At 62.7% G+C, this 56,860-nt stretch carries 51 protein-coding genes (2 of these 51 cut by a window edge); 36 read left to right on the top strand and 15 right to left on the bottom strand.

The window, feature by feature from the left end; translation table 11 throughout:
• The 4 genes from pheS to WBQ96_RS12510 form a co-directional block, all read left to right on the top strand.
• A protein-coding gene (gene pheS / locus WBQ96_RS12525) for a phenylalanine--tRNA ligase subunit alpha (RefSeq protein WP_337035895.1) crosses the window boundary here: on the top strand, window positions 1-1,093 show its 3' portion. 5 nt of this gene lie to the left of the window's left edge; only the last 1,093 of its 1,098 coding nucleotides appear in the window; its start codon lies off the left edge, out of view; it ends in the stop codon at window positions 1,091-1,093.
• 22 nt (window positions 1,094-1,115) lie between these two features.
• Complete coding sequence (gene pheT / locus WBQ96_RS12520) at window positions 1,116-3,521, top strand: phenylalanine--tRNA ligase subunit beta (protein WP_336550493.1); 2,406 nt, start codon at window positions 1,116-1,118, stop codon at window positions 3,519-3,521.
• A 380-nt stretch (window positions 3,522-3,901) separates the two neighbouring features.
• Complete coding sequence (locus tag WBQ96_RS12515) at window positions 3,902-4,504, top strand: nucleotidyltransferase family protein (protein ID WP_336550494.1); 603 nt, start codon at window positions 3,902-3,904, stop codon at window positions 4,502-4,504.
• Between the two features lie 65 nt (window positions 4,505-4,569).
• Window positions 4,570-5,556, top strand: coding sequence for a Gfo/Idh/MocA family protein (locus WBQ96_RS12510; RefSeq protein WP_336550495.1), 987 nt, complete (start codon window positions 4,570-4,572; stop codon window positions 5,554-5,556).
• Here the strand turns inward: WBQ96_RS12510 and WBQ96_RS12505 are convergent, their stop codons facing one another.
• Window positions 5,557-6,678 carry a zinc metalloprotease HtpX gene (locus WBQ96_RS12505; protein WP_336550496.1) on the bottom strand — a complete coding sequence of 374 codons (1,122 nt, stop codon included), beginning with the start codon at window positions 6,676-6,678 and terminating at the stop codon, window positions 5,557-5,559.
• Between the two features lie 216 nt (window positions 6,679-6,894).
• Between WBQ96_RS12505 and dnaK the strand changes: the two genes are divergently transcribed.
• The 9 genes from dnaK to WBQ96_RS12460 all read left to right on the top strand — a co-directional run bounded on the left by dnaK (window position 6,895) and on the right by WBQ96_RS12460 (window position 16,112).
• The gene (dnaK, locus tag WBQ96_RS12500) at window positions 6,895-8,811 is read left to right on the top strand and encodes a molecular chaperone DnaK (RefSeq protein ID WP_336550497.1); all 1,917 of its coding nucleotides are present in this window, start codon (window positions 6,895-6,897) and stop codon (window positions 8,809-8,811) included.
• 143 nt (window positions 8,812-8,954) lie between these two features.
• The gene (locus tag WBQ96_RS12495; RefSeq protein WP_336550498.1) at window positions 8,955-10,046 is read left to right on the top strand and encodes an acyltransferase family protein; all 1,092 of its coding nucleotides are present in this window, start codon (window positions 8,955-8,957) and stop codon (window positions 10,044-10,046) included.
• A gap of 175 nt (window positions 10,047-10,221) precedes the next feature.
• Window positions 10,222-11,352: a molecular chaperone DnaJ gene (gene dnaJ / locus WBQ96_RS12490; protein WP_336550499.1), complete on the top strand. Its 1,131-nt coding sequence runs from the start codon at window positions 10,222-10,224 to the stop codon at window positions 11,350-11,352.
• Between the two features lie 114 nt (window positions 11,353-11,466).
• A complete protein-coding gene (gene pmtA / locus WBQ96_RS12485) occupies window positions 11,467-12,075 on the top strand; it encodes a phospholipid N-methyltransferase PmtA (protein ID WP_336550501.1) in 609 nt (202 codons plus the stop codon).
• A gap of 68 nt (window positions 12,076-12,143) precedes the next feature.
• Entirely contained in the window at window positions 12,144-12,734 is a 591-nt protein-coding gene (locus WBQ96_RS12480; RefSeq protein WP_442920822.1) for an NADPH-dependent FMN reductase, read from the top strand.
• On the top strand, window positions 12,731-13,429 hold the full coding sequence (pyrF, locus tag WBQ96_RS12475) for an orotidine-5'-phosphate decarboxylase (RefSeq protein WP_336550506.1): 699 nt from the start codon (window positions 12,731-12,733) through the stop codon (window positions 13,427-13,429). The genes WBQ96_RS12480 and pyrF overlap by 4 nt, the downstream gene beginning before the upstream one ends.
• Window positions 13,430-13,453: 24 nt before the next feature.
• Entirely contained in the window at window positions 13,454-13,744 is a 291-nt protein-coding gene (locus WBQ96_RS12470) for a DUF1330 domain-containing protein (RefSeq protein ID WP_091915604.1), read from the top strand.
• Between the two features lie 203 nt (window positions 13,745-13,947).
• Window positions 13,948-15,225, top strand: coding sequence for a polyhydroxyalkanoate depolymerase (locus tag WBQ96_RS12465; protein WP_336550508.1), 1,278 nt, complete (start codon window positions 13,948-13,950; stop codon window positions 15,223-15,225).
• A gap of 263 nt (window positions 15,226-15,488) precedes the next feature.
• Window positions 15,489-16,112 carry a transglutaminase-like cysteine peptidase gene (locus WBQ96_RS12460; protein WP_442920823.1) on the top strand — a complete coding sequence of 208 codons (624 nt, stop codon included), beginning with the start codon at window positions 15,489-15,491 and terminating at the stop codon, window positions 16,110-16,112.
• A gap of 110 nt (window positions 16,113-16,222) precedes the next feature.
• Here WBQ96_RS12460 and WBQ96_RS12455 read toward each other — a convergent pair whose 3' ends face one another.
• Together WBQ96_RS12455 and gshB are read right to left on the bottom strand one after the other, a co-directional pair.
• Window positions 16,223-17,758, bottom strand: a complete 1,536-nt coding sequence (locus WBQ96_RS12455) for a YifB family Mg chelatase-like AAA ATPase (RefSeq protein ID WP_336550510.1) — start codon at window positions 17,756-17,758, stop codon at window positions 16,223-16,225.
• Between the two features lie 183 nt (window positions 17,759-17,941).
• Complete coding sequence (gene gshB / locus WBQ96_RS12450) at window positions 17,942-18,880, bottom strand: glutathione synthase (protein ID WP_336550512.1); 939 nt, start codon at window positions 18,878-18,880, stop codon at window positions 17,942-17,944.
• Window positions 18,881-19,090: 210 nt separating this feature from the next.
• On the opposite strand from gshB, the gene WBQ96_RS12445 reads away from it, so the two are divergent.
• The 10 genes from WBQ96_RS12445 (at window position 19,091) to WBQ96_RS12400 (ending at window position 30,654) form a co-directional block, all read left to right on the top strand.
• Entirely contained in the window at window positions 19,091-20,335 is a 1,245-nt protein-coding gene (locus WBQ96_RS12445; RefSeq protein WP_336550514.1) for a glycosyltransferase family 2 protein, read from the top strand.
• An 8-nt stretch (window positions 20,336-20,343) separates the two neighbouring features.
• Entirely contained in the window at window positions 20,344-20,745 is a 402-nt protein-coding gene (locus WBQ96_RS12440) for a GtrA family protein (protein WP_336550516.1), read from the top strand.
• A 63-nt stretch (window positions 20,746-20,808) separates the two neighbouring features.
• Window positions 20,809-22,632 (top strand): GtrA family protein, encoded by a 1,824-nt coding sequence (locus WBQ96_RS12435; RefSeq protein WP_336550518.1) that lies wholly within the window; start codon window positions 20,809-20,811, stop codon window positions 22,630-22,632.
• Window positions 22,633-22,778: 146 nt separating this feature from the next.
• Window positions 22,779-24,122 (top strand): putative bifunctional diguanylate cyclase/phosphodiesterase, encoded by a 1,344-nt coding sequence (locus WBQ96_RS12430; protein ID WP_336550641.1) that lies wholly within the window; start codon window positions 22,779-22,781, stop codon window positions 24,120-24,122.
• Between the two features lie 120 nt (window positions 24,123-24,242).
• On the top strand, window positions 24,243-25,010 hold the full coding sequence (locus WBQ96_RS12425) for an SDR family NAD(P)-dependent oxidoreductase (protein ID WP_336550520.1): 768 nt from the start codon (window positions 24,243-24,245) through the stop codon (window positions 25,008-25,010).
• Entirely contained in the window at window positions 25,010-25,951 is a 942-nt protein-coding gene (locus WBQ96_RS12420; protein ID WP_336550522.1) for a 2-dehydro-3-deoxygalactonokinase, read from the top strand. The genes WBQ96_RS12425 and WBQ96_RS12420 overlap by 1 nt, the downstream gene beginning before the upstream one ends.
• Window positions 25,948-26,586, top strand: coding sequence for a 2-dehydro-3-deoxy-6-phosphogalactonate aldolase (locus tag WBQ96_RS12415; protein ID WP_336550523.1), 639 nt, complete (start codon window positions 25,948-25,950; stop codon window positions 26,584-26,586). Before WBQ96_RS12420 ends, WBQ96_RS12415 begins: the two co-directional genes overlap by 4 nt.
• On the top strand, window positions 26,579-27,457 hold the full coding sequence (locus WBQ96_RS12410) for an SMP-30/gluconolactonase/LRE family protein (RefSeq protein WP_336550525.1): 879 nt from the start codon (window positions 26,579-26,581) through the stop codon (window positions 27,455-27,457). Before WBQ96_RS12415 ends, WBQ96_RS12410 begins: the two co-directional genes overlap by 8 nt.
• A 15-nt stretch (window positions 27,458-27,472) precedes the next feature.
• A complete protein-coding gene (locus WBQ96_RS12405) occupies window positions 27,473-29,443 on the top strand; it encodes a beta-galactosidase (RefSeq protein WP_336550527.1) in 1,971 nt (656 codons plus the stop codon).
• Between the two features lie 131 nt (window positions 29,444-29,574).
• Window positions 29,575-30,654, top strand: a complete 1,080-nt coding sequence (locus WBQ96_RS12400; protein ID WP_336550529.1) for a D-alanine:D-lactate ligase-like protein — start codon at window positions 29,575-29,577, stop codon at window positions 30,652-30,654.
• Here the strand turns inward: WBQ96_RS12400 and WBQ96_RS12395 are convergent.
• Both WBQ96_RS12395 and WBQ96_RS12390 read right to left on the bottom strand, forming a co-directional pair.
• Window positions 30,624-30,980: a septal ring lytic transglycosylase RlpA family protein gene (locus tag WBQ96_RS12395; protein WP_091911700.1), complete on the bottom strand. Its 357-nt coding sequence runs from the start codon at window positions 30,978-30,980 to the stop codon at window positions 30,624-30,626. The two genes, WBQ96_RS12400 and WBQ96_RS12395, sit on opposite strands and share 31 nt — an antisense overlap.
• Before the next feature lie 211 nt (window positions 30,981-31,191).
• Window positions 31,192-32,436: a TCR/Tet family MFS transporter gene (locus WBQ96_RS12390; protein WP_336550531.1), complete on the bottom strand. Its 1,245-nt coding sequence runs from the start codon at window positions 32,434-32,436 to the stop codon at window positions 31,192-31,194.
• A 304-nt stretch (window positions 32,437-32,740) separates the two neighbouring features.
• On the opposite strand from WBQ96_RS12390, the gene WBQ96_RS12385 reads away from it, so the two are divergent.
• Window positions 32,741-34,189: an aldehyde dehydrogenase family protein gene (locus WBQ96_RS12385; RefSeq protein WP_336550532.1), complete on the top strand. Its 1,449-nt coding sequence runs from the start codon at window positions 32,741-32,743 to the stop codon at window positions 34,187-34,189.
• Window positions 34,190-34,452: 263 nt separating this feature from the next.
• On the opposite strand, the gene WBQ96_RS12380 is transcribed toward WBQ96_RS12385, so the two are convergent.
• Together WBQ96_RS12380 and WBQ96_RS12375 are read right to left on the bottom strand one after the other, a co-directional pair.
• Window positions 34,453-35,187: an MBL fold metallo-hydrolase gene (locus WBQ96_RS12380; RefSeq protein WP_336550533.1), complete on the bottom strand. Its 735-nt coding sequence runs from the start codon at window positions 35,185-35,187 to the stop codon at window positions 34,453-34,455.
• A 23-nt stretch (window positions 35,188-35,210) separates the two neighbouring features.
• The gene (locus WBQ96_RS12375; RefSeq protein WP_336550534.1) at window positions 35,211-36,458 is read right to left on the bottom strand and encodes an NAD(P)/FAD-dependent oxidoreductase; all 1,248 of its coding nucleotides are present in this window, start codon (window positions 36,456-36,458) and stop codon (window positions 35,211-35,213) included.
• Window positions 36,459-36,865: 407 nt separating this feature from the next.
• Between WBQ96_RS12375 and WBQ96_RS12370 the strand changes: the two genes are divergently transcribed.
• From WBQ96_RS12370 to WBQ96_RS12340, 7 genes are all read left to right on the top strand, one after another.
• Window positions 36,866-37,375 (top strand): hypothetical protein, encoded by a 510-nt coding sequence (locus WBQ96_RS12370; RefSeq protein WP_336550535.1) that lies wholly within the window; start codon window positions 36,866-36,868, stop codon window positions 37,373-37,375.
• Between the two features lie 10 nt (window positions 37,376-37,385).
• Window positions 37,386-38,690: an imelysin family protein gene (locus WBQ96_RS12365; RefSeq protein WP_442920824.1), complete on the top strand. Its 1,305-nt coding sequence runs from the start codon at window positions 37,386-37,388 to the stop codon at window positions 38,688-38,690.
• Window positions 38,691-38,815: 125 nt separating this feature from the next.
• Complete coding sequence (locus WBQ96_RS12360) at window positions 38,816-39,127, top strand: (2Fe-2S)-binding protein (RefSeq protein ID WP_165120139.1); 312 nt, start codon at window positions 38,816-38,818, stop codon at window positions 39,125-39,127.
• Window positions 39,093-39,578 carry a bacterioferritin gene (bfr, locus tag WBQ96_RS12355; RefSeq protein ID WP_165120138.1) on the top strand — a complete coding sequence of 162 codons (486 nt, stop codon included), beginning with the start codon at window positions 39,093-39,095 and terminating at the stop codon, window positions 39,576-39,578. The genes WBQ96_RS12360 and bfr overlap by 35 nt, the downstream gene beginning before the upstream one ends.
• A gap of 73 nt (window positions 39,579-39,651) precedes the next feature.
• Window positions 39,652-41,181, top strand: coding sequence for a di-heme oxidoreductase family protein (locus WBQ96_RS12350; protein WP_246245876.1), 1,530 nt, complete (start codon window positions 39,652-39,654; stop codon window positions 41,179-41,181).
• Complete coding sequence (locus tag WBQ96_RS12345; RefSeq protein WP_165120136.1) at window positions 41,181-42,257, top strand: imelysin family protein; 1,077 nt, start codon at window positions 41,181-41,183, stop codon at window positions 42,255-42,257. The genes WBQ96_RS12350 and WBQ96_RS12345 overlap by 1 nt, the downstream gene beginning before the upstream one ends.
• Before the next feature lie 2 nt (window positions 42,258-42,259).
• A complete protein-coding gene (locus WBQ96_RS12340; RefSeq protein WP_336550536.1) occupies window positions 42,260-43,357 on the top strand; it encodes a DUF1513 domain-containing protein in 1,098 nt (365 codons plus the stop codon).
• Window positions 43,358-43,508: 151 nt separating this feature from the next.
• Here WBQ96_RS12340 and cml read toward each other — a convergent pair whose 3' ends face one another.
• From cml to WBQ96_RS12325, 3 genes are all read right to left on the bottom strand, one after another.
• Window positions 43,509-44,720 (bottom strand): CmlA/FloR family chloramphenicol efflux MFS transporter, encoded by a 1,212-nt coding sequence (gene cml, locus WBQ96_RS12335; RefSeq protein ID WP_336550537.1) that lies wholly within the window; start codon window positions 44,718-44,720, stop codon window positions 43,509-43,511.
• A 178-nt stretch (window positions 44,721-44,898) separates the two neighbouring features.
• The gene (locus WBQ96_RS12330; protein WP_336550538.1) at window positions 44,899-46,512 is read right to left on the bottom strand and encodes an EAL domain-containing protein; all 1,614 of its coding nucleotides are present in this window, start codon (window positions 46,510-46,512) and stop codon (window positions 44,899-44,901) included.
• Window positions 46,513-46,605: 93 nt separating this feature from the next.
• Window positions 46,606-47,088 carry an SRPBCC family protein gene (locus WBQ96_RS12325; RefSeq protein WP_336550539.1) on the bottom strand — a complete coding sequence of 161 codons (483 nt, stop codon included), beginning with the start codon at window positions 47,086-47,088 and terminating at the stop codon, window positions 46,606-46,608.
• A gap of 46 nt (window positions 47,089-47,134) precedes the next feature.
• On the opposite strand from WBQ96_RS12325, the gene WBQ96_RS12320 reads away from it, so the two are divergent.
• Window positions 47,135-47,455 (top strand): ArsR/SmtB family transcription factor, encoded by a 321-nt coding sequence (locus WBQ96_RS12320; protein ID WP_336550540.1) that lies wholly within the window; start codon window positions 47,135-47,137, stop codon window positions 47,453-47,455.
• Window positions 47,456-47,598: 143 nt separating this feature from the next.
• A complete protein-coding gene (locus WBQ96_RS12315; protein WP_336550541.1) occupies window positions 47,599-48,675 on the top strand; it encodes an NAD(P)/FAD-dependent oxidoreductase in 1,077 nt (358 codons plus the stop codon).
• A gap of 33 nt (window positions 48,676-48,708) precedes the next feature.
• On the opposite strand, the gene WBQ96_RS12310 is transcribed toward WBQ96_RS12315, so the two are convergent.
• The 5 genes from WBQ96_RS12310 to WBQ96_RS12290 all read right to left on the bottom strand — a co-directional run bounded on the left by WBQ96_RS12310 (window position 48,709) and on the right by WBQ96_RS12290 (window position 53,215).
• A complete protein-coding gene (locus WBQ96_RS12310) occupies window positions 48,709-49,941 on the bottom strand; it encodes an HlyD family secretion protein (RefSeq protein WP_336550542.1) in 1,233 nt (410 codons plus the stop codon).
• Window positions 49,938-50,480, bottom strand: coding sequence for a hypothetical protein (locus tag WBQ96_RS12305; RefSeq protein WP_336550543.1), 543 nt, complete (start codon window positions 50,478-50,480; stop codon window positions 49,938-49,940). The genes WBQ96_RS12310 and WBQ96_RS12305 overlap by 4 nt, the downstream gene beginning before the upstream one ends.
• 263 nt (window positions 50,481-50,743) lie before the next feature.
• Window positions 50,744-51,370, bottom strand: coding sequence for a phosphonate metabolism protein/1,5-bisphosphokinase (PRPP-forming) PhnN (phnN, locus tag WBQ96_RS12300; RefSeq protein WP_336550544.1), 627 nt, complete (start codon window positions 51,368-51,370; stop codon window positions 50,744-50,746).
• The gene (locus WBQ96_RS12295; RefSeq protein ID WP_336550545.1) at window positions 51,367-52,506 is read right to left on the bottom strand and encodes an alpha-D-ribose 1-methylphosphonate 5-triphosphate diphosphatase; all 1,140 of its coding nucleotides are present in this window, start codon (window positions 52,504-52,506) and stop codon (window positions 51,367-51,369) included. Before WBQ96_RS12295 ends, phnN begins: the two co-directional genes overlap by 4 nt.
• A gap of 1 nt (window position 52,507) precedes the next feature.
• A complete protein-coding gene (locus tag WBQ96_RS12290) occupies window positions 52,508-53,215 on the bottom strand; it encodes a DUF1045 domain-containing protein (RefSeq protein WP_336550546.1) in 708 nt (235 codons plus the stop codon).
• 246 nt (window positions 53,216-53,461) lie between these two features.
• Between WBQ96_RS12290 and WBQ96_RS12285 the strand changes: the two genes are divergently transcribed.
• The 3 genes from WBQ96_RS12285 to WBQ96_RS12275 all read left to right on the top strand — a co-directional run.
• A complete protein-coding gene (locus WBQ96_RS12285) occupies window positions 53,462-54,682 on the top strand; it encodes an ABC transporter substrate-binding protein (protein WP_336550547.1) in 1,221 nt (406 codons plus the stop codon).
• Window positions 54,683-54,995: 313 nt separating this feature from the next.
• The gene (locus WBQ96_RS12280; protein WP_336550548.1) at window positions 54,996-56,675 is read left to right on the top strand and encodes an ABC transporter permease; all 1,680 of its coding nucleotides are present in this window, start codon (window positions 54,996-54,998) and stop codon (window positions 56,673-56,675) included.
• 16 nt (window positions 56,676-56,691) lie between these two features.
• Window positions 56,692-56,860 carry the start of an ATP-binding cassette domain-containing protein gene (locus WBQ96_RS12275; protein ID WP_336550643.1) on the top strand. Its footprint extends 479 nt past the window's final position, so 169 of the gene's 648 nt are visible here — the first part of the coding sequence; the start codon lies at window positions 56,692-56,694; its stop codon lies off the right edge, out of view.

Here is a 56,860-nt window from a genome sequence, read left to right as displayed (position 1 = left end):
CGAAGCAAACACCGATCTGGATACGCTCGAAACTACCCTTCTTGCCGACATTGCAGCGACCGCTGACGAGCAGGCGCTTGAGGCCGTTCGTATCAGCGCACTAGGCAAGAAGGGCATCATCTCTGAGCAGTTGAAGACGCTCGGGAGCATGAGTGACGAGCAACGGCAAACTTTTGGTTCGCAGCTAAACAGCCTAAAAAACAAAATACTCGACGCAATCCGTGAGCGCCGCGCCGATTTGCGAGATGTTGCCATCACCGCGCGTCTCATCGCTGAAAAGCTGGACGTGACGCTGCCGGTGCGCCAGTCGCCGGCCGAGCGCGGCCGCATCCACCCGATTAGCCAGGTCATCGACGAGATCGCGGCGATCTTCGGCGATCTTGGCTTCGCCATCGCCGAAGGCCCGGATGTCGAGACCGACTACTACAATTTCACCGCGCTGAATTTCCCCGAAGGCCATCCGGCGCGCGAAATGCACGACACCTTCTTCTTCAATCCGGACGCCAACGGCGAACGCAAGGTTCTGCGCACGCACACCTCGCCGGTGCAGATCCGCACCATGGAAACGCAGAAGCCGCCGATCCGCATCGTCATTCCCGGCAAGACCTACCGGCAGGACTCCGACGCCACCCACTCGCCGATGTTCCATCAGGTCGAGGGGCTGGTCATCGACAAGACGGCCAACGTCGCCAACATGAAGTGGGTGCTTGAAGAGTTCTGCAAGGCCTTCTTCGAAGTGCCGTCGCTGAACATGCGCTTCCGCCCGAGCTTCTTCCCGTTCACCGAGCCGAGCCTGGAAGTCGACATCCAGTGCGACCGCTCGCGGCCGGGTGAAGTGCGCTTCGGCGAGGGCTCGGACTGGATGGAAATCCTCGGCTGCGGCATGGTTCATCCCAATGTGCTGCGCGCCGGCGGGGTCGATCCCGACGAGTATCAGGGTTTTGCCTGGGGCATGGGCATCGACCGCATCGCCATGCTGAAATACGGCATGCCGGACCTGCGCGCCTTCTTCGACGCCGATGTCCGCTGGCTCCAGCACTACGGTTTCCGCCCGCTCGACATGCCGACTTTGTTCGGTGGGTTGAGCAACTGATCGCGCGGCAAGGGACAGAAAAATGAAATTCACCCTCTCCTGGCTCAAGGACCATCTCGAGACCGACGCCTCGCTCGGCGAAATCGTCGAACGCTTGACCTCGATCGGCCTCGAAGTCGAATCCGTCGATGACAAGGCAGCACTGAAACCCTTCGTCATTGCCAAGGTGCTGACGGCAGCGAAGCATCCCGACGCCGACAAGCTGCGTGTGCTGAGCGTCGATATCGGCGACGGCAAGCCTGTGCAGGTCGTCTGCGGCGCGCCGAATGCGCGCGCCGGGCTGATCGGCGCTTTCGCAGCCCCCGGAACCTATGTGCCCGGCATCGATGTCACGCTTTCCGTCGGCAAGATTCGCGGCGTCGAGAGCCATGGCATGATGTGCTCGGAGCGTGAGCTGGAGCTTTCCGACGAGCATAACGGCATTATCGACCTGCCGGCCGATGCGCCGGTCGGAACCCCTTTCGCCACCTATGCCAAGCTGGACGATCCGGTCATCGAGATCAACCTGACGCCGAACCACCCGGAAGCGACCGGCGTTTACGGCATAGCCCGCGATCTTGCTGCCAGTGGCCTCGGCACGTTGAAGACTGGCGCGGTCGAGCCGGTCGTGGGCAAGGGCGCATGCCCGGTCAAAGTTACGATCGAGGCACCGGAGCTCTGCCCCGGCTTTGCCTTGCGCCTCGTGCGCGGCGTGAAGAACGGCCACTCGCCGAAATGGCTGCAGCAGCGGCTGATCGCCATTGGCCTGCGCCCCATCAATGCGCTCGTCGACATCACCAACTATCTCACCTTCGATCGTGGCCGACCGCTGCATGTTTTTGACTTGAAGAAGGTGGCCGGCAATCTGGTCGTGCGCCGGGCTCTGGAAGGCGAGAAGGTGCTGGCGCTGAACGAGCGCGAATACACGCTGACGCCTGAGATGTGCGTCATCGCCGATGACAGCGGTGCCGATTCCATCGCTGGCGTCATGGGCGGCGAGCACACCGGCAGCGACGAAAACACCACCGACGTGCTGATCGAATCGGCCCTGTGGGACCCGATCACCACCGCCCGCACCGGCCGCACGCTCGGCATCATCACCGATGCGCGCTACCGCTTCGAGCGTGGCGTCGATCCGGAATTCATGGTTCCAGGCCTGGAGCTTGCAACCCGCATGGTGCTCGATTTCTGCGGTGGTGAGCCGACCGAGATCGACGTGACCGGCTATGCTGGCCACACGCCCAAGATCGTTTCCTTCCCCGTGTCGGAAGTGAAGCGGCTGACCGGCATCGAGGTTCCGAAGGCAGAAGCGCTCGATATCCTTGCCCGCCTCGGCTTCAAGCCGCTGGGCAATGGCGAGGTGATCGATGTCGAGGTGCCTTCATGGCGGCCCGATGTCGACGGCAAGGCCGATCTGGTCGAAGAGGTCATGCGCATTCACGGCGTCGACAACATCCTGCCGCAGCCGCTCGGTGCGCATGATGCCGTCAACGGCAAGATACTGACGACGCTCCAGATCCGCACCCGCGCCGCGCGTCGTGCGCTGGCCGTGCGCGGCATGATGGAGGCCGTTACCTGGTCGTTCATCCCGGCAAAGCATGCCGAGCTGTTCGGCGGCGGCCAGAACGAGCTGAAGCTCGCCAATCCGATTGCCGCCGACATGTCCGACATGCGGCCCTCGCTGCTGCCGGGCCTGCTCGCTGCTGCACAGCGCAATGCCGACCGTGGCTTTGGTGATGTCGCTCTGTTCGAAGTGTCGGGCACCTATGAGGGCGACACGCCGGAAAAACAGCGCCGGGTGGCTGCCGGCATTCGCCGCGGCACCGCGAAGCTCGAAGGTTCCGGCCGCAGCTGGAGCGGCAATGCCGGCCCGGTCGGAGTGTTCGACGCCAAGGCCGATGCGATTGCAGCCCTGGAAGCCTGCGGCGCGCCGGTCGACAAGCTGCAGATCGAGACGGGTGCGCCGTCCTGGTATCATCCGGGTCGTTCCGGCGTGATAAAGCTCGGCCCCAAGACCGTGCTCGGGACATTCGGCGAATTCCACCCGAAAACGCTCGAAGTGCTCGACGTGTCAGGCCCGCTCTGCGGCTTCGAAGTGTTCGTCGATGCGATCCCCGAGCCGAAGGCCAAGCCGACCCGAACCAAGCCGAAGCTGGAGCTTTCCGCCTTCCAGGCGGTGAAGCGCGATTTTGCTTTCGTCGTCGACAAGGCGGTGGAAGCCGGAACGCTGACGCGTGCCGCACTTTCGGCGGACAAGAAGCTGATCACCGGCGTCTCCGTCTTCGACATCTTCGAAGGCGCTTCGTTGGGCGAAGGCAAGAAGTCGATAGCCATCGAAGTTTCGATCCAGCCGGTCGAAAAGACGCTGACCGACGAGGACTTCGAGGCACTCGCCGGCCGCATCGTCGACAATGTGAAAAAGCAGACCGGCGGTGCGCTGCGGGGGTGAAATGCTCCTCACGCCGTTGGAGACGTTTTTCGTTGAGGAGTTTTGTCGCTTCATAGGCTGCTCAGCTTCTGAGGCCGGAAAACTTCGAGTCGACAAGCGGGAGCGTGGTCCAGTTGGTTTTATGACTTCGGTTCTGGCTGCGACAGTTCCTCAAGCGCTCTGCTGGGGGCACAGGGTATTCGATTCGCCCCGCATAGCTTTGGTGGGGCCAGATAGCGTGAAATGCGGGATGGTGTTGTTTTTTGACAGCATTACCGGAAAGCTTGATTCTATCGAAGGGCAGGTGTTCGCGAAGCAATGGCCATCTGTTGAATACCCCGCTTTTTGGTCAGAATCCGACCGAATCGCTGACCACAAAACAAAGGGTTAGAACGCAGCCCATGTCGCATCTGCGTTTCTCTGGCCTCTCCGATGTCGCCCAGAAGCAGGCGTTTCTGGATATCATCTGGCGGGACGTGCTGGTGCGCGAGGCCCTGAAACGGGCTCGCGATCTGGCGCTGCCGCAGTGGCGCATCGTTTCCGGCGCGCTCTACAACACCGTCTGGAACGACCTCACCGGCAAGCCGTCGGGCTATGGCATCAAGGATGTCGATCTTTTCTACTTTGACCCTTCCGACCTTTCCTACGAGGCCGAAGACAGGGCGATCCGGCGTGGGCAGGAAGTTTTCACGGGGCTGGCGCGCCCTGTCGAAATTCGCAATCAGGCGCGCGTGCATCTCTGGTTCGAAAAACATTTCGGCCAGCCATATCCACCGCTTTCCTCCAGCGAAGAGGGGATTGATCGCTTTGCCTCGAAAACCCATGCGGTCGGTGTCAGGCTGATGCATGACGACACGATCGACCTCTACGCGCCATTCGGGCTCGACGACATTTTCTCGTTCCGCATCACGCCCAACCGCATCATCGACAACAGCAACACGCATATGGCGAAGGGGGCGCGGGCGATTGCGACCTGGCCCGAAGTCAGCGTCGTTCCCTGGTAGCGCCGCACTTCCCTTGTGACGACACGGCGGCTAGGGTTCGCAGCAAATCCAGGAAGGAGCCAAAAATGTTTCGATGGGGCGTTTTGTCGACCGCCAAGATCGCGCGCGAGCAGCTTTTGCCGGCAATTGCCGACGCGCAAAACGGTGTGATTTCCGCCATCGCGAGCCGCGACGCGCAGAAGGCGCGAGCACTCGCTGATCGCTTCGGTGCGCCGCAAGCCTTCGGCTCCTATGACGAGTTGCTGGCCTCCGATACGGTCGACGGCGTCTATATCCCGCTGCCGACCTCGCAGCATGTCGAATGGGCGGCGAAGGCCGCCGAGGCTGGAAAGCACGTGCTGGTCGAGAAGCCGCTGGCGCTCGATGCCAAGGATATCGTCCCGCTGATCGCAATTCGTGACCGCAAGAAGGTGCTGATCTGCGAAGCCTTCATGGTCGTCTACCACCCGCAGTGGATCAAGGTGCGCGACCTCATCGCCGAGGGCGCCATCGGGCGGCTGCGGCATGTCCAGGGCGCGTTTTCCTATTACAATGTCGATCCGGACAACATGCGCAACAATCTCGATCTCGGCGGCGGCGCGCTGCCCGATATCGGCGTCTATCCCACCGTTGCGACCCGTTTTTCGACGGGCAAGGAGCCCGCTCGCGTCCAGGCGACCATCGAGCGCGACAAGAGTTTCGGCACGGATATCTATTCGTCGATCCGCGCCGATTTCGGCGATTTCGAGCTGTCCTTTTACCTCTCGACGCAGATGGCGCAGCGGCAGTTCATGGTTTTCCACGGCGACAAGGGCTTTATCGAAGTGCTTTCGCCGTTCAATGCGGGCAACTACGATCATCATCGCATTGAATTGCACAACCAGAGTCATACCGAGGCGCAGGTCTTCCGCTTTCCCGGAACGCAGCAATATCGGCTGGAGGTCGAAGCCTTCGCCCGCGCGGCTCAGGGCGGCAAGGACGAAGTGTTCACGCTGGAAAATTCCATTCTCAATCAGAAGGTCATCGATGCCATTTTCCGCGCCGGCGAGCATGACGGCTGGGAAAAGGTTTGATCACCAATAGACGCCGCCGCGCCTGAACCTGACGCGCGGCGCGCTTTGCGGCGGATTGAGCGAGCCGATGCAGGCCGGCAGCTCGATATCCATATCATCGGCAATCGGTGCTTCGGGCATTGCCAGCAATGCGTGGATATTGCCTGTCGGCTCAAAGGGCGAGCCTGCCGAAGGCCTGATCTTCGGAACGATCGAGGGCCGCGCCTGTATCGGCGCGCCTGTCGGCAGAACGATCCCGTCTTCCGCCGCCTGAGCCGCCTTCAACACCATCAGCCGCGCGACGCGATCCTCGGTTCTTGGATGGGTGCGCAGGATCGAAGGGTCGGGAATGCGCCCGCCCGGAAGCAAAATATTCTCCCAGCGCCGGCCTTGCGCTTTCTCGAGCTTGTCGAGTGCCGAGGCCAGCCCGTCCGGATCGCCGGTCAGCATGGCGGCGCCCAGATCGGCGTCGAACTCGCGGGTGCGCGACAGCGCCATCTGCAAAAGGCCGCCGATTGTCGGCGCGGCAAGCAGCACCAGCACGCCGAGCCAGGGTATCTGCTGGCCCATGCCGCCGAAAAACCCGCCGATGTTGAGGAAAAGCGAAAACAGCCCGACGGTCGACATCACCGAGGTGAAGCGCGAAACCATGTCGGCAAAGGCCATCACCTTCACGTCCTCATGCGCGATATGGCTCATTTCGTGGGCCAGAACGCCGGCCAGTTCGCGCGTCGAAAGATTTCGCGCCAGCGCGTCGGTGATGGCGATGGCCGAATCTTCGCGTCGCCCAACCGCAAAGGCGTTCATCATCTTCGAGGGAATGACGTGAAGTTTCGGCGTCGAAGGCAGGCCGGCCCGGCGCGACAATTCCGAAACGATGCGAAAGCCCGTGGGAAACATCTCGGGCGATACCGGCTTGGCCTTGTACATGCCCAGCACCATCTGCGGGCTGACGCGGCGTATAGCCGCCATCGAAACCGCGCCGAAAATGACGGCGAAGATCACGCCCGTCACGCCGCCGAATGCCCAGGCGGTGATGGCGAGCAGAAAAAGGCTGGCCGCACCCAGCAGCCACGTATGCAGCGTATTGACGACGCGATTGCGGCGCTGGGCAAAGTGGTTGATCGTTCGGTTCGGGCTCATCCCATGAAATATGGTATGGATGCATCGATTTGCCTATTCCCGGCATGAGCATAGTTGTCAGGACGCTTGCGCGCCGTGACGCCTGTTCTTATATACGCCCAACAATTGCTGGAACTGCCGCAGACACGGCCAAGCCAGCGAAATTTCTTGTGAACAGGGGCTGCCGTCGGAACGCCTCATGGGTCCTGGCAGCCTGCTTAGCGGAGAGTAGAAAAAATGGCTAAAGTAATCGGTATCGATTTGGGAACGACCAATTCCTGCGTCGCCGTCATGGACGGCAAGGACGCGAAGGTCATCGAGAATGCGGAAGGCGCGCGCACGACCCCTTCCATCGTCGCTTTCAGCGATGGTGACGAGCGCCTCGTCGGCCAGCCGGCCAAGCGCCAGGCGGTCACGAATCCTGAAAATACGATTTTTGCGGTGAAGCGCCTGATCGGCCGCCGTTATGACGACCCGGTCACCGAAAAGGACAAGAAGCTTGTCCCCTATCACATCGTCAAGGGCGACAATGGCGACGCCTGGGTCGAAGCTGTCGGCCGCAAGCAGTCGCCGAGCCAGATTTCGGCGATGATCCTGCAGAAGATGAAGGAAACCGCGGAAGCCTATCTCGGCGAGAAGGTCGAGAAGGCCGTCATCACCGTTCCCGCCTATTTCAACGACGCCCAGCGCCAGGCCACCAAGGATGCCGGCAAGATCGCCGGCCTTGAAGTCCTGCGCATCATCAACGAGCCGACTGCGGCAGCCCTCGCCTATGGCCTCGACAAGAAGGAAGGCAAGACGATTGCCGTCTACGATCTTGGCGGTGGCACCTTCGACATTTCCGTGCTGGAAATCGGCGATGGCGTCTTCGAAGTGAAGTCGACCAATGGCGACACCTTCCTCGGCGGTGAAGACTTCGACATGCGTCTGGTCGAATATCTGGCGGCCGAGTTCAAGAAGGAACAGGGCATCGACCTGAAGAACGACAAGCTCGCCCTTCAGCGCCTCAAGGAAGCTGCGGAAAAGGCCAAGATCGAGCTGTCCTCGTCGGCCCAGACCGAAATCAACCTGCCCTTCATCACCGCCGATGCTTCCGGTCCGAAGCACCTGACGATGAAGCTCACCCGCGCCAAGTTCGAGCAGCTGGTCGACGATCTCGTCCAGCGCACGGTCGAGCCCTGCAAGGCGGCGCTCAAGGATGCCGGCCTCAAGGCTGGTGAAATCGACGAGGTTGTTCTGGTCGGTGGCATGACCCGCATGCCCAAGATCCAGGAGATCGTGAAGCAGTTCTTCGGCAAGGAGCCGCACAAGGGTGTCAATCCTGACGAAGTCGTTGCCATGGGCGCCGCCATTCAGGCCGGCGTGCTGCAGGGCGACGTCAAAGACGTGCTGCTGCTCGACGTGACCCCGCTGTCGCTCGGCATCGAGACGCTTGGCGGCGTGTTCACGCGCCTTATCGAGCGCAACACCACGATCCCGACCAAGAAGAGCCAGGTCTTCTCGACCGCCGAGGATTCGCAGTCGGCCGTGACGATCCGCGTCTTCCAGGGCGAGCGTGAAATGGCTGCCGACAACAAGATGCTCGGCCAGTTCGATCTCGTCGGCATTCCGCCGGCACCGCGCGGCGTGCCGCAGATCGAAGTGACCTTCGACATCGACGCCAACGGCATCGTCAACGTCTCGGCCAAGGACAAGGGCACCGGCAAGGAACACCAGATTCGCATCCAGGCGTCTGGCGGTCTTTCGGACGCCGACATCGAGAAGATGGTCAAGGACGCCGAAGCCAATGCCGAGACCGACAAGAAGCGCCGCGGCCTCGTCGAGGCCCGCAACCAGGCCGAGGCTCTGGTGCATTCGTCCGAGAAATCGCTCAAGGACTATGGCGACAAGGTTACGGAAGCCGATCGCACTGCGATTTCCGAAGCCATCGCTGCCTTGAAGACGGCTGCCGAAGGTGACGATGTCGACGATATCGGCGCCAAGACGCAGACGCTTGCCGAAGTCTCGATGAAGCTCGGCCAGGCCATGTACGAGAATTCGCAGAAGGAAGCGGCCGAGGCTGATGCAGCTGCCGATGCCGCCAAGGACTCCGACGTGGTCGACGCTGATTTCGAAGAAATCAACGAAGACGACGACAAGAAGAAATCTGCCTGATCCGATTTGCAGGCGGACACGAAAGCCCGGCCATCGCGCCGGGCTTTTTGTTTGTGCGGGTGCACAACTTCAGCGCGTATTAAGCTTACCTAAAGGAAAGCCGGCGAACCTAGCTGCATGGTGATGGGGCTGGGATAAGGCAGGTGCATTTCAGGACACTCGAAGTCTGGCGGCTTTCTGCAGCGCTTGCTGTGATGATGTGGCATTTCCTGCGCTATGCGCCGCCCGGGCACGAGGCAGCGAGTGCTGCACTCTACCGCCTGCTGCCGCTGATGGAGATGTTCTTCATGATCTCCGGCTTCCTGATCACGCTGCGCTACGCCGACACGCTGATGACCGAGCCGGGCTCGTTCCGGCGCTTTATCGTGCGGCGCTTAGCGCGGCTTTATCCGCTTTATCTGGCAACGCTGCTGTTCTTCTGCCTTGTGGCGCTCGCGCTGCATATGGGTCTGGTCCAGTCCGATCAGCCCGAGCGCTACGCATGGTCGGCCTTGCCGGCCAATATCGCTCTGGTTCAGGCCTGGGGCCTGACCGACGTTCTGACCTTCAACTATGTCGGCTGGACGCTTTCGGCCGAATGGTTCTGCTACCTCACGCTACCGGTTCTCGTTATCGCCTACCGCTGGTACGGAATTTTGGGGCTGGCTGCCGTCGCGGGCTCGTCAATCGTCGTACTGGAAATCGCGGTAGCGCTCGGCTGGATTCCGTTCCCGAGCTGGTTGCAGGCCAATACCTGGGGCGCGTATCGGGCCTTCGCCGATTTCGCCCTCGGCGCGCTGGTCGCCATTGCTGTGCGTGACAGCCGGTTGAAGCTGAAAAGCCTTTTGCCGGGCTGGCTGTTCTTTATCGCCGCGATCACGGCCATGGCAACGCTTCAGAACGCCTATGTAATCGTGCTGCTGCTGGCAGCGGCGACCTTTCTTGCAGCGCTTGCCGAACGCAACGAAGCCGAGGCCGCCTACTACCTGAAGCCGCTTCACCCCATCGGCCGGGTTTCCTTCGGCATCTACATGATCCATCCCGTCATCGAGAGCATCCTGCTCGCGGTGTTGTGGCGCAAAATCGTCGAGCCGATGAATGTCGTAGGATTTTACACCTATTGGTACTTGCCGGCATTGACCGTCATCGTGGTGGCCCTGCTTTCCGACCGCTATTTCGAAGGTCCGGTGAGCCGTTATCTCAACGCTCGTTTCGGCGAAGCGCCGAAGCCAGCGGCCGGGAGAAGTGCTGCCTAAGGGCCACAAACCCGTTTTACTTGCCGCAAGCACTGATTTTCTAGCGAAAACTGCGCGTTTGACTGCCCTGCCCTATGGCATATGGGCTCGCGGTTTACTAAATCGGTGCCAGTTGCCGCAAGCAGACGGACGAAACGATGCGCAAAGACATTGCCCTTCCGGTTTATGGGATAAGATGAAAGCTGATTTCTACGAAACCTTGGGCGTCCAGAAGGGCGCTGACGAGAAGGAACTGAAGAGTGCCTTTCGCAAGCTCGCGATGCAGTTCCACCCGGACCGCAATCCCGGCGACAATGCCTGCGAACACAAGTTCAAGGAAATCAACGAAGCCTATGAGACGCTGAAGGACCCGCAGAAGCGCGCGGCCTATGATCGTTTCGGCCACGCCGCCTTCGAGAACGGCGGCATGAATGGCGGCGGGCAGGGTTTCGGCGGTGGCGGGGGTTTCTCCGACATATTCGAGGATATTTTCGGCGAGATGATGGGTGGCCGCCAGCGCCGCTCCTCCGGTGGCCGCGAACGTGGCGCCGACCTTCGCTACAATATGGAAATCACACTGGAGGAGGCATTTGCCGGCAAGACCGCGCAGATCCATGTGCCGGCCTCCATTTCCTGCACCGACTGCTCCGGCTCCGGCGCCAAGCCCGGCACGCAGCCGGTCACCTGCACCATGTGCTCCGGCTCCGGCCGCGTTCGCGCCAGCCAGGGCTTCTTCTCCATCGAGCGCACCTGCCCGCAATGTCAGGGCCGCGGCCAGATGATCAAGGACCCGTGCGCGAAATGCGCCGGCCAGGGCCGTGTCACGGAGGAGCGCTCGCTGTCGGTCAATATTCCGGCCGGCATCGAGGACGGTACGCGCATCAGGCTCGCCAGTGAAGGCGAGGCCGGCCTGCGCGGTGGGCCTTCGGGCGACCTCTACATCTTCCTTTCGGTCAAACCGCACGAGTTCTTCCAGCGCGACGGCGCAGACCTCTACTGCAAGGTGCCGATCTCGATGACCACCGCAGCGCTCGGTGGCTCGTTCGAGGTGGCAACGCTCGACGGCACGCAGACCCGCGTGAAAGTGCCGGAAGGCACGCAGAACGGCCGTCAGTTCCGCCTCAAGGGCAAGGGCATGCCAATTCTGCGCCAGCCCAATATCGGCGACCTCTATATCCAGACGGCGGTCGAGACGCCGCAGAACCTGACCAAGCGTCAGCGCGAGCTTCTGGAAGAATTCGAGCAGCTTTCATCCAAGGACAACAGCCCGCAGTCGAGCGGGTTCTTCTCGCGCATGAAGGACTTTTTCGAGTCTTTCGGAGAGTAGAACGGCAACCGCAAGCTGTTGGTTTTGCGACGATTGGCTCCGTTTTGTCTTGCGTCACAGATTACGTGACGTAAAGATCACACCGGGGCGCACGGAATGCAGGAGAATATGCCGATGGCTCGTGGGTCTGGTCTGCGCAAGTCGCTCGCGACAAAATTCGACGACGAACTGCGCTTCTTCAAGGGTTGGATCGATAAGCCCAAGGCTGTCGGGTCCATCATCCCGACAAGCTCCATCACCGCCCGCCGCATGGCTTCCATCATCAATCCCGCCTCCGGCCTTCCTGTTCTGGAGCTCGGGCCTGGCACCGGCGTCATCACCAAGGCGATCCTGGCCCGGGGCATCAAGCCGCAGAACCTCTACGCAATCGAATATTCGGAAGAATTCGTCGATCACGTGAGAAGGGGATATCCCGGCGTCAACGTCATCCAGGGCGACGCCTTTAACCTTGACGAGACGCTTGGCCCCAAGGACCGGATTCAGTTCGACTGCGCGATCTCCGGCGTTCCTTTGCTGAATTTCCCGGTTTCCAAGCGGATCGCCTATATCAATGACATTCTCGATCGGCTGCCTTCTGGTCGACCGGTCATCCAGATCACCTATGGGCCGCTGTCGCCGGTTCCGGCCGGACGAGGCGAGTATACGGTGGAGCATTTCGACTTCGTCATACGCAACATTCCCCCGGCTCAGCTCTGGATCTATCGCCGCGGCGCAAACGGTTGACGCTGCAATCTTGACGGTTGATTAGAACACCAGTTCGCCTATACCCCGGGTGAACAGGAGCCATGCTGATGACTGCCCGAATTCTCGTCTTTGCCGGGTCGATCCGCACCGGTGCGTTTAGCGGCAGGACCGCTGACGTGGCGGTCAAGGAACTGGTCCTTCAGGGCGCCGAAGTCACCCGCATTTCGCTTGGCGACTATCCTCTGCCGATCATGGACGAGGATCTCGAGGCGGAAAAAGGCGTCCCGGAAAACGCCGTCAAGCTTGGCCGCCAGATCGCCGCGCATGACGGGTTCCTCATCGCCAGCCCCGAATACAACTCATCGATCCCGCCGCTGTTGAAGAATGCGATCGACTGGGTCAGCCGCGTCCGCAAGGATGGCGGCCGCCCCTTCAAGCCATACGCCGGCAAGGTCGCGGCGCTATGCTCGTCGTCGGACGGTAATTTCGCCGGCCTTCGCGGCCTTTATCACCTGCGTTCGGTGCTGATGAATTGTCAGGTCGAGATCATCACGCCGCAATGTTCCGTTGCCCATGCGAGCGAAGCCTTTGACGAGAACGGCGGCTTCAGGGAAGAACGCCTTCGCCACACCATGGAAAATGTCGCGCGCACGCTGATCGAGCGCGCACGCATGCTTTCGACAAGGATTGACGCATGACGGTTGAAACGATGCGCGACCGCCTGATCGTCGGCCTGGATGTGCCGACGCTGAAGGAAGCGGAAGCTGCGGTTCGCGAGCTCGAAGGCGTCGTCTCCTTCTACAAGATCGGCTACCAGCTTGCCTTTGCCGGCGGGCTCGATTTCGCCCGCGAACTGGCAAGCGGCGGAACCAAAGTCTTCCTCGACATGAAGCTGCTGGACATTGACAACACGGTGGCCAAGGGCGTGGAAAACATCGTCAGGATGGGCGTGTCCATGCTGACGCTGCACGCCTATCCCAAGGCGATGCGAGCCGCGGTCGAGGCTGCCAGGGGAAGCGATCTCTGCCTGCTTGCCGTGACTGTGTTGACCTCCATGGACCAGCAGGACGTCATCGACGCGGGCTACGAATATGATCCGCACACGCTGGTGCTGCGGCGTTCCGAACAGGCATTGCAGGCGGGCATGGGCGGCATTGTCTGCTCGGCCGACGAAGCATCCGCCGTGCGCAAGATCGTCGGACCCGACATGGCTGTTGTGACGCCGGGTATCCGCCCGGCGGGCAGCGACCACGGCGACCAGAAGCGTGTGATGACGCCGGCCCAGGCCATCCGCAACGGTTCCAGCCACCTCGTCGTCGCACGGCCGATCGTTGCGGCGGTTGACAGGCGAGCGGCGGCGCAGGCTATCCTCGCCGAAATGGCGCAGGCCTGAACAAAGAAGATTCTGGAGGACAAGATGGCCAAGGGATACTGGATCGCTCGCGTCGATGTTCGCGACCCCGAGGGTTACAAGGATTATGTTTCTACCGCGAAGCCCGCTTTCGAGCGCTTTGGCGCCAATTTTCTCGTTCGCGGCGGTGCGCATGAGGTCGTCGAAGGCCCCGGCCGCGCGCGCAATGTAGTGATTGAGTTTCCGTCACTGGCGGCAGCGCGCGATTGCTACAACTCACCCGAATACCAGGCCGCCAAGGCTATCCGGCAGAAATTCGCCGATGGCGAGATCGTATTGGTGGAAGGGCCAGCCTGACGCAGCGTCCGCCTGCCTGTTGCGGTGCAAAATGAAGGTTTGTGAGCCGGCAAGCACCGGCTGCAACGGTTTTTCAACACCTTGGACCAAAGTATGAGCATAATTCACGCAGCGTGACGTATTGCGCTGCAACAATTTCGCGCTACCTTGTAATAGGGCGCAAAAAGCTTCCGGACGGCTGTCTGGCCGGAGAAGGTTCTCGAATGTTCTATCAGTTTTATGAAATGAACCACGCGGCGCTTCAGCCGGCGAGAGCCTATGCCGACGCGGTGAAGATGTTCTATTCGAATCCGCTCAACCCGTTCTCACACACCCAATGGGGCAGGTCGATCGCAGCGACCGCCGAACTCTTCGAACGCACGACGCGCCGATACGGCAAGCCCCGTTTCGACCTTCCGCAGACGGTGGTGGACTGGAAAACCGTGCCGGTGACGGAAAAGATCGTCTGGTCGCGCCCTTTCTGCAATCTCCTGCATTTTGATCGTGCCTTGCCCGCTTCGCGCCGGCCGGACCAGAAGCTGCTTATCGTAGCGCCGATGTCGGGCCACTACGCGACTTTGCTGCGTGGCACGGTCGAAGCGATGATGCAGCATGCGGACGTCTACATCACCGACTGGACCGACGCGCGCATGGTGCCGGTGTCGGAAGGCAAGTTCGATCTCGATGACTACATCGATTACATCATCGATATGCTGCATGCGCTGGGTCCCGACACCCACGTCATGGCCGTTTGCCAGCCGTCGGTGCCGGTTCTGGCTGCCGCGGCGATCATGGAAGCGCGCGGCGATCGCTTCGCGCCGGCGACGATGACGCTCATGGGCGGGCCGATCGATACGCGCCGCAACCCCACCGCGGTCAATCTCCTGGCCGAGGAAAAGGGCATCGACTGGTTCCGCGACAACGTCATCATGCAGGTGCCGTGGCCGGTGCCCGGCTTCACCCGCGATGTCTATCCCGGCTTCCTTCAGCTTTCGGGCTTCATGAGCATGAATCTCGACCGGCATATCACCGCCCACAAGGACTTCTTCATGCACCTTGTGAAGAACGACGGCGACGGCGCCGAAAAGCACCGCGACTTCTATGACGAATATCTGGCGGTGATGGACCTGACCGCCGAATTCTACCTGCAGACCGTCGATACGGTGTTTGTCCGCCACGCCTTGCCCAAGGGCGAGATGACCCATCGCGGCGTTCCGGTCGACCCTGCTGCCATCCGCAATGTGGCGCTGCTGACGATCGAAGGCGAGAACGACGATATTTCGGGCCTGGGGCAGACCCAGGCGGCCCATGATCTTTGCGTCAACATCCCCGATGACATGCGCGCGCACTATATGCAGCCGGCTGTCGGTCACTATGGCGTGTTCAACGGTTCGCGCTTCCGCTCAGAGATCGTGCCGCGCATTGCCGATTTCATCAACAGCTATGGCCGGCAAAGCCGCGTGCCGCAGAAGCCGCGACTGGTACGCTCCGGCAAGTCCTGACCGCCATTGAGCGTAGGACGCAAGACAAGACCCTGTCCTTTTGATCAGGACAGGGATGCTTGTCGGTTCTGATATCCCGCGCTCGACCTATACGTGCAGGCCGATCTACCAATTTGCCTGAGGGCCGGGCCTTCTGTTGCAAAATCGTCGCTGTCCGGCCTCGTCGGTAACCATGAAGTCAATCATCCCTTCGCTGTAATTGACATTGACCCATCACGGACCTTAACGTTTTGTTAACAAACAGGGCGAACGGGACCGGGGCAATGAACTCCTCACCGAAAGCGTGGCGCGCATCCAGGCGTGTGGCATTGATGATCGGCTTGACGGCGACTGCATGGTCGATCTCGCCGGCTTTCGCGTCGTCGCCGATGGTCACCGGTGGTCTGACTTCGCAGCCGATCGGTCACTACGAATTCTGCAAGATCAATCCCTCCGAATGTTCCATACGCTCGCGCAACTCGGTTCCCGAACGCGTCACCGGGTCTCTCTGGAAGATGCTTGTTGCGGTCAATCTTGAGGTCAACCGGGCCGTTACGCCGATGAACGATTTTGACATCTACGGCAAGGACGAGGTCTGGGCCTATCCCGACAACGGCGTCGGCGATTGCGAGGACTACGTGCTCGAAAAGCGCCGGCAGCTAATCCACAAGGGTCTGTCGGTATCCAATCTGCTGATAACCGTCGTGCGCAAGCCGGACGGTGAAGGCCATGCGGTTCTGACCGTGCGAACCGACAAGGGTGACTTCGTCCTCGACAATCTGACGGATACCGTGCGCCAGTGGGACGAGACAGGCTATCGCTTCCTCAAGCGTCAGGCCAGCGATCATACCGGCCATTGGGTCACGATCCGTGAAGGCCAGGCACCGCTCGTCGGCGCGGTGCAATAACGACCGTCGCTCAAAACTGTGCACCGGTTTTGGGACAACGACATGTGTAAAAAATAAAAACTAAGGCGCGTCACGTTCTGTCAGGCCTTCACGGCAGGCACTTCTCCCTTCTACGCAGCCGCCTGTGCCAACCGGTCACCGGTCATCCGGTATGAAATAGCCTCCGCGAGATGAATACGGCCGACGGTTTCGCTGCCGTCGAGGTCGGCCAAAGTGCGCGCTACTTTCAACACGCGATGATAGGCGCGCGCCGAAAAGCCGAGCTTTTCACTTGCAACGTGCAACAGCGACAGGCCGGCTGCATCAGGTTTGGCTATCTCTTCGATGAGCGCGGTTGCGCAATGCGCATTGGTGAGCGACGCCGAAACCCCGGCACGCTCGAACCGGTCTCGCTGAATGGTGCGGGCGGTCGCCACGCGTGCCGCCACCGCGGCACTCTTTTCCGCCGCACCGGGCCGGATCAGGTCGCTCGCCGAAACCGCCGGCACTTCGATGCGCAGGTCGATCCGGTCGAGAAGCGGACCTGAAATCCGCGCCTGATAATCCGATTGGCAGCGCGGGCCGCGCGCGCAACGATAACCGGGCTCGCCGGCCATGCCGCAGCGGCACGGGTTCATCGCCGCGATCAGCTGGATGCGCGCCGGATAGGTGACACGATGATTGGCGCGCGCGATCATGCACTCGCCGGTCTCCAGCGGCTGGCGCAGCGCGTCGAGCGTCTGAGGCGAGAACTCCGGGAATTCGTCGAGGAACAGGACGCCGTTATGAGCGAGCGAAACCTCTCCGGGCCGCACCCGCAACCCGCCGCCGACCATCGCCGCCATCGATGCGGAATGGTGCGGCGCGCGAAAGGGCCGCCGGTCGGTCAGCCTGCCGCCCGCGAGCTCGCCGGCAACCGAGGCGATCATCGAGACTTCGAGCAGTTCCTTCGGCGCCAGCGGCGGCAGGATTGATGGCAGGCGCTGCGCGAGCATGGATTTTCCCGATCCGGGCGGCCCGACCATCATCAGATTGTGACCGCCTGCTGCTGCGACTTCCAGCGCACGTTTGGCGCTTTCCTGGCCCTTGATATCGGCAAGGTCCGGCAGGTCCGAAGCCGGCGCGTGGATACTCGCCTCCGGCCGCGACAGAACCTGCGTGCCACGGAAATGGTTGGCAATGGCGATCAGGCTTCGCGGTGCCAAGATGTCGATCTCCGAGCCTGCCCATGCCGCCTCCGGCCCTGAGGCGGCCGGACAGATCAGGCCCTTGCCTTCGGCATTGGCGGCCATCGCTGCCGGCAGCGCGCCGGACACCGCGGCGATCGTGCCGTCGAGCGACAATTCGCCAAGCACGACATAGCCGGAGAGCGCGTCGCCCGGGACGGCGCCAAGTGCCGCCATCAGGCCGAGCGCGATCGGCAGGTCGTAGTGGCTGCCTTCCTTCGGCAAATCTGCCGGTGCGAGATTGACGGTGACCTTCTTCGACGGCATCGACAGGCCGGATGCATGAAGGGCCGCCTGCACCCGCTCACGGCTTTCGGCCACCGCCTTGTCGCCCAGGCCGACGATATGCATGCCGACCTTCCCCGGTGCGACCATCACCTGCACGTCGACGGGAACCGCCTCGATGCCCTGGAATGCAACCGTGCGTATACGCGATACCATGCCGTCCCCCGACGCATGCGCGGGCATCGAATGCCCAGCCCAGTGATAACCCTGCGTCAGACAAGCATAGATTGTAGAGCAAATCAAGAACAAGACGGGAACAAAATTGCCGCGCAGATTGCAACCGGGTTGAGGCCGGTTGCAGCGCTGGAACATTCCGTGGCGTTTGCTGGGCGCGCAGCCTCAGCGCTTGGCTTCGACTGCGTCCCAGAAGAGTGCTGCGATATCCGCGCCGCCGAATTTCTTGACCTCGCGCACGCCGGTCGGTGAGGTGACGTTGATCTCGGTCATGTAGTCGCCGATCACGTCGATGCCGACGAGGATAAAGCCGCGTTCCTTGAGCGAAGGCCCGATGCGCGCGCAGATTTCACGCTCGCGTTCCGTCAGCTCGGTCTTTTCGGCGCGGCCGCCGACATGCATGTTCGAGCGGGAATCGTGCTCGGCCGGCACGCGGTTGATGGCGCCGACGGGCTCGCCGTCGATCAGGATGATGCGCTTGTCGCCCTTGCGCACATCCTTGAGATAGCGCTGGACGATGAAGGGTTCGCGGAACATCTGGCCAAACATTTCCAGCAGCGAGGCGAGGTTGCGGTCTGCCTCGAGCAGATGGAAGATGCCGGCGCCGCCATTGCCGTAAAGCGGCTTGACGATGATGTCGCCGAATTCCTTGCGGAAGGCCGCGACCTCAAGGGGGTCCTTGGTGATCAGCGTTTCCGGCATCAGGTCGGGAAACTCGGTGACGAAGATCTTTTCCGGGCTGTTGCGCACCCAGGCCGGATCGTTGACCACCAGCGTCTTGGGGTGAATGCGCTCCAGAATGTGCGTGGTGGTGATGTAGTTCATGTCGAAGGGCGGATCCTGCCGCAGCAGCACCACGTCCATTTCCGAGAGGTCGGTGCGCACGGGCTCGCCAAGCGTGAAGTGGTTGCCCTTCTCGTCGCGCACCTCCAGCGTTTCCAGCCGCGCGAACACCGTGCCGCCGATCATGGACAGCCGGTCAGGCGTATAATGGAACAGCTTGTGCCCGCGTCGCTGCGCCTCGAGCGAGAGCGCGAAACTGGTGTCGCCGGCAATGTTGACGGTGGAGATATGGTCCATCTGGACGGCGATGTTGAGCGGCATGAAGGCTTCTCCGGCGCTGCGGGCTTTTATCGTCGAGAGGATGTATAGCTTTGCCCGGCGTCTGCCAATGGCGACTTCGCTTCCTCCGACTGCCGGGACCTCACCTCACGCGAATGTCTCGGAATGTCATGACCGCGTTAACAGGACGCCAATCATTCTCGGCTAAGAAGCTGTGAGACGTGCCGAAGAGCACGCTTATCGAGGGTGGTCATGAACGCAGTCACGCCAATCCGTGCAGTTTCTGAAGATCAGATCGAGCTGACCATTCTCATGCCTTGTCTCAACGAGGCCGAAACGCTTGCGACCTGCATCGGCAAGGCGCAGCACTTTTTGCAGCAAGCCGGCGTCTCGGGCGAAGTTCTCATAGCCGACAATGGCAGCACCGACGGTTCGCAGCTCATCGCCACCAGTCTTGGCGCCCGGGTCGTGCCCGTTCAGGCGCGGGGCTACGGCGCAGCGATCCAGGGCGGCATAGCTGCTGCGCGCGGACGCTTCATCATCATGGGCGATGCCGACGATTCCTACGATTTCTGCGCGCTCGACGCTTTCGTGTCGCGTCTGCGTGACGATGCCGACCTGGTCATGGGAAACCGTTTTCAGGGCGGCATCGAAGCCGGCGCCATGCCGGTCCTGCACCGCTATCTCGGCAATCCCGTGCTGAGCTTCCTTGGCCGGCTGTTTTTCCGCATCAAGGCGGGAGATTTTCACTGCGGCCTGCGCGGCTTCAATGCGGAACGCATCCGGGAACTGGACCTCAAGACGGCGGGCATGGAATTCGCCAGCGAAATGGTGGTGCGCAGCGCGCTCGCCGGTTTGCGCATCGAGGAAGTGCCGACCACGCTGAAGCCGGACGGCCGCAGCCGCTCGCCACATCTCAAGACGTGGCGCGACGGCTGGCGTCATCTCAAATTCCTGCTGATGTACAATCCGCGCTGGCTGTTCTTCATTCCGGGCATGAGCCTCTGCGCACTTGGCCTGCTGCTTTCGACGCTGCTCTTCCTCGGCCCGTTGCAGGTCATTGACAATCTTTCGCTTGACCTCAACACCTTCGTCGCGGCGTGCTTCATGATCGTCGCCGGCGTCCAGCTCACCACCTTCGGCGTCCTGTCGCGATACTATGCCGACATCACCGGTATCCTGCCGGGGAATGCCCGCTCGGACTGGCTCACGCGCCATATCAGCACTGACCGGCTGGCACTCGGCGCGGGCGTCTGCCTGCTGGCTGGCCTGTCGTTCTTCGGCTATGCGACTTTGTCCTGGGCCAGCCTGAGTTTCGGGCCGCTCAACGACCCGGAAATCCCGCGCGTCGTGGTGTTCGGACTGACGCTGATCGTGATCGCGATGCAGGTGTTTTTCTCGGCCTTCCTGCTCGGCGTCCTGGAAATCCCGGTCATGCGCCGCAAATCCGGCGAAACCCTCGTCGCCGAGGCAGCAGCGCGCGCCCAAGCCTCCTGATGGTGGCGATGCTTCAAACGGCCTTTCGCCTGAGGTTCGTTCGTTTCGTCACGGTCGGCGTCGGCGCGGCCGCCCTGCTGCTCGTTCTATCCTATGTGCTGGCTTCCATCGGCCTGCCGCCTTTCGCGGCGGGTCTCATTGCCTATGCGGTGGCCTTCGTGGTCGCCTATTCTGCGCAGCGCGGCTGGACGTTTAGGGCCGCACACGGTCATGGCCACGCTTTGCCGCGCTATTTCGTCCTACAGGCCGGTTGCGCGCTGCTGTCGGGCGTGATCGCTCATATCGCGGTGGATCGCTTCCAGATGTCGCCACTGGCGATGTCGGTGCTCATCACGGTGGTCGCAAGCACGGTCAGCTATGTCGTCTCCTCGCTCTGGGTTTTCCCGGACAAGCCGGGCGGCAAACACTAGCTTTACCGTTTGTTGAACTGCGCGGATTAGGGTCACGTCGGGTTATGGGCGGGCTGTGAGCGAATGAGCGGATTGCATTCAACGATCGCGAAACGGGCGGCGCGTCTCTCGCCGGCGAGCAAGGATATCGCGCTGGCGCTGGGCGCGACACTGGTCGTCCTCGCCGTCAATGCCGCAACCGGTTTCAGGACATTGTCCAACCTCGGCGGTGACAATGACAGCCTGCTGCGGCTGGTTGAAGTTCGCGACATGCTCGGCGGTCAGGGCTGGTTCGATCTGCATCAGTATCGCATGGGGCCGGAAGGCGGTTTCGTCATGCACTGGTCTCGGCTGGTCGACGCGCCGATCGCCGCGATCATCCTCGCCGTTTCTGCCGTGACCGGCAGCGTGGCAATTGGCGAGACGGTCGCTCGCGTCCTTTGGCCGGCATTGCTCTATTGCGGCACGCTGTTCTTCATCCTGCGCGCCGCCCGTATTTTCGGTGGCGAAAGTGCCGTCCTGCCCTCGGTCATCATCGGTGCCGCGGCCCTTCATTTTCTCGGCATCTATCAGCCTGCCGCGCTCGATCATCACAACATCCAGCTCATGCTTGCCGCCGGCAGCCTTTGCCTGCTTCTCGAGGCGCCGGACAATCGGCCAGCCGCGGCAATGTCGGGTGTGTGCGCAGCACTGATGCTGGCGGTCGGCATGGAGACCGCACCCTATGTGGCGGTGATCGGCCTCTGCGTTGCAGGCCTGTTTCTTTTCGACGGCAACGACGAAAGGCATATCGCCCGTGATTTCGGGCTCGGCTTTGCCGTGGTGTCAGCTGCCGTATTCTTCGCCACGGTTCCGGCCTCTGGCTGGGGAGAAGCCCAATGCGACGCCTTTTCGGTCGTTCAATTCGCGCTGGCCGCCGTCGCCGGCCTGGGCCTTGCAGCCGTCGCTTCCCCTGATGTTTTCACGCGCACTCGCAGCCGTCGCCTCCTTGGCCTCTCATTGCTGGGTATTGGCGTCGGCGCGCTCTTGGTTCTGGCCTTTCCGCAATGCCTTTCCGCACCCTATTCCGGTCTTGATGCGCGACTTAAGGCAGACTGGCTCGACCATGTCTCCGAGGCGAAATCTCTGCTGGAACTTGTCGTCGAGGATCCCGCCTCCGTATTCGCCCGTTACGTCACGCCGTTGCTGGCAATCGGCTGGATGCTGCTGCGTCTTCGCCGTCAAGGTTGGCAGCGGCGGGATATCCTTGTCGGCGCGGTGCTGATCGCGGCCTTCATCGTCAGCGTGTGGCAGGTGCGCGGGTCGACATTCTCGATCGCCTTCGCTGTCATCCCGCTTTCCGCCTGGGTCGGAAATTGGCGTGAGCGGGCGGAAAGGAGCTCGTCCACCGCTGCGTCTCTCAGGATGGCCGCAGTATGGCTGGTCTCGCTCAATGCGAGCTGGACGACCGCCGCCGCCGCTGCCTCCGCCGTTCTCGAAGGCCAGTCGTCCAGGCCCGAGGCGCAGGTCGCCTCCGTTGCCGCCTGCCAGCGTGAAACGGATTTTGCCGTGCTTGCCGGCTTGCCGGCGACGACCGTGCTGGCGATCTCCAATCTGGGCTCGCCCATTCTGGCCTATAGCGGGCACCGTGTTTTCTCCGGCCCCTATCATCGCAACATCGAGGGAAACCTTCTTGCGCTGGATGCCCTGATGGGTTCACCCGATCAGGCTCGGACTATCGTCGAAGCGCACCATGTTGGCCTCGTCGCACTTTGCCGTGGCAACGACGAGAACAGGATTCTGACGGACCGTGCCCCCGACGGCCTGCTTGCCGGCATGATGAAGGGGGCAGTGCCGGACTGGCTTGAACCTGTTTCCGAAAGCACGGGCAAGCCGCTGGAACTCTACCGGGTGGTTCTGGATCGGTAGTTGTACTGCGCGATGGCTCTCGGCGTCGTCGTCCTCTCGATTCTCATGCGTCTTTTGCCGGCGAAATGCGGCTGCCCGCGATACGTTTCCTAAACGGTTTGCTGGCATTGTTGCGCGCAAATCACGAAAAGACTGCGGGGACCATGATGCAGCCGTCGTTCGGCTTTGACGAGACCAGGGAGAACACCGATCTTGCCTTTACCGACCCTTTGACCGGGCTCGGCAATCACCGGCGTTTTTTCGACAAGGTCGACAGGCTCATCAGCGACCGCGCTGACGACCCTGCGCCTTTTACGGTAGGCATCATCGATCTGGACGGGTTCAAGCCGATCAACGATCTTTTCGGCCACAAGGCCGGCGACGATATCCTCATCCAGGTCGGCATGCGCCTGCGTGCCGCCATGGACGGGCATTCGGCGGTCACGCGCATCGGCGCTGACGAGTTCGCGTTCCTCTATCCCATGGTGTTTTCGGAGGACGCCGCCGCCGAAAGGGCGAGGATGCTGATCGAGGTTCTTTCGGCGCCCTACGATGTCGGCGAGCGGACCGCCAGGCTGTCGGCCTCGGTCGGCTGCTCGCTTTTCTATTCGGGCGACGAGACGACCGAGATACTGGTCAACAAGGCCGAGACCGCGCTCTATCACGCCAAGCGCTCTGGCCGGGGCCGCGTCGTCGTCTATACGCGTGAAATGGAAGAGGCGGCCAAACGCGTCACCCGCATCGAGCAGGCACTGCGCCGCGCCGTTTCCGCTGGCGAAGTTGAGCCGCATTTCCAGCCGATCGTCGACCTGAAGACGCGGCGCGTCGTCGGTTTCGAAACGCTCGCCCGCTGGACCGACCGTGATCTCGGTTTCGTCTCGCCGGTCGTCTTCATTCCGATCGCCGAAGAGCGCGGCATCATCGGCCCGCTGTCGCAGCTGGTCCTGCGCAAGGCCACCGAAGCCGCCCGCAACTGGCCCGAAGAGCTGTTCCTGTCATTCAACCTGTCGCCGTCGCAGCTTGTCGACCAGAACACCGGCCTGCACATACTGGCCATTCTGGAACGAACCGGCTTCGATCCGCGCCGCCTCGAGATCGAGATCACCGAGACCGGCCTGATGACGGACCCGGCTTCCGCCGAGAAGATCGTCAACGATCTGCGCCGTTGCGGCATCCGCGTCTCGCTCGATGATTTCGGTACCGGCCAATCCTCGCTCGGCCGCCTGCGCGAGTTCCAGTTCGACAAGCTCAAGATCGACCGTGCTTTCGTGTCCTCGATACTGGAGGACAGGCCGTCCGAACACATCATCCGCGCCATACTCGCCATGTGCGAGGGGCTGGGCATGGATGTGGTGGCCGAAGGCATCGAGCAGGAGGCGCAGGCCAGTCGTCTCATCGAATTCGGCTGTGGCGGCGGGCAAGGCTATCTGTTCGGCAAGCCGGCAGATGCCGACGCCACGCTCGGCTATCTGCGCGATGCCTTTCGCGGTGCGCGGCGGGTCGGTGCTTAAACGTCACAGATGTAGCACCCAAGCCCGTAGCGTTCTGCAGGCATAGAATTCTCCTCTTGGCCTTCGCCGTCTCTTGGTGCATTCCATACGCCGACCGGGAGAGGTCGAGGGGGAGATGCCATGATGCCATCCGCGCAGTTTACCGATCTTCAGGGAACGTCTGTCCTGATCACCGGCGGTGGCTCCGGCATAGGTGCGGCGCTGACCGAGGGATTTGCGCGTCAGGGCGCCAAGGTGGCCTTTGTCGATATCGCCGAAGCGGCAAGCACGGTGCTGTGCGAGCATGTCGAAAAGAGCGCCGGCATTCGACCCTTGTTCATCAAGGCCGATCTGCGTGACATCGACGCCCTGCGCGCCGCCGTAGCGCAGGCAATCGAGGCGCACGGCCCGGTTACGACCCTGATCAACAACGCAGCCTTTGACGAGCGTCACGCCGTCGAGGATGTCACGGTCGACTACTGGGACAACAACCAGTCGATCAATCTGCGCCCGCATTTCTTCAGCGCGCAGGCTGTCGTGCCGGGCATGAAGGCGGCGGGCGGTGGCTCGATCATCAATTTCACCTCGACCTCGTTCCTCATCAATCATCCCGACATGCCGTCCTACACGGCGGCCAAGGCGGGCATTATCGGCTTGACCAAGGGGCTTGCCGGCCATCTCGGCCGGCATAACATCCGCGTCAACGCGGTGGCTCCCGGTTGGGTCATCACAGAGCGTCAGCGCGAATTGTGGGTGACCGATGAAGCGCTCGCCGCCCATGTCGCCAAGCAGAGCATCAAGCAGATCATGCAGCCCGAGGATATGGTCGGCACCTGCCTGTTCCTGGCCTCGGACGCTTCCCGCATGCTGACCGCACAAACATTGATCGTCGACGGAGGTTATCTGTAATGCCAAACCCGGCAATCGCCGCAGCCGATTGGGGCACATCGCATCTGCGCGTCTGGCTTCTGGATGCCGATGGCAATGCGCTTGCCGAGCGGCGCAGCGCCGAGGGACTGTTGGCAGTAAAGCCGGGCGGCTTTTCAGACGTACTTGAAAGCCATCTCGAAGCGATGGGCGCGCCGGCAACGCTCTCAGTGATCATCTGCGGCATGGCCGGCTCGCGTCAGGGCTGGATCGAGGCGCCCTATGTTTTCGTCCCGGCTTCCATCGGCGACATTCTCGCCGGTGCGGTAGCCGCACCCGGCGCGCGCCGCGATGTCCGCATCATTCCGGGCATTGCGCAGCGCGATGAAAGTGCGCCGGATGTCATGCGCGGCGAGGAGACCCAGCTTGCCGGCATCGCAGAGCTGTCGTCTGGAAATCATCTCGTCTGCATGCCGGGCACCCATTCGAAATGGGTCGAAACCAACGACGGCACCGTCTCCGGTTTCGGCAGCTGGCTGACTGGCGAGTTGTTTTCGCTGCTGTCGCGCCAGTCGATTCTTCGGCACTCGCTCGGCGAAAGCCCGGCTTCCGTTTCGCCGGACAACGCGACCTTCCGGCACTGGTGCGCAAATGCGCTGTCGGAGAGCGGCGATATCGGCGCGCATCTGTTTCGCATCCGCGCGTCGAGTTTGCTTCTCGACCTGTCGCCGCCCGATGCGGCGGCAGCCCTTTCCGGCCTGCTGATCGGCGCTGAGATCGCCTCGGCAGGAAGGCGCTTTGCCGGGGTAGGCGGTCCGGTTACGCTGGTTGCGTCGAGCAGCCTGGCGAAGCTCTATGAAGCGGCCTTGCACATGGCTGGCCGCGAGGTCCGCACCGTCGATGGCGATGCGGTGGTACGCGCCGGCCTGTTTGCAGCGGCAAGGCATAATGGCATGATTGGCAGCATCGGAACGCAGGCATGACGACACCATTTCCAGAACTCCGGCGCGGCCTTGTAGCCATCCTTCGCGGCTTGAAGCCGCAAGAGGCGGTCGATATCGGCAGCGCGATTTTCGAAGCCGGCATCGAGGCCATCGAAGTGCCGCTCAATTCGCCGGAGCCTTTCACCTCCATCGAAAGCCTGGTTGTGAAATTGCCGAAGGCATTGATCGGCGCCGGCACGGTGCTGACGCCACAGGATGTCGACCGGCTGCATGATGCCGGCGGGCGGCTTCTGGTCAGCCCCAACATTGATGCGGCCGTCATGAACCGCGCCAACCACCATGGGATGGTCACCATGCCCGGCATATTCACCCCGACCGAAGCCTTCCAGGCGATAAGCCTTGGCGCGTCGGCGCTGAAATTCTTCCCGGCAAGCGTGCTCGGGCCCGGCGGCATAGCGGCCATCAAGGCCGTCCTCCCGGCCCAGACCGTCGTCGGTGTCGTCGGCGGTGTTTCGGAGGTGGATTTCGCCGGCTACGCCAAGGTTGGCGTCCGCACCTTCGGGCTCGGCTCGAGCCTGTTCAAGCCGGGCATGATTGTGGCAGACGTTCGCGGCCGTGCGCATGCGGCCGTCAGCGCCTATGATGCCGTTTTCGGAGGAAAGCTCGATGGATGAAACCGGCGTCTCGATCCTGTCCGATCATGTCTGCCATCTCGGTGAAGGCCCGACCTACGACCCGGCCACCGACACGCTGTTCTGGTTCGATATTCTGGGCAAGAAGCTGCTCGAGAAGCGCGTCGCCGGCGGCGAGACGATTGTCCACGACCTGCCGGAGATGACGAGCGCGCTGGCTGTCATCAATGACGGTCATCAACTGCTGATGACCGAAACCGGGCTGAACATCCGCGACGTCCGGACCGGTGCGGTCACGCCGCATTTCGCCATCGAGGCGGACGATCCGTCGACCCGCTCCAATGATTCGCGCGTCCACCCATGCGGCGCGTTCTGGGTCAGCACGATGGGCAAAAAGGCCGAGCGCAAGGCCGGCTCGATCTACTGGTTCTTCAAGGGCGAATTCCGAAAACTGTTTCCCGACATTTCGATCCCGAATTCGATCTGCTTTTCGCCGGACGGGGCAACCGCCTATTACACCGACAGCAAGGAGAACATTCTCTACCGCGTCGGCTGCGATCCCGAGACCGGCCTGCCGGTCGGCGACCCCAAGGTGTTCTTCGACCATGGCCGCAAGAAGGGCGATCTCGACGGCTCCGTGGTCGACGCCGAGGGCGTGCTGTGGAACGCCCGCTGGGGCGCTGCCTGCGTCGATGCCTATTCGCCTGACGGCAAGCGCACCCGCACCATCGAGGTCGGTGCGCTGCAGCCTTCCTGCCCGGCCTTTGTCGGCGCGAATGCGGACCGCCTTGCCGTCACCACCGCTCAGGAGGGCATGGATGCGGCGGCGCGAAAGGCCGACCCGACGGCCGGCAAGACCTTGCTGCTGGACCTGCCGGTGAAAGGCCGTTTCGAGCCGCGCGTCCTGATCTGATAAGGGATTGCGCCGATGACCGTCCAGAAACTCGGCGTCTGCTACTATCCCGAACACTGGCCGGAGGAGCGCTGGGCGATCGACGCGCGCATGATGCGCGAAGCCGGCATCGGCCTTGTGCGCATCGGCGAATTTGCCTGGTCGCGGCTCGAACCGGAACCCGGCCGCTACGATTTCGACTGGCTCCGGCGCGCCATCGAGACATTGCACGGCGAGGGCCTGGGCATCGTGCTCGGCACGCCGACAGCGACGCCGCCCAAATGGCTGGTCGATTCCATGCCCGATATGCTGGCGGTCGATGCCGAAGGCCGCGTTCGCGGCTTTGGTTCGCGCCGGCACTACTGCTTCAGCCATCTTCCCTACCGCGCCGAATGCGCCCGCATCGTCACCGCACTTGCCGAGCGCTTCGGCGCTCATCCCGGCATCGTCGCCTGGCAGACCGACAATGAATATGGCTGCCACGATACGGTGCTCAGCTATTCCAGCACAGCCCTTGCCGGCTTTCGCGACTGGCTGTCGCGAAAATACCAGTCGCCGCAGGCGCTGAACCGGGCGTGGGGCACCGTGTTCTGGTCGATGGAATATCGTTCCTTCGACGAGATCGAACTGCCCAATCTCGCCGTCACCGAAGCGGCTCCGGCGCACCGGCTGGATTTCCGGCGCTATGCGTCGGAACAGGTGGTGGCCTTCAACCGGCTCCAGACCGACATCATCAGAAAGCACTCGCCGGGCCGCACGATCCTGCACAATTTCATGGGCGGCTTCACCGGCTTCGACCATTTTGCCCTGTGTGCCGATCTCGATGCCGCTTCGTGGGATTCCTATCCGCTCGGCTTTCTCGAAAACAGCTCCGATCCAGAGCGCAGGCAGCGCTACATGCGCGTCGGCGATCTCGATTTCCAGGCCTTCAACCACGATCTCTATCGTGCCTGCGGGCGTGGCCGCTGGTGGGTCATGGAGCAGCAGCCTGGCCCGGTGAACTGGGCGGCCCACAATCCCGCGCCTGCGCCGGGAGCCATTCGCCTGTGGGCGTGGGAGGCCTTTGCGGCCGGTGCCGAGGTGGTCAGCTATTTCCGCTGGCGCCAGGCGCCCTTCGGGCAGGAGCAGATGCATGAGGGTCTGCTGCTGCCGGATGCGACGCCCAACGAAGCCTTTCATGTCGTGCGCGCGGTTTCGCGCGAGCTGGAAAATCTGGACGCCAAAGTCGAGACGACGTCGGCACAGGTCGCTATCGTCTTCGACTATGAAAGCGCCTGGGCCTGGTCGATCCAGCCGCAAGGAAAATCCTTTTCCTACGGGCGCCTGATCCTGCTTTTCTACCGTGCCCTGCGCGCCCTCGGCATTTCCGTCGATATCGTGCCGGCACGGCCCGACGCGGTGCAAGGCTACAGGCTCGTTCTCCTGCCCGGTCTGTTCTCGGTGTTGGGAGAACTTGCCGCAGCCCTCGGGACCGATGGCCAGATCGTGCTTGCCGGCCCGCGAACCGGGTCGCGCACACCCGACTTCCGCATTCCAGATACGCTGCCGCCGGGCGAGGGCCTGCAAAGTTGCATTCCGGTAAAGGTCAGGCGCTCGGAAACGTTCGAACCGCCTTTCGCGATTGCCATCGAGGAGCCTGCCAATGTCTCGGCCTTCGAGACCTGGCGCGAGTTCATCGTCGCCGGCGAGGGCGTGTGCGTCATCGACAGGACGCAGGACCACGAGATTGCCTTGTGCTGCGACGGCGGCGGCGCCTTCCACTATCTCGCCGGCCAGCCCAACGCCGCCTATGCCGCGCGCGTGGTTGAATATCTGTGCGGCAAGGCCGGCATCGCCATCCAGCGCCTGCCGCGCGACATCCGCATCCGCGACAACGGCCCGATGCGCTACATCTTCAATTACGGCCCGGAGCCGGTCGATATAAGCCAGTGGACGGACGGGAAATCGCTGCTGCTTGGCAGTGAATTGCTGGAGCCATACGGCGTGGCGGTGTTCAGGCGCGAGTAGGTGCGGCGCTTCAACATCGTCGTCACACCCACTGTCACGCCAGCGCCCCGCTGAGGTCGATTTCGCGCAAGCCGTTTTCCGGGGCGGTGCGATTCTCGGGCGGCACACATCCTGCAGGGACCACTCCAAAAATGCCCGACCAGACGCCGACGCTGATCTTCATCTACGAGCCCGAAAAGGCCTGCTTCGACCGGCTGGTGGCCGACGGGTTTCCGACCGCGCGGGCGGCGGAGATTTCGTCTTATCTGGCGCAGTCGACCGATATCGCGCCGGAATTCGGTGCGATGGAAGCGGCTTGCGTCCGACGCGGCCTGCGCTTCGAACCCGTTGCATTGGACGATGCGGCGACGGCACTTGCCGGGCGCGATCCCAAAAACACGCTGGTGTGGACGATCAGCGACGGCGTCGCCTATTTCCGTGGCAGTGCTGGCCCCGCTCTGGCGCGGTTGAACGGCCTGCCGACGCTCGGCTCGGACGATTCGCTGTTTGCGCTCTGCCAGGACAAGTTCCGATCCGGCGCGGTGCTTGCAGCGCTCGACATGCCGGTGCCGCAGGCAGGGCTGGCGCGCGACGGGCGCTGGCTGGTCGAACCGCCGGCCTCGGCTTCGGGCTATTTCGTCAAGCCGAACCGCCTGGGCGCCAAGATCGGCATTTATGCCGACTCGCGCTGCGAGACTGCCGGCCATGCGCTGGAACTCAGCCGCCGCGTCTTTGCCGCCTACCGCGACGATGTGATCGTCCAGCCCTATGTTGCGGGCCGCAATGTGCGGCTGAGCTTTCTCGGGCTGACACCCGATGCAGGTGCAGAGGCGCTGGGCATTTTCTTCGTCGATTCAGGCGGCGATTTCCAGACCATGGAAGACAGCCTCGCGCTCTATGGCGAGACCGGCGCGGAAGCGAGGGTCGCAGGCAGCTATGCCGAGCCGGAACTGGTGCCGGTTGTGGCAAGCCAGCCGGTTGCGGCGCAGCGCATTCGCCTGATCGCCACGCAGCTGATGCAGGCGCTCGGCCTGCGCGATGTGTTCTCGATGGATTTTCGCGTGGAAGTGGACGACACCGTCCACCTCATCGAATTCGAAGTCTGCCCCGGCCTGCCTTGTTTCGATTTCCGCGCCTATTGCAGGGCGCAGTGGGGGCTCGAACTGGCCGAGGCGATCGCCGCGACTGCGGCGAGCCGGTTTCAGGCCTTGGCCATACAAACAGCGGTGTGACCCGAGCCGATGAAGCCGAGGCTCCTCGCTGCGGCCTTGGAGACGTCGAGCACGCGGCCCTTGATGAACGGTCCGCGATCGTTGATGCGCACGATGACGCTGCGGCCATTGTTCTTGTTGGTGACGCGCAGCTTGGTGCCGAAGGGCAGGCTGCGATGCGCGGCGGTCATGGCGGAGGGGTTCATGCGCTCACCGGATGCGGTCTTGGAGGTGAGGGCGTACCAGGAAGCGCGGCCGCACTGGGCCGAGGCGGTTCCGGCGGAAGCGGCGACCATCAGGCCGGCCGTCATCGTTACCGCGCAGATCGCGGTTCTAGTGATCTTCATCTTTCGGGGAGGGCTCCAAGGTTGGACATGCCCTGAGCCGGTAGGAGCCAAATGTGGCAGCAAATGCGGCAAACCTCCGGCAGCTTTGTGACGGAGGAACAACTTTAGAGTCCTGAGGTAATATATTGTCAGGATTTCAGGCGCGATTTTGCTGATCTGGCCTGATTTCCGATAACCTTATCTTAAGCTTGTTGACTGGCCGACTGCCCTTTCAGGACAATGCTTCCTCTTCCCGCCGACCTGCCTGCCGCGCCACCGCCCAGCCCAAAATCGCCGCGCACAAAAGCACCGCCGCTGCAATCAGGAAGGACGCGCCGGGATAGGGCAGCCAGGAGCCGTCGCGCAAGGTGAGGGCATAGACAGCGCCGAAGAACAGCGGCGAGGCGACGCCGGCGATGCTGGCGACGCTCATATTGGCACCCTGGAGCTGGCCTTGTTCCGACTCCGAAACACGCCGCGTCATCAGCGATTGCAGCGTCGGCATGGTAAGGCCCCACAGCGCATTCGGGAACATCGCCAGCGTGAACAGCAGGCCGGTCGGCGCCAGCCCCATGCAGGCGATGCCGACGGCGCCGCCGAACAGGCCGAAGACCATGGTGGCGCGGTCGCCGAAGCGCTTGACCGCCGGGCCGACGAGCGCGCCCTGCACGATCATGTCGAGCACGCCGACCATCGCCAGCAGCACGCCGACCTCCCAGGCGTGCCAGCCATAGCGATAGGCGGCATAGAGCACGAAGACGGCGGAAAAGACGTGGTGGGCGAAGTGCAGCAGGAAGGTCACGAAGGCCAGCCCCAGCAGTTCGGTATGCGAGCGCAGCAGCATCATCGCGCCGAAGGGATTGGCGCGTTTCCAGGAGAACTGCATGCGCTTGGCCGGGACAAGCGATTCCGGCAAGACGAACAGGCCGTAGAGGAAGGCGATGCCGCTCATGCCGGCTGCGAACCAGAAGGGCGCGCGCGGCGAAATCTCGCCTAGCACGCCGCCGAGCAGGGGGCCGGCGACGAAGCCGGCGCTGAAGGCTGCGCCGATCAGGCCATAGCCGCGGGCGCGCTCCTCCGGTGCTGTGATGTCGGCCATATAGGCGAAGACCGTGGTGAAGCTCGACGAGGTGATGCCGGCGATGATGCGGCCGAGCGCCAGCCACCACAGGTTTGGCGCGACCGCCATCAGCACGTAGTCGGCGGCGAGCCCAACGGTGGAGAGCAGGATCACCGGCCGCCGGCCGTAGCGATCCGACAGCGAGCCGATGATCGGCGAGGCGACGAACTGCATGCCGGCCCATAGCGCCACGAAGACGCCGTTGATCCATCCGGCCTCGGCATTCGAACCGACGAATTCCTCGATCAGCGAGGGCAGCACCGGAATGATGATGCCCATCGCCACGATGTCGAGCACCGCGGTGACGAGAATGAAGGCGATTGCCGCCTGGCGGCGCGAGCCGGAGAGGACTGTCATGATGGTTGCTCGATTGGGAGCGGATTTATAGGGGGCGCTTCAATTCTCGGCCATCCCGCAGGGGAAAATGTCCTGACAGGATGTGGCAGTTTGGTTGAAGCTGTTGCAGGAAACGCGCGACGATTGTGCTTTGTGGCCGAAACCATTGGGCCACAGGCGGGACTCTTGAGCGCCACGGCGAGGTCTGTGATAGCCACGCCATTTGAACCTTGCTTTATGCGTCTTTAGCTAAAGAGCAGGTCGCGAGCGCCGCAACGATGCTTGCGTCGTCGACCTCAACAGCCGTCACCAAAGGAGATAAAAGATGCTGCGCAAGACAGATTTCTTCATCGATGGAAAATGGACGGCTCCGGTCGCGCCCAGGGAACTGGAGGTCATCAACCCGGCCGACGAGCAGGCCTTTGCCGTCATATCGCTCGGTTCTTCGGCCGATGTCGACAAGGCCGTCGCCGCTGCGCGCAAGGCGTTCGACAGTTGGAGCCGCACCAGCCGCGAAGAGCGCGTCGAATATCTGGAAAGGCTGCTCGAAGCCTACAAGAAGCGCTTGCCCGACATGGCCGGCGCCATCTCCTCGGAAATGGGCGCGCCGATCAAGCTCGCGACCGAATCCCAGGCAGCCGTCGGCGTCAGCCACATCAAGAGCTTCATCCGCACGCTGAAGAATTTCGACTTCGAGCACCGGCTGAGCGATGTCGCCCCCAACGACCGCATCGTCCATGAGCCGATCGGCGTCTGCGGCCTGATCACGCCGTGGAACTGGCCGATGAACCAGGTGACGCTGAAGGTCGTGCCGGCCATCGCCGCCGGTTGCACCGTGGTGCTGAAGCCATCGGAAATCGCGCCGATGTCGTCGATCGTTTTTGCCGAGATGATGGAGGAAGCAGGCTTCCCCGCCGGCGTCTTCAACATGGTCAATGGCGACGGCCCGACGGTGGGCGAGGCGATGTCGCGCCATCCCGGCATCGACATGATGTCATTCACCGGCTCCACCCGCGCCGGCATCGCCGTCACCAAGGCTGCGGCCGAGACGGTCAAGCGAGTGACGCTGGAACTCGGCGGCAAGTCGCCCAACATCGTCTTCGCCGACAGCGACCTCCAGGCTGCCGTGCATCGCGGCCTTGCCCATTGCTTCGAAAACACCGGCCAGTCCTGCAACGCGCCGACCCGCATGCTGGTCGAGCGCTCGGTCTATGACCGCGCCGTCGAAGTCGCGGCCGACTTTGCCAAGAACGCCAAGGTCGGCAACCCGACCGACGACGGCGATCATATCGGCCCGGTCGTCTCGGAAGCGCAGTTCGACAAGATCCAGGGCCTGATCGATGTCGGCATCAAGGAAGGCGCGCGGCTTGTCGCCGGCGGCCTCGGTCGTCCGGAAGGTTTCAACCGCGGCTATTTCGTGCGCCCGACCGTCTTTGCCGACGTGTCGAACGACATGCGCATCGCCCAGGAAGAAGTGTTCGGCCCGGTGCTGACGATGATCCCCTTCGACAGCGAGGAAGACGCCATCGCCATCGCCAACGACACGCCCTATGGCCTGTCGAGCTACATCCAGACCGGTGACGAGGAAAAGGCCCATCGCGTCGCGCGCCGCCTGCGCGCCGGCATGGTGCAGATCAACGGCGCCTCGCGCGGCTCGGGCAGCCCGTTCGGCGGCTACAAGCAGTCGGGCCTCGGCCGGGAAGGCGGCAAATGGGGTCTCGAGGACTTTCTCGAGGTCAAGGCCGTTTCCGGCTGGGGCGCTCAGGAAACCTGATTGCGTTGGTTGGATGACATTGGAAATGCCCCGTTTTTGCGGGGCATTTTTCTTTGGGGCTGCGAAGGTGGTTAGGGTGTTCCCCTCTCCGTCGCGCTTCGCGCGCCACCTCTCCCCCGCCTTGCGGGGGCGAGGAACCCAAGTCCTGGAATGTCTCGGCCTCTACGGGTGCCGGTTCCTCGCCCCGCTTGCGGGGAGAGGTGGCTCGGCGAAGCCGAGACGGAGAGGGGGCTTATCACCACACCGCAGTCCGCCGAAAAAACCTACCCTTCTCCACCCCGCCGCAAATACGCCTCGATAATCTCGCGCATGCGCCGGCTGTCAAAACTCGGCCCATGCCCGCCGTGGCCGATGCTGACCGGCAGCGTTTTCAGGCGCTCCATCGTCTGGCGATAGACGGCGCGGTCGGAGTTGGGCATGTCGTCGAGAAGCTGGTCGTCATAGATGGCGTCGCCGCCGAAGAACAGGCCGCTTTTCTCGTCGATGAGGCCGATGCCGTCGGGCGAGTGACCGGGAAGCTCCAGCACGGTGAAAGAGCGGTCGCCGAGATCGATCACGTCGCCTTCGGTGAGGATGCGGGTGAGCGGTGCGGGCGTCAGTTGGTAGTCGGCGGGCGTCCAGCCCAGCGACGGCAGCGCACTGACGGCATCTTCCAGATGGCGGAATTCGTGCGCGTAGGTCAGCGCGTCCGGCATGGTGGCGAAGGCCGCAGCCGACTCGGCCGGGCCGAGGCGGTGCTCGAACTCGCAGAGCGCGCCGACATGATCGAGATGGATGTGGGTTGCCAGCGCCAGGACCGGCTTGCCGGGCGTCAGGTCGAGCGCGGGTTTGAGCGGCCGCAGGCCCATGCCGGCATCGACCAGCAGGTCGGCGTCCCTGCCCCTGACGAGCCAGATATTGGCGGCGAAATAGGGATGGACGAAAGGCTCTTCGAAGCGCGTGACGGCGCTGTCGACCACGGTCTTCCTGAACCACTGTCCTGCCGGTGCAAGTTCCATTTCAGCCCCGCGACCGTTGAAATTCAGATGGTGGCCTGCGCTTCCTTCTGCGCTTCGGTGAAGGCGGCTTTCAGGGCATCGGCTCCGGCGGCGACCGTCTCGGCATTCGGCGAGAAGCCTGCGCCGAGCATCTTGCGTCCGAGCATATGGTCGCCCGCCCGGTTGACCGACTCGATCGCGATCAGCTGGTCGCCGGCATAATGGTAGACCGAGAACTTGTTGTCGGCCAGATCGCCGACGACGAGATTGCGGTCGCTGGCCGAGGCCAGTCCGACCATCTGCAGCTTCATGTCGCCGATATCCGACCAGAACCACGGCACGCTCCGGTAAGGGTCCGAATGGCCGGTGATGGTGCGGGCGGCGAGCCTTGCATGGTCGGTGGCGTTCTGCACCGATTCCAGCCGCACATCACTGCGGGAAAACCAGTGGCGGTAGCTGGCAGCATCGCCGATGGCGAGGATTTCGGGCTGCGACGAGCGCAGCTGGCCGTCGACACGAATGCCGTTTGCAGTGGCGATGCCTGCGGCGTCGGCGAGTTCGACATTGGGCACGACGCCGACACCGACGACGACCATGCGCGCCGGCAGACGCTCGCCGGCGGAGGTGACGGCGGCGCTGACATGGCCGTTGTCACCTTCAAGCCGGTCGATGGTGGTGTTGGTCAGGATGCGGATGCCGGAGGCTTCCAGCCGCTGGCGCACATGCGCCGAGATTGCCGGGGCCACGGCACGGCCAAGCAGCCGGTCCTGTGCTTCGACCACGGTGACGCGCCGTCCGCCGAGCGCCAGTGTGGCTGCGATCTCAAGGCCGATGAAGCCGCCGCCGAGAACGGCGACATCCTCGACACCGGCGCTGCGTTCGCGGATGGCGCGGGCATCGGCAATGGAGCGCAGCGACAGCACGCCGCCGAGGTCCGAGCCGTTGAGCTTCAGGATGCGCGGTCGCGAGCCGGTCGCCAGGATCGCATGGTCGAAGGCGATCTTTTCGCCGCCGGCAAGATCGAGGCGCTTGGCCGCAAGGTCGATCCGCTCGACGCTCTTGCCGAGCCTGAGATCGATCCTGCCATTGGCGTAGAAGATTTCGGCACGCAGCACCTGCGGCTGGGCCTGCTCGTCCTTGATGAAGGTCTTGGACAGAGGCGGCTTGTGATACGGCAATTCGTTTTCGTCGCCGATCAACGTCACCGGCCCGTCATAGCCTTCGTCGCGCAGGCTGGCTGCCGCCTGCACTCCGCCATGACCCGCACCGACAATGACAACGCCGTTTTTCATGAATCTTGGTTCCGGATACAGAATAGGCTTGCGCCACGCCCCCAATCCGTCCCGAACCGACCGGGAAAGCGGCTTCTGGGTCGCACCTGGAATATGGCGGTGTCAAGCATTCCGCTCCACGACCACTTGGACCAGTTGCGTTCCCCGGAAGAATACAAGCGGTGCGATAAACTTGATGCTTCTAGTTTAGAATAGTTCTAAGTTATTGATTTATAGTCGTTTTCGATGAAAATCTGTTGACTTTTCTGCACTCCGGCGTTTTATGGCACCGTGCCGATGGTGGCATATCCCTTTGATGTTTGGGCCTTGAACCCGTTCGATTGGAGGACTTTGGTGTCTGTTTCTTTTTGTCCGCGCCCCGGTGCGGCTCGCCCGCAGCCCGCGTCGTTCAGCATGAGAACTTGCTGATGTCGTTGAGGATTCCCGATTTCGACGCACATGACGGCTGCTATTTCGAGCGCGTTCCCGAAAAGCTTGTGCTTGAGGGCTATCGCCGCTGGATGGCCGGCTTCGAGACCGGCTCGGTAGCGCCCTGGGAGCTTACCTTCACGCTCTATACCGAGCTTCTCGGCGGCGTCGAAGGCCGTCGCGCGCTCGGCGAGCTTTCGCATTATGTGCGCACGCTGCGGCAATGCGCTGCCTGCCCGCTGCGCAGCTTTCCCTTCGGCGCCCACCATATCTGCCGCGACGAATGCATGACGCTCGGCCTTATTGCTGCCATCCAGCACAACGATGACGGCGCCGCGCGCGCCTGTCTCGGTGCAATGGCGTGTACGCCACTGCACGGGCCGATCGGCGAGGCGGCGGCAAGCTTTGCCGAAATACTGTCGGGCTTGCAGCAATTCCTTCTGCCCATTCCGCAAGGCGCAATCGAAGACGTCCTGTCGCGTGCCGCGCCCCGCGCCACCGTTCACTGAGGAGAATGACATGAAAGCCACAATGGTGACGACGCGCAAAAGCGGGCGACTGGCGGCAATCGCGGCAACGGCGGCGCTTACGGCGGCGGTCTTCGTCCTGCCGGCCAAGGCAGAAACCGACGCCAAGGCTGTCGTTGCCAGCTATGCCGATATCGGGCTTGCCAAATACGAGGATTCGCTGACCACGGCCAAGGCGCTCGACGAGGCGGTTTCCGCGCTCATCGCCAAGCCTTCGGCCGAGACGCTGGAAGCTGCCCGCACCGCGTGGAAGGCTGCGCGCATCCCCTACCAGCAGACCGAGGTCTACCGCTTCGGCAACCCGATCGTCGATGACTGGGAAGGCCGCGTGAACTCCTGGCCGCTGGACGAAGGGCTGATCGACTATGTCGACAAGAGCTACGGCACCGAGTCGGACGAGAACACGCTCTACACGGCCAATGTGATCGCCAACAAGGAAATCGAGATCAACGGCCAGAAGGTGGACGCCACCAACCTCACCCCGGAATTCCTGTCGGGCAAACTGCAGGAAGCCGGCGACATCGAGGCCAACGTCGCCACCGGCTATCACGCCATCGAATTCCTGCTCTGGGGCCAGGACCTGAACGGCACCGGCCCCGGCGCCGGCAACCGCCCCTACACCGACTACGACACCGCCAATTGCACCGGCGGCAATTGCGACCGCCGCGCGCAGTACCTGTCGTCGGCCGCAAAACTGCTGGTCAGCGACCTTGAAGAGATGGTCGGCAACTGGGGTCCGGACGGCGAAGCCCGCAAGACGCTTGTCGATGGACAGGCCAATGCCGGCATCTCGGTCATCCTCACCGGCATGGGTTCGCTCTCCTACGGCGAACTGGCCGGCGAGCGCATGAAGCTCGGCCTGTTGCTGCACGACCCGGAAGAGGAGCATGACTGCTTCTCCGACAACACCCATATCTCGCATCTCTATGACGCCGTCGGCATCCGCGACGCCTATTTCGGCAAGTACAAGCGCATCGACGGCACGGTCGTCGAAGGCCCCTCGGTTCAGGCGCTGGTGAAGGCTGCCGATCCGGCCGTGGATGCGGAGCTTTCGGCCAAGCTGGACGTGACCGTGGCCGACATGGAAGCCATCGCCAAGGCAGCCGAAGGCGGCGAGGCCTATGACCAGCAGATCGGCGAAGGCAACACCGAGGGCAATGCCCGCGTGCAGAAGGCCATCGACGCGCTGGTCGATCAGACCAAGTCGATCGAGCGCGCGGTTGCCGTGCTCAAGCTCGATTCGATCGCGTTCGAAGGCTCGGACAGCCTCGATTCGCCCGACAAGGTGTTCAAGTAAGCCCTGCGGGGTCCCGGCGATGATCCAGCAAAGCCGAAGCCGGTTTTTGGGAAAGATCATGGTCAAACGGAAGAAAGTTCAACAGCCAAACGGCGCCAAGCCGCCGTCAGCCACCAGAGCAAAGCATGCTTGTATGCCATTGTAACCTGATTACCGAGAAGGAGATCGAGGAGGCGATCATCGCCCTTCTGGATGAAAACCCCTGGCACCTCATCGTGCCGGCGAAGGTCTATCATTCTCTGCAAAAGCGCGGACGCTGTTGCGGCTGCTTCCCAAATGTGGTGGAAACGATCATTCGGGTCACCGAACACTACCATTCCCGTTCGGAGGCGAACGAAATGGACATCGTTTCACACCTGGACCGCGTGCGAGGTCTGCGCGGCCAATTTGGGAGCAGGAGCCATGAAGGGCGAAAAACAGGTCATCGAGCGGCTTAACGAGGCGCTTTTTCTGGAGCTGGGCGCCGTCAACCAGTACTGGCTGCACTACCGCCTGCTCGACGACTGGGGTTACAAGAAGCTCGCGAAGAAGGAACGCGAGGAATCGATCGAGGAAATGCACCACGCCGACAAGATCATCGAGCGCATCATCTTCCTCGAGGGCCATCCGAACCTTCAGTCGGTTGCGCCGCTGCGCATCGGGCAGAACGTCAAGGAAGTGCTGGAATCGGATCTTGCCGGCGAATATGACGCGCGGACGTCCTACAAGAAGTCCCGCGAAATCTGCCAGGACATAGGCGACTACGTGACCATGAAGATATTCGAGCAGCTGCTGACGGATGAGGAAGGTCACATCGACTTCCTCGAGACGCAGCTCGACCTTCTCGCCAAGATCGGCGAACAGAAGTACGGCCAGCTGAACGCAGCGTCGGCGGACGACGCGGAATAGGCATGAGACCATGCGGCGCGCCTACAATTTGACGCGCCGCGTCCTGCCTGCGATCGCTACCTGCGTGACCGCCATGCTGCGCCGCGGGTTTTTTTGCGGAATTGCCGCAGTTCTCATTGCGGCTCCCGCTCATGCCGGCGAAACCGAACCCGCCGGCCTTGCCACCACGCGCACCGATCTCGACACCAAAGACCTCGGCCGCGTCGAGGCGATCACCAAGCCGACGGGCGATTTTTCCAAGCCGGAAGAATTCGAGCAGATGCAGGGCGGCGCCGGCACGTCGCGCAAGCGCGTCAACCAGGATGCGTTCTCGCAGTTTTCCGCCAACATCACCTTCGAGGAAGAAGGCACCTTCAAGCTCGGCAATGCGCTGTTTCGCAAGCTGTGGGTGTCGTCGCCGTCATCGACGCAGGCGTCCGACGGGCTCGGACCGTTGTTCAATGCCCGCGCCTGCCAGAGCTGCCACCTGAAGGACGGTCGTGGCCATCCGCCGGAAGGCAACCCAGACGCAACATCGATGTTCCTGCGCCTTGCGCGTCAGGCCGAGACCGACGAGGAAAAGGCGGCCATCGCGCACAAGACGGCGCTGAATTTCCCCGATCCTACCTATGGCGGGCAGTTGCAGGATCTTGCCGTTCCGGGTCTTGCCGGCGAAGGCAAGATGGCGATCTCCTATGAGGAGCAGCCGGTGACGCTGGCCGACGGCACGGTCGTTTCGCTGCGCAAGCCGACCTATTCGGTGACCAATCTGGCGCAAGGGCCGATCGACCCGCGCGTCACGCTGTCGCCGCGCGTCACGCCCCAGATGATCGGCCTCGGCCTGCTCGAGCAGATCCACCCTGCCGATATCCTCGCCCGCGCCGACCCCGACGACAAGGACGGCGACGGCATCTCCGGCAAAGCCTCGATCGTGCGCGACCACAAGACCGGTGAGCTGACGCTCGGCCGCTTCGGTTGGAAGGCGTCGACGCCGTCCATCCGCCGCCAGTCGGCGGAAGCCTTTGCCGGTGACATCGGCATCTCCAACCCGGACGTGCCGAACCATTGGGGCGATTGCACCAAGGCGCAGGAAAAATGCCTCGCCATGCCGAACGGCGTGCAGGAGCGGCTGGGCGACACCGAGGCGCCCGACCCGATCCTCGACCTCGTCACCTTCTATTCGCAGAACCTCGCCGTGCCGGCCCGCCGCGATGTCGGCAAGGCCGACGTGCTGGCCGGCAAGAAGGTGTTTTACGAAAGCGGCTGCGCGTCCTGCCACACCCCGAAATTCGTCACCCGCCGCGATGCGCCCAACAAGGCGCAGTCCTTCCAGCTGATATGGCCCTATACCGACCTTCTGCTGCACGACATGGGTGACGGGCTGGCCGACGGACAGCAGGTGGGCGACGCGACGGGCAACGAATGGCGCACCGCGCCGCTGTGGGGCATCGGCCTGACCAAGCGCGTCAACGGCCACACCTTCTTCCTGCATGACGGGCGCGCCCGCAATCTGGTCGAGGCGATCCTGTGGCATGGCGGCGAGGGGCAGGTTGCGCGCGATCGCTTTGCCGCGCTGTCGAAAACCGAGCGCGATGCGCTGGTGAAATTTCTGGAGTCGCTGTGATGTTCAGGGTTTTGGTTGCCGCTGCATTTTTCGTGCTGGGCCAGTCCGCCGCTTATGCCGCGGAACTCGACGCGCCGAAGATCGTCGGCAAGGTCATCGACGGTTTCGTGCGGCCTGCCTATCACGGCTTCCATCAGGCGACGTCGCAGCTCTCGACCGATGTCAAGGCGTTGTGCTCCGCACCTTCCGGCGCCGCGCTCGCCACGGCGCGAAAGGCGTTCGGCGGCACCGTCGATGCCTGGTCGAAGGCAGAAATCATCCGGTTCGGTCCCGTAACGGAGCAGAACCGGCTTGACCGCATCCTGTTCTGGCCGGACCGCAAGAGCATCGGCCTGAAGCAGGTTCAGGCGGCGATCCAGTCCAAGGACGAGACCGCTGCCGATCCGGCCCAGTTGGCGGCCAAGAGCGTCGCCATGCAGGGCCTCGGCGCGCTGGAATTCGTGCTGTTCGGCACCGACGCGGACACGCTTGCCGGCACCGACGGCGCCTATCGCTGCAGCTTCGGTGCGTCGATCGCGATCAATCTCGATACGATGGCCAGCGAGCTCGAGCAGGCCTGGAATGCGCCTGACGGCTTTGCCGGCACATGGGCGAAGCCGGGCGCGAACAACCCGCTCTACCGCAACAATGACGAGGCGGTCGGCGAACTGTTCGACGTCTTCGTCACCGGGCTGGAGATGGACCGCGACGTGCGGCTGGGCGGCTTTCTCGGCAAGATGACGGCGGCGGAGGACAAGCCGAAACAGGCGCTGTTCTGGCGCTCGGAAAAGACGGTCGATTCGGTCGCCGGCAATCTGGCTGGCATGAAAGCGCTGTTCGAAATCTCCGGTCTTGGCGATGCGCTTTCCGATGAGATGCGCTGGATCGAAAATTCCATCAACTTCGAATTCGCCAATGCAGCAAGGGCAGCAGCGGGCTCGGAAGGTCCGCTGACCGAGGTGCTGGCCGATCCGCAGCGGCGCGGCAGGCTCTCCTACTTCAGCGTCGTGACATCGAGCCTGAGCGAACTTTTCGGCAAGCGGCTCGCCGGCGAACTCGGCCTGACCTCGGGTTTCTCTTCGCTCGACGGGGACTGACCATGCGCACGCCGCTCATCGATCGCCGCGACTTCCTGAAGGCTTCGGGTGCCGCCTTTGCCGCATCGCTGGCGCCTGCGGCCTGGGCGAAGACGCTGGATGCCGACGCCGTCTTTGCCACCGCCTACCAGAGGCGCGACGGCAGCTATGGCGCGGCGGTCCTGTCTGAAGCCGGCAAGCTGCTGCATCAGGTCGATTTGCCCGATCGCGGCCATGACGTGACCTTCGATCCGGTATCGGGAAGGTCCGTGGTGTTTGCGCGCCAGCCCGGCACCTTCTTCGTCGCCTTCGACCACACCGGCAAGGCGGAGCCGCAGACCATCGCCAGCCTGCCGGACCGTCATTTCTTCGGCCATGGCGTCTTTTCACCGGACGGCGCGCTGCTTTATGCGACCGAGAATGATTTCGACAACGCCGCCGGCATGGTCGGCATCTATGATGCGCGCGACGGCTTTCGACGGCTGGGCGAATTCCCGACCCATGGTGTCGGGCCGCATGAGCTGCTGCTGCTCGACGACGGCCGCACGCTCGCCATCGCCAATGGCGGCATCGAGACCCATCCGGATTTCGGCCGCGCCGAGATGAACCTGTCGACGATGAAGCCGTCGCTGGTGTTCGTCGATCGCGTCTCGGGCGACCTGATCGAAAGCCATGAATTGCCCCCAACGCTGCACCAGCTTTCCATCCGCCACATGGATACGGACGCAACCGGCGCGGTCTGGTTCGGCTGCCAGCACAGAGGCCCGGCAACCGAAACGCCCTCGCTCGTCGGCAAGGCCGAGCGCGGCAAGGAGCTTCAGCTTCTCGACATGCCGGAAGACGTGCTCGGCGGCTTCCGCAACTATATCGGCTCGGTCGCCGCCAACCGCGACGCCGGCACGGTGGCGGTGTCGTCGCCGCAGGGCAATTCCTTCGCTGTCTTCGAGGCGGCGAGCGGCCGGATCGTCTCGGACCAGTCGCTGCGCGAGGTCTGCGGCCTCGCCCCCGACCATGCCGGCTTCCGCGCTACCACCGGAACGGGCGAAATCCTCGACCCTGCCGGCGACACCGTCGATGAAGCCGATTATGTCTGGGATAATCATCTCCTTAGAATCGGCTAGGACCTGCCGCTATTCAGGCGATGGCGGCCTGCGAAAGGCGGTCTTCTGCGCTTCCGGTGCTCACGTACCGAAAGTACGCTCCGCTCCGGTTCTCGAAGTCCGCCATTCTCGGCTCACCCTGGCCTGAATTCCGACAGGTCCGGGCGTTCTGTCAGGTGCTTTGCCGGCTTTGCAACAGCGCCAGCATGCCCAGCGTCACCAGCGCCATGATCGTGCAATAGCCGGCCAACGGCCATGCCGTGTCGCCGCCGAGTAGTACGACCATCAGCGTGCCAATGATGCCGACGATCAGGCTCTGGACGCAGAAATACAGCGCCACCGCCGTGCCGGCGACATCGCCGAACGCCTGCAGCGCGCCGTTTGCCGTCACTGAGCCGGCAAAGACGATGCCGACCGAGATGACCCACATAGGCGCGACAAACGTCCAGAAGGATGGCTCGAACAGAAGCTGTCCCCCTGCCAGCAGAACAGCGCCGGCAAGCAGCATCGCCATGCCGCGCGCAAGGCTGCCGGCAATGCCCCAGCGCGCGACGAAGCGCTTGGCGAAGCGCGTGGTGGCGATCATCACCAGTGCCGCGGTGGCGAAGGCTACGCTGAAGCCAATCTCGGAGAAACCGGCCCGGCCGATAAGCACGCGCGGTGCCGTCGAGAAGAAGACGAAGAACGCGCCCATCGCCGCACTGAAGCCGAGCGTGTAGGTCCAGAAGCCGAAGTTCTTCAGGATCGGTCCGAAGGCCGGCCGCTTTGCCGACGTGCCTGCAGGCCGGGTTTCATGCCATCGCGGCGCAGCATTCAGCGAGGCGGCGAGGGCGAGCACGCCGAGCGTGACGAAGATGAAACGCCAGCCGAGATGATCGGCGATCAGCGCGCCGGCGATCGGGCCGAGTGCGGGCACGAAAGCCAGCATCGAGCTGAACAGGCTGTAGATGACCGCGCTTTCCGGACGCTCGGCATAGACATCGCGAACGGTGGCGAAAGTGGCGACCAGTGCTGCCGAAGCACCCGCCGCCTGCAGCAGGCGCAGGGCAACGAAGATCGAAGCCGACGAGGTGCCGGCAAGCAGGAGCGAACTCGCCGCAAAGAGAAGCGCCCCGCCAATCAGCACCGGACGGCGGCCGATGCGGTCGGAGATAGGCCCGAAGACGATCTGGCCGAGGCCGAGCATGATCATATAAAGGCTCAGCGTCAGTTGCACGACTGCCGGCGTGGTGCCGAGAATGTCGGGCATAGCCGGGACGACCGGGAGATAGATATCCATGGCCAGCGAGGCCAGGATGTCGAAGGGCGCCATCAGCAGCAGGGCTGAGGGCAGGGCATGGTTCCACGCCTTCGGCGCGGGAGAAGGGGAGTTTTGATAAGGCACGATTATGCATCCGCTCAAATGGGTAAGATCTGGCGGCGATCTGGCTATCGGGATCGGTATTTCAAACCGGGAATGACGGGACAGACGCCGCAACAACAGTCGAGTTGCTGCGGCTTACTTGTCTGCTGACTTGGTGGTTCCCATGGTCTTGCCCCGTGAATGAATGCGCCGTGCTTTATCAGCCTCGGGCCGATCCGGCAACGGCCGGCACCTGGATGACCTCCGGTGCCGTGCCATAAATCTCCTTGCTGCGGCGATGATAGGCGATGAATTCGGCGGCAGGCAGCGCCTTGGAGAACAGCCATCCCTGTCCGAAATCGACGCCCTGCGCTTTGAGATAGTCGGCTTGCTCGGTGGTTTCGATGCCCTCCGCCACCGTATAGAGGCCGAGCGCCTTCGCCATGTCGATGATGTGGGACGTCACCGAGCTGGTGGCCGTATTCTTGCCGACCGTGTCGACGAAGGACTTGTCGATTTTCAGCGCATCCATGGGCAGGCCCTGGAGATATTGCAGGCTCGAATAGCCGGTGCCGAAATCGTCGATCGCCACCGAATGGCCGAATGCGCGCGCTTTGCCGAGGGTGATGCGCGCGGCATCGATGTCGATGAAGCTGCGCTCGGTCGCCTCCAGCCATATCTGCGTCGGCCTGATGCCGGTGTGGCGCAGCCTGTTCTCTATGAAGTCGAGAATCCGGCCGGACTTGATATCGGCGGCGCAGATATTGATGGCGATGTGCAACGTACGGTCCTCGACCAGCATCCTGTTCAGGTCGAAGATGACAGCCTCAAAAACCTGGTCGGTGATCGGCATGATCAGGCCGCTGTCTTCCGCCAGCGGAATGAACAGGTCGGGGCGGACGATGCTACCGTCGGGGCGCTTCCAGCGCACCAGCGCCTCCGCGCCGACGCATATGCCGGACTTGAGCTCGACGATCGGCTGGTAATGCACGACGAATTCGCGATTGCGCACGGCGATTGCAAGCTCGCCCAGCGGCGATAGCTGTTTTTTCGACAGCCAGACGACGACGCCGACGATGAAGGCCGCGATGAAGGCCCCGATGGGGAGGAGAAACATCTGCTCCGTTCGAAGCTTGCCGGCCAGCTTCGCTTTCGGTTTGGTGACGACCGCGACGAGCCCGGTGTCGCGCGCCACAGCAAACAGCGCGCTATCGGTCATGCCCTCTTGCGGATTATCGATCGCGGATTTGACGAGTGCCGGGTCCGGAGCGTTGAGCGTATCGATCAGCGTGCCCTGGTCGTTGGTCAACGCAAGCGACATGCTGTCGTCGACCAGGACATCGACAAAGCGCGAGGGCACGACGAGAACGTTGTGACTGCCGTGACGCAGGGCCATCATCGGGTTGCCTCGGGTGACCCGCGGCTCTATCCGCAATTTCACGTCCAGCCCGTCCGGGGTCACATAGTCTGCAGGCGTTAGCGCGATTTTGCCTTCCGTCGGTCCCCAGGACGTACATCTGAGAAACCCGTTTTGGAAATACCCCATTTCCTCGATGGCAGGCGTATTAACCGTGAGGAGCCGCATGCGCGCGATGTGCTCTTCCGAGCAGGGGATGAACGGCGCGGCTTCGACGGTGTCGAGCGCGTCTTTCGCTTCGCGAAAGGTGTTGTTCGCCCGCACTATCGTGCGATCGGCAAACAGCGTCAGGAGGGCTTGCTCTTTCTGGACCGCAATCGCCCACGACATATAGGCCATCGCGGCAATGGGTATTGCAGCGCCGAGAAAAGCCAGCAGGACACCGGTCGCGATAATGCGGGAACGTCGCATTTCCATCTCCGCAACTTCGCCGTTCTAAGCAGACCATGATGCGCCGGCCGGTGTTAAGAAATTCCCTTTCGCCTTTGTCGGATTGTTTTCAAGTCCGCGCTATTTGTACATGCCCTCGCGCAGGTTGATGCCGTGCTCGAGCCAGATTTTCAGCGCGCAAAGCATCTGCGACCAGCCCTGGCAATTGCCATAGGAGGCCTTCAGGCCTGTCGGCGTCTCGCGCCAGCCTTCCTCGGTGATGGAGACCAGCGTGCGGTTACCCTCCAGCGGCTCGAAGGTCATCGTCACCGTGGTCATGTAGCCGGCGGATGCGGTGATCGCTGCCTCGCCATCGGAGGGAGCGCCCTCATTGGCCTCCCATTGCAGGACGATCTTTTTGTCCTTCTCGACCTCGACGACATGGACAGGAAAGGCGCCGGGAAAGTCATGAAAGTCCCAGCTGACGGTGGCGCCGGTCTCCAGCCGGCCCTTGGCGCCGCCGGTGGTGAAATAGCGCGACAGCTGGGCGGGATCGACCACCGCCTCGAAGACTTCGGCCACAGGTTTCGAGACCCGTGCACTGACATTGAACTTCAGCTCCATGATCTTTCTCCTTGTTCTTCGGGCAATTATGTTATAAAAATATAACATGTCAAGTGATGATGAAAACGACAGGATTTTCAAGGCGTTGGCGGCGTCCACCCGGCGCTCGATTCTCGACCTTTTGAAGGACGACCCGCAGACGACGGGCGAGCTATGCACGCGCTTTCCCGCACTCGACCGCTGCACGGTGATGCAGCATCTGAAGGTGCTGGAGGAGGCTGATCTCATCATCGTGCGCCGCGAGGGGCGCGAGCGCTGGAACCATCTCAATCCCCTGCCGATCAAGCACATCCACGATCGCTGGATCGGGCCTTACGCTGCCTACGCGACCGAAGTGCTGGACCGGCTGAAAACCGATCTGGAGTAGACAAAGTGAGCGCGGGCGGGCGGGTTCGGGAGCCGCCGTTGCGACGCGGCCAGCGCTGAGACGCCGCGAATGCCTGCTGCAATAGCCCTTGCCTGATCGCGAACTTTGCGACACCAATCCGGGGAAACGGGCGGGTACAGAAAATGACATCACGGCGACCAAACGTCGTTATCGTCGGAGCCGGGATTGTCGGCGCTTCCATGGCCTATCATCTGGCCCGGCTGAATGTCGGGGTTACGCTTGTCGACCGGGGAAAGCCTGCCGGCGGCGTGACGCATCGGTCGTTCGCGTGGATCAACGTATCCCATGGCCTGCCCGAGGCCTATCCGGAACTGCGCAAGCGGGCCATCGGCGAGTGGCACAGACTGGAAAGCGAGCTGAGTGGGCGGCTGCGGGTCAATTGGTCAGGTGCATTGACCTGGCACACGGACCCGACCGAAACGGAAAGCTTCGCCCGTGAGAGCGCTGCCATGGGGCATGAGGTGCGCCTTATTCGGCGCGACGAGCTGGCTGCGCTGGAACCGAACCTGAAGAACCTGCCCGACAACGCCGCGTTCGCGGCGAGCGAAGGCGCTGTCGATCCCGCAGCAGTGACGGAACTTCTCGTTCAGGCGGCAAGGGAGGCAGGTGCGGATATCCGGCTCGATACCGAAGCGCTGTCGCTCACCACGCAGGATTCGGGGGTGACCGGCGTTGTAACCTCCGCCGGCAAGATCGAGGCCGATGCCGTCGTGCTGGCGGCAGGGGTCGGGGCAAAGGCTTTGTCTCAGCCGCTTGGCCTGTGGCTGCCGCTGGACGCCTCGCCCTGCATCCTGATGCGTTTTCGGACGCCTCGCCGTTTGGTCAACCGGGTGGTGTGCAACCAGCATATGGAGATACGGCCCCACACCGATACGATCATGGTGGGCGCGGAGGATTATATCGATGCCTCTGGGGAGAACGGACCTGAAGCCGTGGCGGAGCGCGCGCTGGCCGCCATCAGGAAGCAGCTCGTTGGCGGCGAGGAGGTCGAATTGATGGATGTCCAGGTGGGGATAAGACCTGTTCCAGCGGATGGCTTGCCGATTGTCGGACAGGTTCCCGGCATCGCCGGCTTGTATCTGTCCGTCATGCATGTCGGCGTGATGCTGGCCCCGTTGATAGGGCGGCTCGCATCATCGGAAATAGCGCATGGCGTGGAAGACCCGCTGCTTGCGCCATACAGGTCGAACCGGTTCTGACTGCGATCTCGTCCGCCGCGCGCCGCGCTGATTTCAATGTCCTGAGAGGACGAGTGTCTTCACGGGAAGCAGCAGCGCCTGCAGTCTCAGTATGATGGCGTGCACCACTCCGACAGTGTCGATGACATGGAGAAACACCCATTTGGAGGTGCTCAGATCCTTTGCAGCGAGAAGGTCGTGATTGTTGGTATAGGCATTGACGATGCAGCTGCTGCCGGGCGGGACGCCGTCGAGCCCGCCTTCGAAAAGCGGTTCCATGAAGACGGTGATCGTGCCGGGCTTTGCCACCTGCTGAGCGTCGATCAGTTGGTCCGACGCCCGGACCTGTCCGGCTGCGATAAGATCCTGCACTTCGGTTATGACCATCGGAATGATGGTCATCGGCTTCGAGATGCAGGTGGCCTCGGTGACCATGCCCACCTTCATGACCTGCGCCTCGAGCTGTCCAAAGCCGGCGACAAGGGCCTCCCTGCCGGCTTCCGTGGGGATCAGCACGCCCGCGGGCCGCATGATGGGATTGACGATATCTCCCTTGCGCAAGGTGAATTGCTCAAGCGTACCGTCCACACCCGCATAGACGACCATCTTGTCCAGTTCGACCTGCGCCTGCGCCAGCGTGGCTTCGGCCGTGGCCTTTTGCGCCGGCAGCACTGAAGAAATCTGTGCCTCTACGGACTGCTTGCCTGCCAGCGCGGCCGACACCGCAGCCTGGCGGCCGTCGACGATATTTCGAAGCTTTTCGAGTTCGCGCTGGGCAACCGAATTGGCGTTCCGCTTCTGAAGCTCGGTCTTGGTGTCGAGTTCGTCAACGGCCTGCTGATATGCGCTTTGAGCCTCCTGGATTTTGGCGTCAGCCCCAGCCAGATCCGTTTTCGCCAGTTCCAATGTCGCATCGATCTCGGACACGCGACGCCGCGCCGTTTCCAGCGCCGCCTCTTCCTCCGAACTGTCGAGTTTGAAGATGGGCTGGCCGGCTTTCACCTTCTCCCTGAAGCCGACATAGACCTCCTCGACGCGGCCGGAACCCTCGGGAACGATGGGCACGGTGCGATAGAAGGAAACGGCGCTGTTCGTCGACGGGTGAAAGTAAAGAATGAGCGTCAGAAGAGATATGGTGAGCATCAGGCAGGCGGTTATTCCATAGCGAAGCTCGTACCAGACCGAATACAGCGTGAGCTCATGTCCGATCCGTTTTCCCTGTACGAAACGGCGATAGAGAAAATCGGGAAGGATGGTGACGATCGAGCACAGCAGAACTTCGATCATGGCTCGCGTCCTTCTGCCGGCGCCCGGCCATGCAGTACGACGGGGGGTGCAGGTGACGGCGGTGCGTTATTCTCCTTGGTCGGAGCACTGGCTGTGCCGTCCGTTGGTTGAGGCTGACTAGCCAAGGCTGGCGAACTGATTGCAGCGTCCTCGGCCGGCGACGTGGAAGAAGCATCGGAAGACGCTAAATGCGACTTCCGATTGGCCATGCGCGCGAGAGAATCGGCCATGTTGGCCAGCGGTGTCCAGAAGTCAGGGATCGGAATGAAGGCAAGCAACAATGCTGCGACCCAGAACGCGTTGTTGTGGGTGAACAACGCAAGCAACGACAGGACCCCAACCAACTGAAACTGCAGATTGCTGGCGCCGTGAGCCATTCGCTCCGGCAACGCATGGAGCCAGAAATACAGGCTCCCGATCATGAGCACTATGATGACGAGGGCTACAACCGAGCCCACGAACAGAACGTCCGTTTCCCCGGGAGCGGTTATGAACCCCGGCAGATAGTGAGGTGCCAGCGGATGCATCGCCTCGGACATTTCCGGTAATCCCATAGCCGGTTACATCGATCTTGGTCGATTTACTCGTTTGGCGGGTGGATTTCCAAATAATGAACTACATTAGCACCGAAGTACAAATTTATACTAACTTTTTTTGACGCGCGTATTCCTGATACATTTAAGTATATTTTGCGAAATATTGCCTCTCGCGCCTGTTGTGAAAATCCAAACCACCGTCCGCCGCAGGGAACGCGTATGCGGTACCGGCGCGAGGCCGATCCCGATCAGCAAAAGGAGTTGTGCTAGAACCGCCCGACATCGGCGAAGGCGATCGCTTTGCGGATGATGGCGACGAACTGTTCGCCGGCGATCTCCTTGGGGCCGCTATTGTCGATGGTCGAGATGCCGGGGCCGGTGAGTTCGACCTTCACCGTGCGCGCCAGCCGCGCCATCACCTCGCCGCGCGATTCGCGGCCGCGTGCCGCCAGCCGCTCGGCCAGGATCTCGGGGGCCGCGGTGATCTCGACCACGGCGACATTCTCGTAGCGTTCGCGCAGCGCCGGAATGGCATTGCGCGAGCCGTTGGCGACAGCGATTTGGCCGTTGGCGATTGCATCGTCCACGCTCGCCGGAATGCCGTATTTCAGCCCATGCGCCTCCCAGGAAAGCGCAAAGGCGCCTTCTGCCTCGGCTTCGACGAATGCCGCATCTTCCAGCGTGTCATGGTCTTCGGTCGCGCCGTCGCAGGGGCGGGTGATGACGCGGCGGACGAACGCAACCGTATCGTCTCCGGCGAAATGCTCGCGCGCATAGGCAATGACCGTGTCCTTGCCGGCGCCGCTCGGGCCGACCACGGCAATGAAGACGCCATGGCGAACCGGGAAAGCAGCGCTTGCCTGCTCACGCTCGATGAGGGCTGAGACCATCATGCGACGCGGCGCCCTTCGCGCCAAACCGTGCGGACCACCGGCACATGCTCGTCGACGCGCACGCGCACCAGATCGGCGCGGCGGCCGATCTCGATGACGCCGCGGTCGCTCAGCCCGACGGCTTCGGCAGGTGTCTTGGAAACCATCGCGACAGCCTGCGGCAGCGAAATCGCGTCGACGACTTCGCCAAGGAAGAAGGCCGACTGGATCAGGCTGAACGGGATGTAGTCGGACGAGAGGATGTCGAGCAGCCCGTCCTCGGCCAGCGCGCGGGCCGAGACGTTGCCCGAATGCGAGCCACCGCGCATGACGTTTGGCGCGCCCATCAGCACGCCGAGCCCAGCACCTTTGGAGGCTTTCGCCGCCTCCATCGTGGTCGGGAATTCGGCGACGCGAATGCCTTGCGAGATCGCCTCGTCGACATGGGCGATTGTCGCATCGTCATGGCTGGCGAGGATGATGCCGCGCGCGTTGCAGGCCTCGGCGATCGCGGCGCGGTTGGGCGCGGAATTTTCGGCCGACTGCGCCATGCGTTTCTGGCAATAGGCGCGGAACTGCTCTTCCGACATCTTCAGCTTGCCCATGTAGTAGACGGCATAGGCGTCGAAGCTGGCGAACTGGCGCTGGCCCGGCGCATGATCCATCAGCGAGGCCATTTTCACCCGCTCGTCGCCATCGAAAAGCGCGAAGGCCTCGCGGCAATCGGGCGCCGAAACCTCGCAGCGCAGATGAATGAAGTGGTCGGCGCGCAGCCGGTCGTTGACGACGCTGTCTTCGATGGCGTCGGCGAGCTTGCGCATGTCGGCGGCGGTGATGTCGGAATCTGTGTCCATGCCGACGCGCAGCGCGTCGAACACGGTGGTGATGCCGGCGGTGGCGACCTGCGCGTCATGGGCAAGCACGGAGGCGATCGGGTTCCAGCGCACTTTCGGGCGTGGCGCGTAGTGGCCCTCGAGATGGTCGGTGTGGAGTTCCACCAGCCCCGGAATGATGTAGTCGCCCTGCATGTCGTCGCCGGTCTTACCGGCGCTGGCGGAAATGTCGGCGATCTTGCCGTCACGGATCAGGATCGAGCCGTCGACGATCTCGTCGGCAAGCACGATGCGGGCATTTGTCAGTGTCGTTTCGGTGGTCATCTCAAGCAGTCTTTCTTTCGCGCCTGCGGCCAAGCGCGTGATACGAATGCACCATGAAGGGTGCGCCGGGTTCGCGTTCGACGAACAGGGCCAGCCCGTCTATGGCAAAGGGTTCGGCAACAGCGTTGCCGAACAATTCTTCGATGGTGGCACGCAATTTTGGGCTTTCTTCGGCGCTGACGCGGCCCGTCAGCGTCATGTGGAAGCGGAACGTGTCGAACACGTAGGGGTAGCCCCATTGGCAGAGGTTGCGAAACTCCGTCTGGCTCAGCGCGTCGGGGTTGCGGCGCTCGATCTCGGCGTCGGTCAAAGGCGCGCGGAAGCGATCGAATTTTTCGACCACATCGCCGGCGAAGCGGTTGAGTTCGGGCGATACTTCGCCCGGGACGAGCGCGAAGAAACGGTCGATCTGGCCCAGCACCAGACGCGGGATCAGGACTGGCTCGGTGGTTGCCGCGTAAGTGGCCAGTGCCTTGTCGAGCGAGGCTTCGCTCTCGCCCTCGGCGAGCCGGAACGGCGCCTTCAGCGTTGCATGAAAACCGTAGCGGCGGGCGGCTGCGGTGTGGAAGGCGACTTCCGTCGGCGTTAGCAGCGACGTTGCCGGCGCAGTGCTGGCAGCACCCGTAAACGGGTTGCGGCCGAGCCAATTGGCAGCGATGCGGGTCAGCGCGTCGTCGGGTCCGGGGGTGAAGTAAATGGCGTAGCGCATCGTATGGTCCTGGTCAGCCTCGCTGCCATAGGCGATTTGCATGACGGATTGACGAAGCTTTTCGATTTGTCGGTAGTATCAGACAAGTTTCTTTGCGTCATCAGCCAGAAGCGGCGGTTCGCTGGTGCTATGGCGGCACCGTCTGTCACAGCGAAGTGACCGTTGGCCGGGCGAGCGTGCATTGACCCGGTTTGGCCAAGAATGCTCAATCGCGGCGACGAAAAGACCGGGGAGGATGGGGTGCCCATGAAAAGATTTTTGCTTGCTGCGGTCGCGCTCGCGGCCATGACCTTTCAGGTTTTCGCGCAGGATCCCGATCCGGCGAAGTGGGATGATGTGCTCAGGCAAGCCCGCGGCGAAACGGTCTATTTCAACGCCTGGGGCGGGGCGGAAAACATCAACGCCTATCTCGAATGGGCCGGCAGCGAGGTTGAGAAGCGCTACGGCGTCAAGCTGGTGCATGTGAAGCTCGACGATACCGCCAATGCAGTGGCCAAGGTGGTGGCCGAAAAGGCCGCCGGCCGCAACGACACCGGCACGGTCGATCTCATTTGGATCAATGGCGAGAACTTTTCGTCGATGAAGCGGCAGGACCTTTTGATGTCGCCGGGCTGGGTCGAAAAGCTGCCCAACTGGAAATATGTCGACGCCGACGACAAGCCGACCATCCGTACCGATTTCACCATTCCCGTCGAGGGGCTGGAGAGCCCGTGGGGTATGGCCAAGCTGGTGTTCTTTTACGATTCTGCCAGGACCGATGCCGCAAGCCTGCCGAAATCGGCGAAGGAGCTGCTGGAATGGGTCAGGAAAAACCCCGGCCGTTTCTCCTATCCGCAGCCGCCGGACTTCATCGGCTCGTCCTTCCTCAAGCAGATATTGTCCGAACTCGTTGCCGACCGCTCGGTGCTGCAGAAGCCGGTGGATGATGCCTCTTTCGAAGACGTGACGAAGCCGCTGTTTGCCTATCTCGACGAGCTCAATCCGCTGCTGTGGCGCGGCGGCAAGGCCTTTCCGCAGAACTATCCGGCGATGAAGCAGCTTCTCGCCGATGGCGAGGTCGACATCATCTTCGCCTTCAACCCCTCGGAAGCCTCCGGCGCCATCGCCAATGGCGAGCTGCCCGGCACCGTGCGGTCCTTCACCTTCCCGGCCGGCACGCTCGCCAACACCCATTTCGTCGCCATCCCTTACAACGCTGCCGCCAAGGCCGGCGCGCTGGTGCTGGCCGATTTCCTGATCTCGCCGGAAGCGCAGGCGCGCAAGCAGGACCCGAAGGTCTGGGGCGATCCGACTGTGCTTGCCGTGTCGAAGCTCGATGCGGAAGACAAGGCCCGCTTCGACGCGCTCGATCTCGGTGTCGCGACGCTGAAGCCGGATGAACTGGGACCTGCCATAGACGAGCCGCATCCGAGCTGGATGGAGCGGCTGGAACTGGAATGGAAGAAGCGCTACGGCGCGGCGAATTGAGGGAAGGGATAAGGTTGGTGGTGACTGCGATTTGCAGGAATGACGCTGCCCTCTTCGGTGATGTTCACGCGATCGCCCCCTCTCCGTCGCGCTTCGCGCGCCACCTCTCCCCCATTTCATGGGGGCGAGGAACCTGGGTTCTGCGAGGCCGCAACATTTCAGGACTTGGGTTCCTCGCCCCTGCGAAGCGGGGGAGAGGTGGCTCGGCGAAGCCGAGACGGAGAGGGGGTCGCGTTCAAGGCGAAACCATTCGCATTCCAGACTGCGGTAGTCCCGCGAAGCAGAGCAAAATACCATCACCTGAACCTGTCCCATGCTCCCCCGCCTAGGCCCGCCGCTTGCGGTTATCCTGCTCACCGGCCCCATCCTCGCCGGCCTGCTCGGCACGCTGCTGCCGGCCTTCGGCTATCTGCCGGCACTCGGCGGAACCGCATTCACGCTTGACCATTTTGCGGAACTGCTTGCCCGCCCCGGCATCATGATGTCGGCGCTGGTCAGCCTTGCCGCCGGGCTTGTCACAGCCGCCGTTTCGCTCGGCATCGTCGCGCTGTTCATCGCCGGCTGGGCCGGCACGAAAGCATTCGCGCGCATCCAGCATCTCATCTCGCCGCTGCTGTCGGTGCCGCATGCGGCAGCGGCGTTCGGCTTCGCCTTCCTGATCGCGCCGTCCGGCATGATATCGCGGCTGATCTCGCCCGGCCTGACCGGCTGGCAGCGTCCGCCCGATCTGCTCATCGTCAACGATCCGATAGGCCTGTCGATGATGGCAGGGCTTATCGTCAAGGAAATACCCTTTCTCCTCCTGATCGCGCTGGCGGCATTGCCGCAGATCGACCTTGCCCGCACGCGGGCGCTGTCGGCTTCGCTCGGCTATGGCCGCATTGCCGGGTTCATCCACGGCGTCTGGCCGCCGCTCTACCGCCAGATCAGGCTTGCCGTCTTCGCGGTCATCGCCTTTTCCTCCTCGGTGGTCGATGTCGCGGCAATCTTAGGGCCGACGACGCCGGCGCCGCTGGCCGTGCGGCTGGTCGGCTGGATGAGCGACCCGGAACTGTCGATGCGGTTCTTTGCGTCTGCCGGCGCGCTGCTGCAACTCTGCATCACGGCACTGGCCATCATCATCTGGATAGGCCTCGAACATATCGGCACGGCCATGCGCGATCATCTGCGCGATTGCGGCCTGCGCTGCCGGCGCGACAGATGGCTGGCGCGAACGGCCTTGGCGGCATTGGTTGTCTCGGCGCTGGCGATCGTCGCAGGGCTGGCCACGCTGGCCCTATGGTCCTTCGCCGGGCTGTGGCAGTTCCCCAATGCGCTGCCCGACAGTTTCACCGCCAATGCCTGGATGAAGACCGCGCCGCGCATTGCAGCACCGCTGGCGACAACGCTGCTGGTGGCGACGCTTTCGACGCTGCTTGCCGTGGCGCTGACCCTACTCTGCCTGATCCGCGAGGACGAGACCGGCAAACGGGCCGGCAGGCGCGCGCTGTTCTTGATCTATCTGCCGCTGCTGGTGCCGCAGGCGGCGTTCCTGTTCGGGTTGCAGCTGATCTTCGTCGGCACCGGCACGGTGGCCAGCCTGCCGGCGCTGGTGCTGGTGCATCTGGTGTTCGTCATGCCCTATGTCTTCCTGTCGCTCGGCGACCCCTGGCGCGCCTTCGACCGGCGCTACGAGGCGGTGGCGGCAGGGCTTGGAAAATCGCGTGCTTCGACGCTTCTGCGCGTCCGCCTGCCTATGATGCTGCGCGCCATTCTGGTCGCGGCAGCGGTCGGCTTCGCAGTCTCCATCGGCCAGTATCTGCCCACCGTGCTGATCGGCGCGGGGCGGCTCGAAACCATCACTACCGAGGCGGTAGCACTGGCTTCGGGAGGCAACCGACGCATCATCGGCGTCTATGCTTTTCTGCAAATGCTGCTGCCGGTGATCGGCTTTGCGGTTGCCACGCTCGTACCGGCGCTGATATTCCGGCATCGCCGCGCCATGCGGGTATGAAGCAACCGGTTGGGTGATGGCCGAAAACGGGCTTTTTCTGGACGATGTGTCGATCGCGCTGAACGGGCAGAGGCTCGTGGCGCTGACGCATCGCGTCGCGCCCGGCGAAGTGCTGACGGTCATGGGCCCGTCCGGCTCGGGCAAGTCGACATTGCTTGCCTATATCGGCGGATTTCTTGCGCCGG

This window comes from Mesorhizobium sp. CCNWLY176 (assembly GCF_037153935.1).
Taxonomy (GTDB): domain Bacteria; phylum Pseudomonadota; class Alphaproteobacteria; order Rhizobiales; family Rhizobiaceae; genus Mesorhizobium_M; species Mesorhizobium_M zhangyense.
Note: the sequence above shows the minus strand (reverse complement) of the source record. Positions and strands in the feature narration are given on the sequence as shown.

Bases quoted from the DNA above. Each gene is read 5' to 3' on its own strand.
- pheT (WP_336550493.1), top strand. From the start codon at position 1,116: ATGAAATTCACCCTCTCCTGGCTCAAGGACCATCTCGAGACCGACGCC.
- WBQ96_RS12480 (WP_442920822.1), top strand. From the start codon at position 12,144: ATGACTGCCCGAATTCTCGTCTTTGCCGGGTCGATCCGCACCGGTGCG.
- WBQ96_RS12510 (WP_336550495.1), top strand. From the start codon at position 4,570: ATGTTTCGATGGGGCGTTTTGTCGACCGCCAAGATCGCGCGCGAGCAG.
- WBQ96_RS12350 (WP_246245876.1), top strand. From the start codon at position 39,652: ATGCTGCGCCGCGGGTTTTTTTGCGGAATTGCCGCAGTTCTCATTGCG.
- WBQ96_RS12420 (WP_336550522.1), top strand. From the start codon at position 25,010: ATGCCAAACCCGGCAATCGCCGCAGCCGATTGGGGCACATCGCATCTG.
- WBQ96_RS12515 (WP_336550494.1), top strand. From the start codon at position 3,902: ATGTCGCATCTGCGTTTCTCTGGCCTCTCCGATGTCGCCCAGAAGCAG.
- WBQ96_RS12440 (WP_336550516.1), top strand. From the start codon at position 20,344: ATGCTTCAAACGGCCTTTCGCCTGAGGTTCGTTCGTTTCGTCACGGTC.
- WBQ96_RS12310 (WP_336550542.1), bottom strand. From the start codon at position 49,941: ATGATCGAAGTTCTGCTGTGCTCGATCGTCACCATCCTTCCCGATTTT.
- WBQ96_RS12455 (WP_336550510.1), bottom strand. From the start codon at position 17,758: ATGGTATCGCGTATACGCACGGTTGCATTCCAGGGCATCGAGGCGGTT.
- WBQ96_RS12410 (WP_336550525.1), top strand. From the start codon at position 26,579: ATGGATGAAACCGGCGTCTCGATCCTGTCCGATCATGTCTGCCATCTC.
- WBQ96_RS12470 (WP_091915604.1), top strand. From the start codon at position 13,454: ATGGCCAAGGGATACTGGATCGCTCGCGTCGATGTTCGCGACCCCGAG.
- WBQ96_RS12380 (WP_336550533.1), bottom strand. From the start codon at position 35,187: ATGGAACTTGCACCGGCAGGACAGTGGTTCAGGAAGACCGTGGTCGAC.
- pyrF (WP_336550506.1), top strand. From the start codon at position 12,731: ATGACGGTTGAAACGATGCGCGACCGCCTGATCGTCGGCCTGGATGTG.
- WBQ96_RS12395 (WP_091911700.1), bottom strand. From the start codon at position 30,980: ATGAAGATCACTAGAACCGCGATCTGCGCGGTAACGATGACGGCCGGC.
- WBQ96_RS12345 (WP_165120136.1), top strand. From the start codon at position 41,181: ATGTTCAGGGTTTTGGTTGCCGCTGCATTTTTCGTGCTGGGCCAGTCC.
- WBQ96_RS12435 (WP_336550518.1), top strand. From the start codon at position 20,809: ATGAGCGGATTGCATTCAACGATCGCGAAACGGGCGGCGCGTCTCTCG.
- WBQ96_RS12400 (WP_336550529.1), top strand. From the start codon at position 29,575: ATGCCCGACCAGACGCCGACGCTGATCTTCATCTACGAGCCCGAAAAG.
- WBQ96_RS12375 (WP_336550534.1), bottom strand. From the start codon at position 36,458: ATGAAAAACGGCGTTGTCATTGTCGGTGCGGGTCATGGCGGAGTGCAG.
- phnN (WP_336550544.1), bottom strand. From the start codon at position 51,370: ATGATGGTCTCAGCCCTCATCGAGCGTGAGCAGGCAAGCGCTGCTTTC.
- WBQ96_RS12460 (WP_442920823.1), top strand. From the start codon at position 15,489: ATGAACTCCTCACCGAAAGCGTGGCGCGCATCCAGGCGTGTGGCATTG.
- WBQ96_RS12290 (WP_336550546.1), bottom strand. From the start codon at position 53,215: ATGCGCTACGCCATTTACTTCACCCCCGGACCCGACGACGCGCTGACC.
- WBQ96_RS12370 (WP_336550535.1), top strand. From the start codon at position 36,866: ATGTCGTTGAGGATTCCCGATTTCGACGCACATGACGGCTGCTATTTC.
- WBQ96_RS12330 (WP_336550538.1), bottom strand. From the start codon at position 46,512: ATGGAAATGCGACGTTCCCGCATTATCGCGACCGGTGTCCTGCTGGCT.
- WBQ96_RS12340 (WP_336550536.1), top strand. From the start codon at position 42,260: ATGCGCACGCCGCTCATCGATCGCCGCGACTTCCTGAAGGCTTCGGGT.
- WBQ96_RS12315 (WP_336550541.1), top strand. From the start codon at position 47,599: ATGACATCACGGCGACCAAACGTCGTTATCGTCGGAGCCGGGATTGTC.
- WBQ96_RS12425 (WP_336550520.1), top strand. From the start codon at position 24,243: ATGATGCCATCCGCGCAGTTTACCGATCTTCAGGGAACGTCTGTCCTG.
- pmtA (WP_336550501.1), top strand. From the start codon at position 11,467: ATGGCTCGTGGGTCTGGTCTGCGCAAGTCGCTCGCGACAAAATTCGAC.
- dnaJ (WP_336550499.1), top strand. From the start codon at position 10,222: ATGAAAGCTGATTTCTACGAAACCTTGGGCGTCCAGAAGGGCGCTGAC.
- gshB (WP_336550512.1), bottom strand. From the start codon at position 18,880: ATGCCGCTCAACATCGCCGTCCAGATGGACCATATCTCCACCGTCAAC.
- WBQ96_RS12305 (WP_336550543.1), bottom strand. From the start codon at position 50,480: ATGTCCGAGGCGATGCATCCGCTGGCACCTCACTATCTGCCGGGGTTC.
- WBQ96_RS12465 (WP_336550508.1), top strand. From the start codon at position 13,948: ATGTTCTATCAGTTTTATGAAATGAACCACGCGGCGCTTCAGCCGGCG.
- WBQ96_RS12285 (WP_336550547.1), top strand. From the start codon at position 53,462: ATGAAAAGATTTTTGCTTGCTGCGGTCGCGCTCGCGGCCATGACCTTT.
- WBQ96_RS12430 (WP_336550641.1), top strand. From the start codon at position 22,779: ATGCAGCCGTCGTTCGGCTTTGACGAGACCAGGGAGAACACCGATCTT.
- WBQ96_RS12365 (WP_442920824.1), top strand. From the start codon at position 37,386: ATGAAAGCCACAATGGTGACGACGCGCAAAAGCGGGCGACTGGCGGCA.
- WBQ96_RS12505 (WP_336550496.1), bottom strand. From the start codon at position 6,678: ATGAGCCCGAACCGAACGATCAACCACTTTGCCCAGCGCCGCAATCGC.
- WBQ96_RS12390 (WP_336550531.1), bottom strand. From the start codon at position 32,436: ATGACAGTCCTCTCCGGCTCGCGCCGCCAGGCGGCAATCGCCTTCATT.
- WBQ96_RS12320 (WP_336550540.1), top strand. From the start codon at position 47,135: ATGTCAAGTGATGATGAAAACGACAGGATTTTCAAGGCGTTGGCGGCG.
- WBQ96_RS12280 (WP_336550548.1), top strand. From the start codon at position 54,996: ATGCTCCCCCGCCTAGGCCCGCCGCTTGCGGTTATCCTGCTCACCGGC.
- bfr (WP_165120138.1), top strand. From the start codon at position 39,093: ATGAAGGGCGAAAAACAGGTCATCGAGCGGCTTAACGAGGCGCTTTTT.
- dnaK (WP_336550497.1), top strand. From the start codon at position 6,895: ATGGCTAAAGTAATCGGTATCGATTTGGGAACGACCAATTCCTGCGTC.
- WBQ96_RS12405 (WP_336550527.1), top strand. From the start codon at position 27,473: ATGACCGTCCAGAAACTCGGCGTCTGCTACTATCCCGAACACTGGCCG.
- WBQ96_RS12360 (WP_165120139.1), top strand. From the start codon at position 38,816: ATGCTTGTATGCCATTGTAACCTGATTACCGAGAAGGAGATCGAGGAG.
- WBQ96_RS12445 (WP_336550514.1), top strand. From the start codon at position 19,091: ATGAACGCAGTCACGCCAATCCGTGCAGTTTCTGAAGATCAGATCGAG.
- WBQ96_RS12295 (WP_336550545.1), bottom strand. From the start codon at position 52,506: ATGACCACCGAAACGACACTGACAAATGCCCGCATCGTGCTTGCCGAC.
- WBQ96_RS12385 (WP_336550532.1), top strand. From the start codon at position 32,741: ATGCTGCGCAAGACAGATTTCTTCATCGATGGAAAATGGACGGCTCCG.
- WBQ96_RS12325 (WP_336550539.1), bottom strand. From the start codon at position 47,088: ATGGAGCTGAAGTTCAATGTCAGTGCACGGGTCTCGAAACCTGTGGCC.
- WBQ96_RS12415 (WP_336550523.1), top strand. From the start codon at position 25,948: ATGACGACACCATTTCCAGAACTCCGGCGCGGCCTTGTAGCCATCCTT.